47 protein-coding genes and 1 tRNA gene (2 of these 48 running past the window's edge) are annotated in these 57,671 nt (G+C 66.1%); 27 read left to right on the top strand and 21 right to left on the bottom strand.

Translation table 11 applies throughout. The features are described 5' to 3' along the window. Both ACIQXM_RS11275 and ACIQXM_RS11280 read left to right on the top strand, forming a co-directional pair. A protein-coding gene (locus ACIQXM_RS11275) for an ATP-dependent helicase (protein ID WP_400931435.1) crosses the window boundary here: on the top strand, positions 1–2,324 show its 3' portion. The gene continues 1,003 nt to the left of window position 1, outside the view; 2,324 of the gene's 3,327 nt are visible here — the last part of the coding sequence; the start codon falls outside the window, past its left edge; its stop codon occupies positions 2,322–2,324. Continuing rightward, complete coding sequence (locus tag ACIQXM_RS11280) at positions 2,321–5,842, top strand: ATP-dependent helicase (protein ID WP_400931437.1); 3,522 nt, start codon at positions 2,321–2,323, stop codon at positions 5,840–5,842. Before ACIQXM_RS11275 ends, ACIQXM_RS11280 begins: the two co-directional genes overlap by 4 nt. A gap of 46 nt (positions 5,843–5,888) precedes the next feature. Here the strand turns inward: ACIQXM_RS11280 and ACIQXM_RS11285 are convergent, their stop codons facing one another. Beyond that, the gene (locus ACIQXM_RS11285; protein WP_400931439.1) at positions 5,889–7,286 is read right to left on the bottom strand and encodes a macrolide 2'-phosphotransferase; all 1,398 of its coding nucleotides are present in this window, start codon (positions 7,284–7,286) and stop codon (positions 5,889–5,891) included. A gap of 141 nt (positions 7,287–7,427) precedes the next feature. Here ACIQXM_RS11285 and nudC point away from each other — a divergent pair, with 141 nt between their 5' ends. After that, positions 7,428–8,390 carry an NAD(+) diphosphatase gene (gene nudC / locus ACIQXM_RS11290; RefSeq protein WP_400931441.1) on the top strand — a complete coding sequence of 321 codons (963 nt, stop codon included), beginning with the start codon at positions 7,428–7,430 and terminating at the stop codon, positions 8,388–8,390. Further along, on the top strand, positions 8,387–10,504 hold the full coding sequence (locus ACIQXM_RS11295; protein WP_400931443.1) for an ATP-dependent DNA helicase UvrD2: 2,118 nt from the start codon (positions 8,387–8,389) through the stop codon (positions 10,502–10,504). The genes nudC and ACIQXM_RS11295 overlap by 4 nt, the downstream gene beginning before the upstream one ends. A 41-nt stretch (positions 10,505–10,545) precedes the next feature. Here the strand turns inward: ACIQXM_RS11295 and ACIQXM_RS11300 are convergent, their stop codons facing one another. Further along, positions 10,546–11,616: a ThiF family adenylyltransferase gene (locus ACIQXM_RS11300; RefSeq protein WP_400931445.1), complete on the bottom strand. Its 1,071-nt coding sequence runs from the start codon at positions 11,614–11,616 to the stop codon at positions 10,546–10,548. 136 nt (positions 11,617–11,752) lie between these two features. On the opposite strand from ACIQXM_RS11300, the gene ACIQXM_RS11305 reads away from it, so the two are divergent. After that, positions 11,753–12,394, top strand: a complete 642-nt coding sequence (locus tag ACIQXM_RS11305) for a M48 family metallopeptidase (RefSeq protein WP_400931447.1) — start codon at positions 11,753–11,755, stop codon at positions 12,392–12,394. Positions 12,395–12,442: 48 nt separating this feature from the next. Here ACIQXM_RS11305 and ACIQXM_RS11310 read toward each other — a convergent pair whose 3' ends face one another. Continuing rightward, positions 12,443–13,891 (bottom strand): zinc-dependent metalloprotease, encoded by a 1,449-nt coding sequence (locus ACIQXM_RS11310; RefSeq protein WP_400931449.1) that lies wholly within the window; start codon positions 13,889–13,891, stop codon positions 12,443–12,445. A 304-nt stretch (positions 13,892–14,195) separates the two neighbouring features. Here ACIQXM_RS11310 and ACIQXM_RS11315 point away from each other — a divergent pair, with 304 nt between their 5' ends. The 4 genes from ACIQXM_RS11315 (at position 14,196) to ACIQXM_RS11330 (ending at position 19,470) form a co-directional block, all read left to right on the top strand. Then, on the top strand, positions 14,196–15,338 hold the full coding sequence (locus tag ACIQXM_RS11315) for a PDZ domain-containing protein (protein ID WP_400931451.1): 1,143 nt from the start codon (positions 14,196–14,198) through the stop codon (positions 15,336–15,338). 231 nt (positions 15,339–15,569) lie between these two features. Then, on the top strand, positions 15,570–18,572 hold the full coding sequence (locus tag ACIQXM_RS11320; RefSeq protein WP_400931453.1) for a UPF0182 family protein: 3,003 nt from the start codon (positions 15,570–15,572) through the stop codon (positions 18,570–18,572). Between the two features lie 64 nt (positions 18,573–18,636). After that, positions 18,637–18,713, top strand: a tRNA-Met gene (locus ACIQXM_RS11325). Positions 18,714–18,885: 172 nt separating this feature from the next. After that, the gene (locus ACIQXM_RS11330; RefSeq protein WP_400931455.1) at positions 18,886–19,470 is read left to right on the top strand and encodes a DUF6328 family protein; all 585 of its coding nucleotides are present in this window, start codon (positions 18,886–18,888) and stop codon (positions 19,468–19,470) included. Between the two features lie 121 nt (positions 19,471–19,591). Here ACIQXM_RS11330 and ACIQXM_RS11335 read toward each other — a convergent pair whose 3' ends face one another. Both ACIQXM_RS11335 and ACIQXM_RS11340 read right to left on the bottom strand, forming a co-directional pair. Further along, a complete protein-coding gene (locus tag ACIQXM_RS11335; RefSeq protein WP_400931904.1) occupies positions 19,592–20,332 on the bottom strand; it encodes a PspA/IM30 family protein in 741 nt (246 codons plus the stop codon). 102 nt (positions 20,333–20,434) lie between these two features. Further along, entirely contained in the window at positions 20,435–22,474 is a 2,040-nt protein-coding gene (locus ACIQXM_RS11340) for a TPM domain-containing protein (protein WP_400931456.1), read from the bottom strand. A gap of 260 nt (positions 22,475–22,734) precedes the next feature. Between ACIQXM_RS11340 and ACIQXM_RS11345 the strand changes: the two genes are divergently transcribed. From ACIQXM_RS11345 to ACIQXM_RS11360, 4 genes are all read left to right on the top strand, one after another. Further along, positions 22,735–24,264: a S1C family serine protease gene (locus tag ACIQXM_RS11345; protein WP_400931458.1), complete on the top strand. Its 1,530-nt coding sequence runs from the start codon at positions 22,735–22,737 to the stop codon at positions 24,262–24,264. 247 nt (positions 24,265–24,511) lie between these two features. After that, complete coding sequence (locus ACIQXM_RS11350; protein ID WP_400931460.1) at positions 24,512–25,360, top strand: electron transfer flavoprotein subunit beta/FixA family protein; 849 nt, start codon at positions 24,512–24,514, stop codon at positions 25,358–25,360. A 55-nt stretch (positions 25,361–25,415) separates the two neighbouring features. Continuing rightward, the gene (locus tag ACIQXM_RS11355; protein ID WP_400931462.1) at positions 25,416–26,360 is read left to right on the top strand and encodes an electron transfer flavoprotein subunit alpha/FixB family protein; all 945 of its coding nucleotides are present in this window, start codon (positions 25,416–25,418) and stop codon (positions 26,358–26,360) included. A 3-nt stretch (positions 26,361–26,363) separates the two neighbouring features. After that, a complete protein-coding gene (locus ACIQXM_RS11360) occupies positions 26,364–27,110 on the top strand; it encodes a PIG-L deacetylase family protein (protein WP_400931464.1) in 747 nt (248 codons plus the stop codon). 38 nt (positions 27,111–27,148) lie between these two features. Here ACIQXM_RS11360 and ACIQXM_RS11365 read toward each other — a convergent pair whose 3' ends face one another. The 7 genes from ACIQXM_RS11365 to ACIQXM_RS11395 form a co-directional block, all read right to left on the bottom strand. After that, a complete protein-coding gene (locus ACIQXM_RS11365) occupies positions 27,149–27,907 on the bottom strand; it encodes a TipAS antibiotic-recognition domain-containing protein (RefSeq protein WP_400931466.1) in 759 nt (252 codons plus the stop codon). 105 nt (positions 27,908–28,012) lie between these two features. Next, positions 28,013–28,873, bottom strand: coding sequence for an anti-sigma factor domain-containing protein (locus ACIQXM_RS11370; RefSeq protein WP_400931468.1), 861 nt, complete (start codon positions 28,871–28,873; stop codon positions 28,013–28,015). Beyond that, positions 28,854–29,516, bottom strand: a complete 663-nt coding sequence (gene sigK / locus ACIQXM_RS11375; RefSeq protein WP_400931470.1) for an ECF RNA polymerase sigma factor SigK — start codon at positions 29,514–29,516, stop codon at positions 28,854–28,856. The genes ACIQXM_RS11370 and sigK overlap by 20 nt, the downstream gene beginning before the upstream one ends. A 232-nt stretch (positions 29,517–29,748) precedes the next feature. Continuing rightward, on the bottom strand, positions 29,749–30,549 hold the full coding sequence (locus ACIQXM_RS11380) for a class I SAM-dependent methyltransferase (protein ID WP_400931472.1): 801 nt from the start codon (positions 30,547–30,549) through the stop codon (positions 29,749–29,751). 8 nt (positions 30,550–30,557) lie between these two features. Then, the gene (locus tag ACIQXM_RS11385) at positions 30,558–31,025 is read right to left on the bottom strand and encodes a tRNA (cytidine(34)-2'-O)-methyltransferase (RefSeq protein WP_400931474.1); all 468 of its coding nucleotides are present in this window, start codon (positions 31,023–31,025) and stop codon (positions 30,558–30,560) included. Between the two features lie 22 nt (positions 31,026–31,047). Then, positions 31,048–32,007 carry a J domain-containing protein gene (locus ACIQXM_RS11390; protein WP_400931476.1) on the bottom strand — a complete coding sequence of 320 codons (960 nt, stop codon included), beginning with the start codon at positions 32,005–32,007 and terminating at the stop codon, positions 31,048–31,050. 136 nt (positions 32,008–32,143) lie between these two features. Further along, complete coding sequence (locus ACIQXM_RS11395) at positions 32,144–32,893, bottom strand: uridine kinase (RefSeq protein WP_400931478.1); 750 nt, start codon at positions 32,891–32,893, stop codon at positions 32,144–32,146. A 149-nt stretch (positions 32,894–33,042) separates the two neighbouring features. Between ACIQXM_RS11395 and ACIQXM_RS11400 the strand changes: the two genes are divergently transcribed. From ACIQXM_RS11400 to ACIQXM_RS11415, 4 genes are read left to right on the top strand one after another with little or no spacing between them, the layout of a single operon-like run. Further along, positions 33,043–34,320 (top strand): cysteine desulfurase family protein, encoded by a 1,278-nt coding sequence (locus ACIQXM_RS11400; RefSeq protein ID WP_400931480.1) that lies wholly within the window; start codon positions 33,043–33,045, stop codon positions 34,318–34,320. Continuing rightward, positions 34,317–35,471 (top strand): tRNA 2-thiouridine(34) synthase MnmA, encoded by a 1,155-nt coding sequence (gene mnmA, locus ACIQXM_RS11405; RefSeq protein WP_400931481.1) that lies wholly within the window; start codon positions 34,317–34,319, stop codon positions 35,469–35,471. Before ACIQXM_RS11400 ends, mnmA begins: the two co-directional genes overlap by 4 nt. Before the next feature lie 60 nt (positions 35,472–35,531). Beyond that, the gene (locus tag ACIQXM_RS11410) at positions 35,532–35,918 is read left to right on the top strand and encodes a chorismate mutase (RefSeq protein WP_400931483.1); all 387 of its coding nucleotides are present in this window, start codon (positions 35,532–35,534) and stop codon (positions 35,916–35,918) included. Beyond that, positions 35,902–37,029, top strand: coding sequence for a hypothetical protein (locus ACIQXM_RS11415; protein WP_400931485.1), 1,128 nt, complete (start codon positions 35,902–35,904; stop codon positions 37,027–37,029). The genes ACIQXM_RS11410 and ACIQXM_RS11415 overlap by 17 nt, the downstream gene beginning before the upstream one ends. Positions 37,030–37,084: 55 nt before the next feature. On the opposite strand, the gene ACIQXM_RS11420 is transcribed toward ACIQXM_RS11415, so the two are convergent. The 6 genes from ACIQXM_RS11420 to ACIQXM_RS11445 are packed head-to-tail and all read right to left on the bottom strand — an operon-like array spanning position 37,085 to position 43,476. Continuing rightward, positions 37,085–37,801: a DUF4166 domain-containing protein gene (locus ACIQXM_RS11420; protein ID WP_400931487.1), complete on the bottom strand. Its 717-nt coding sequence runs from the start codon at positions 37,799–37,801 to the stop codon at positions 37,085–37,087. A 3-nt stretch (positions 37,802–37,804) separates the two neighbouring features. Then, positions 37,805–39,097: a DUF58 domain-containing protein gene (locus ACIQXM_RS11425; RefSeq protein ID WP_400931489.1), complete on the bottom strand. Its 1,293-nt coding sequence runs from the start codon at positions 39,095–39,097 to the stop codon at positions 37,805–37,807. Between the two features lie 14 nt (positions 39,098–39,111). Next, positions 39,112–40,134 (bottom strand): AAA family ATPase, encoded by a 1,023-nt coding sequence (locus tag ACIQXM_RS11430; RefSeq protein ID WP_400931491.1) that lies wholly within the window; start codon positions 40,132–40,134, stop codon positions 39,112–39,114. After that, positions 40,131–41,333, bottom strand: a complete 1,203-nt coding sequence (locus ACIQXM_RS11435) for a DUF4350 domain-containing protein (RefSeq protein ID WP_400931493.1) — start codon at positions 41,331–41,333, stop codon at positions 40,131–40,133. Before ACIQXM_RS11435 ends, ACIQXM_RS11430 begins: the two co-directional genes overlap by 4 nt. 38 nt (positions 41,334–41,371) lie before the next feature. After that, positions 41,372–42,043 (bottom strand): DUF4129 domain-containing protein, encoded by a 672-nt coding sequence (locus ACIQXM_RS11440; protein ID WP_400931495.1) that lies wholly within the window; start codon positions 42,041–42,043, stop codon positions 41,372–41,374. After that, the gene (locus ACIQXM_RS11445) at positions 42,040–43,476 is read right to left on the bottom strand and encodes a glycerophosphoryl diester phosphodiesterase membrane domain-containing protein (protein ID WP_400931497.1); all 1,437 of its coding nucleotides are present in this window, start codon (positions 43,474–43,476) and stop codon (positions 42,040–42,042) included. Before ACIQXM_RS11445 ends, ACIQXM_RS11440 begins: the two co-directional genes overlap by 4 nt. A gap of 266 nt (positions 43,477–43,742) precedes the next feature. On the opposite strand from ACIQXM_RS11445, the gene mtrA reads away from it, so the two are divergent. The 7 genes from mtrA to secA all read left to right on the top strand — a co-directional run bounded on the left by mtrA (position 43,743) and on the right by secA (position 54,116). Continuing rightward, positions 43,743–44,420 carry an MtrAB system response regulator MtrA gene (gene mtrA, locus ACIQXM_RS11450; protein ID WP_400931499.1) on the top strand — a complete coding sequence of 226 codons (678 nt, stop codon included), beginning with the start codon at positions 43,743–43,745 and terminating at the stop codon, positions 44,418–44,420. Between the two features lie 43 nt (positions 44,421–44,463). Beyond that, a complete protein-coding gene (gene mtrB, locus ACIQXM_RS11455; protein WP_400931502.1) occupies positions 44,464–46,167 on the top strand; it encodes an MtrAB system histidine kinase MtrB in 1,704 nt (567 codons plus the stop codon). Beyond that, positions 46,157–47,917 (top strand): LpqB family beta-propeller domain-containing protein, encoded by a 1,761-nt coding sequence (locus ACIQXM_RS11460; protein WP_400931504.1) that lies wholly within the window; start codon positions 46,157–46,159, stop codon positions 47,915–47,917. The genes mtrB and ACIQXM_RS11460 overlap by 11 nt, the downstream gene beginning before the upstream one ends. Positions 47,918–48,048: 131 nt before the next feature. Further along, the gene (locus tag ACIQXM_RS11465) at positions 48,049–49,050 is read left to right on the top strand and encodes a ComF family protein (protein WP_400931506.1); all 1,002 of its coding nucleotides are present in this window, start codon (positions 48,049–48,051) and stop codon (positions 49,048–49,050) included. Positions 49,051–49,219: 169 nt separating this feature from the next. After that, the gene (hpf, locus tag ACIQXM_RS11470) at positions 49,220–49,939 is read left to right on the top strand and encodes a ribosome hibernation-promoting factor, HPF/YfiA family (RefSeq protein WP_400931508.1); all 720 of its coding nucleotides are present in this window, start codon (positions 49,220–49,222) and stop codon (positions 49,937–49,939) included. 120 nt (positions 49,940–50,059) lie between these two features. After that, entirely contained in the window at positions 50,060–51,268 is a 1,209-nt protein-coding gene (locus tag ACIQXM_RS11475) for a winged helix-turn-helix domain-containing protein (protein WP_400931510.1), read from the top strand. Between the two features lie 91 nt (positions 51,269–51,359). Then, a complete protein-coding gene (gene secA, locus ACIQXM_RS11480; RefSeq protein WP_400931512.1) occupies positions 51,360–54,116 on the top strand; it encodes a preprotein translocase subunit SecA in 2,757 nt (918 codons plus the stop codon). Between the two features lie 24 nt (positions 54,117–54,140). On the opposite strand, the gene ACIQXM_RS11485 is transcribed toward secA, so the two are convergent. Next, the gene (locus ACIQXM_RS11485; RefSeq protein ID WP_400931514.1) at positions 54,141–54,731 is read right to left on the bottom strand and encodes an Rv3235 family protein; all 591 of its coding nucleotides are present in this window, start codon (positions 54,729–54,731) and stop codon (positions 54,141–54,143) included. 75 nt (positions 54,732–54,806) lie between these two features. Continuing rightward, entirely contained in the window at positions 54,807–55,553 is a 747-nt protein-coding gene (locus ACIQXM_RS11490; protein ID WP_400931516.1) for a LysM peptidoglycan-binding domain-containing protein, read from the bottom strand. Between the two features lie 205 nt (positions 55,554–55,758). Between ACIQXM_RS11490 and ACIQXM_RS11495 the strand changes: the two genes are divergently transcribed. Continuing rightward, a complete protein-coding gene (locus ACIQXM_RS11495) occupies positions 55,759–56,310 on the top strand; it encodes a hypothetical protein (RefSeq protein WP_400931518.1) in 552 nt (183 codons plus the stop codon). Between the two features lie 18 nt (positions 56,311–56,328). Here ACIQXM_RS11495 and ACIQXM_RS11500 read toward each other — a convergent pair whose 3' ends face one another. Continuing rightward, positions 56,329–56,562, bottom strand: coding sequence for a helix-turn-helix domain-containing protein (locus tag ACIQXM_RS11500; protein WP_400931520.1), 234 nt, complete (start codon positions 56,560–56,562; stop codon positions 56,329–56,331). A 241-nt stretch (positions 56,563–56,803) separates the two neighbouring features. On the opposite strand from ACIQXM_RS11500, the gene ACIQXM_RS11505 reads away from it, so the two are divergent. Both ACIQXM_RS11505 and ACIQXM_RS11510 read left to right on the top strand, forming a co-directional pair. Further along, positions 56,804–57,451 (top strand): hypothetical protein, encoded by a 648-nt coding sequence (locus ACIQXM_RS11505; RefSeq protein ID WP_400931522.1) that lies wholly within the window; start codon positions 56,804–56,806, stop codon positions 57,449–57,451. Further along, on the top strand, positions 57,448–57,671 hold the 5' portion of the coding sequence (locus tag ACIQXM_RS11510) for a CpaE family protein (protein WP_400931524.1). The gene runs 1,114 nt beyond the window's last position; only the first 224 of its 1,338 coding nucleotides appear in the window; the start codon lies at positions 57,448–57,450; the stop codon falls past the right edge of the window. Before ACIQXM_RS11505 ends, ACIQXM_RS11510 begins: the two co-directional genes overlap by 4 nt.

The raw sequence follows: 57,671 nt of genomic DNA on the forward strand, positions 1-57,671 counted from the left end.
TTTCAGTGGTCGCACAGCTTCCCCGGTACCGGGCCGCTGTGCTTCCCGCCGCTGATCTTCCCGTTACCGGGGCGGAGGAACCGGCCGAGGACGCAGTCCAGGGCGAAGTACCTGCTGACGCGGTGGTTGCCGGACGGGCCGAGGCCCACGTCGTCGATTCGCCCATGCATGAACTGCGGTACATCGCGCAGCGGATTCTCCAGGCCCAGCTGCTGGACGGGCGGCGGCTGGAGGACATGGCCGTCATCGTGCGCACGGGAGGCCAGCTGGCACGCATCCAGCGCTACCTCAGCGGCCAGGGCATTGACGTGAAGGTTCCTGTGGCGGAGAAGGCAGTGCGCGACGAAGCCGCCGTCCGCCCGCTGCTGGAGGCCTTCGCCGTCGTCCTGGACCCGGACCTGCTGACCCCGGAAACTGCGGTCTCGCTGCTCACCTCACGGATCGGCGGCGCCAGCTCCATCGAACTGCGCCGCCTGCGCCAGTCCCTGCGCCGGGAAGAAATGCGCGGCGGAGGCGGACGCACCAGCGACGCCCTGCTGGTGGAAGCCCTGACGGACCCGCTCTCTCCCAGTGGACTCGCGCTCGCCGGCCTCTCCTGGGAAGCGCGTGCCGCCCAGCGGCTGGCCGCGATGCTCCGCGCCGGGCGCGCTGCGGCGGACCAGCCCGGCGCCACGGCCGAAACCGTGCTCTGGGCACTGTGGTCAGTCTCCGGCTGGTCCAAGAAATGGGCCGACGCCGCACTGTCCGGCGGGCCTGCCGGCGCCAGGGCGGACCGGGACCTGGACGCGATCATGGCGCTGTTCCAGACTGCTGAACGCTATGTGGACCAGCTGCCCGGTTCCACCCCGGCCCAGTTCCTTGACTACCTGACCAGCTCCGAACTGCCAATGGATACGCTGGCCGCCCGCGCCCAGCGCCGCGACGCAGTGGAACTGCTGACACCTGCCAGCGCCGCAGGACGGGAATGGCCCATGGTCATCGTTGCCGGCGTCCAGGACGGCGTGTGGCCCAACCTCCGGCTGCGCGGAGAGCTGTTGGGCAGCGGGGACCTGGTGGCCGCCATCGAGCACGGTGACGGGTTCGCCCGGCACCGCAGCCCGCAAACCCTGATGCACGCCACCCGGCACGACGAACTGCGCAGCTTCTCCACTGCCGTCTCGCGTGCCCGGGAGCTGCTGATCTGCACGGCCGTGTCCTCCGACGATGAGCAGCCGTCCCCGTTCCTGGATCTGGTGGAGCCCCTCCCCGCGGAAGCCGTGAAGCGGGAACGCACGGAGGTGCTGCGTCCGCTCACGCTGCGCTCGCTGGTGGCCGAACTGCGCGCTTACGCACAGCAGCCGCAGGAGAAACCGGATCTCGCCCGTGAGGCCGTGCATCATCTCGGGACCATGCTCAACCACCCGGTGCGCGTGCCCGGCGCGGCACCGTCCGAATGGTGGGGGCTGGCACCGCTGTCCACTGACGCCCCGGTGGTTCCCGGGGAGACTCCCATTCCGGTGTCACCGTCCAAGGTCGACGCCGTGCTGAAGTCCCCGCTGAGCTGGTTCGTTTCCGCTGCCGGAGGGGAGCAGGCCACCGACTTCGCCCGTTCCCTGGGCACCCTGGTGCACCAGATTGCCCAGGACCTGCCGGACGCGTCCGGCGGCGAGTACGTCGCGGAGCTGCAGCGCCGCTGGCCGACCCTGGGGATGAAGGACAACTGGGAAGGCAAAGTGGACTTCAAGCGTGCCGAAACCATGGTGCGCAAACTGGCGGAGTACGTCATCAAAATGCGCCGGGAAGGCCGCTCCCTGGTGGATGTGGAGCGGGACTTCGCCGCCGAGCTGCCGGTGGAAATCCGCGGACAGGAACGGACCGCCCTGCTGCGCGGCCAGATTGACCGCCTGGAGATCGACGCGGAGGGCCGGTTGTTCATTGTCGACCTCAAGACCGGTAAATCGTCCCCCAAGAAGGATGATCTCAAAGAGCACCCGCAGCTGGCGGCTTACCAGGAGGCCGTCCGGGAGGGCGCCGTAAACCGGGACAAGCCTGCAGCGGAGGGGGAGAACCCCGCCTCGGAACCGCCCGCGCCGTCGTCCCTGCCCGGCGGGGCCGCACTGGTCCAGCTGGGCACAACCAGCAAGGGCGTATCCGTGCAGGAACAGGAACCGCTGGACCCTGAAGACACGCGGGCGCAGGACATGATCCGGACGGCGGCTGCGCTTATGTCCGATTCCACCTTTGACACTGTGCACGACCCAACCCGCAGCGGATTTGGCGGCCACGGCTGCCGTCTGCCTGAAATCTGCCCGCTCTGCCCCGAAGGAAAGCAGGTCACCGAATGAGTGCCTCCCTGAGTGAAACCCTGCACCCAGAGGTTCCAGGTGCCCCCCGGTATTCGGCCCGGGAGTTGGCTGAAATGCTGCACACCGATCCGAAAAGCTCCGTGCAGTACCCCACGGAGGATCAGGTCGGCATCATCGAAGCGCCGCTGGAACCGCTGCTCGTCATTGCCGGTGCGGGCTCCGGGAAAACCAAAACCATGGCTGACCGGGTGGTGTGGCTGGTGGCTAACCAGCTTGTGCGTCCGGAGCAGATCCTGGGTGTGACCTTCACCCGCAAGGCAGCGGGAGAACTGGAGACCCGCATCCGGCAGCGCCTTGACCTGCTGCACCGCGTCCTCGAGGTTGGCACAGCGGATCCGGGCCTGATTCCGCCGGGAACCGATCCGGATGAAAGTGCGGACGCCCGGCTGGATCCCACCGTGTCCACCTATCACTCCTACGCGAACGGAATCGTCAACGACTACGGCCTGCGGCTGGGCGTGGAGCGGGATTCCGTCATGCTCGGGGGCGCCCAATCCTGGCAGCTCGCCACCGAGGTGGTCGAGGGATATGCCGGCGATTTTGAACACTTCACCGCAGCCAAATCCACCCTGGTCAACGGTGTACTCCAAATGGCCGGCGAATGCGCCGAACATCTTCAGAGCCCCGCAGACGTCCGGGAGCACCTGGTGTCGCACCTGGCCGCAGTTTCCGCCCTGCCGTACCAGGCCGGCAAAACCAAAGCCGCAACCGCTGCAGTGCAGAAGCTGATGGACCGGCTGCGCACCCGGATTTCCGTTACCGAGCTGGTGGAGAACTACCGCAGGGCCAAGTCGGAGCGCCGGCAGCTGGACTTCGGCGACCTCGTGGAACTTGCTGCCCGGATCGCCGCCACGATCCCCGAGGCCGTGGAGATGGAACGGGCAAAGTACAAGGTAGTGCTGCTGGATGAATTCCAGGACACCTCCCACGCCCAGATGGTGCTGTTCTCCCAGCTGTTCGGTGACGGCCGTGCCGTGACCGCCGTGGGCGATCCGCATCAGTCGATCTATGGTTTCCGCGGCGCGTCAGCGGGCCAGCTGGGCACCTTCCGGGACCAGTTCCCGCTGTTCCTGCCAGACGGCTCACGGGCGCTCGCTCCGGTGGCCAACCTGTCCGTGGCCTGGCGCAACGCCACCTCCATCCTTGCCACAGCCAACGCGGTCTCGACGCCGCTGAATAGCACTGCGCCCTGGCTGAAGGAGCAACGGCTCCCGCAGGTTCCGGAACTGCAGGCCCGCCCCAAAGCCCCGGTGGGCGAGGTGTACCTCGGCCGCTACCTGGCCGATGTTTCCGTTCCTGCGCACGGAGAAGCCGAGGGGGTCCAGGGCGAAGCGGATGCGGTGGCGGAGCAGGTGCTGCAGCACCGGAAACGGTGGTTCGAAACCGATGACGCGGGCAAGGAACTCCAGCCCACCGTGGCTATCCTTTGCCGCGGCCGCAAACAGTTTGGTCCTATCCGGGAAGCCCTCGAGGCGCGCGGTATTCCCGTCCAGATTGTTGGGCTGGGCGGGCTGCTGTCCACCCCCGAAGTGGTGGATGTCCTCGCAGTCCTGCGGGTCCTCGGCGATCCGGGGCGGTCCGATTCCATGCTGCGGGTCCTGGCCGGAGCCCGCTGGCGGATTGGCCCCGCCGACCTGATGGCTTTGGCTGACTGGTCCCGGCACCTGGTCCGGGTCCGGGAACGGGCCATGTCCGTGGCGGATGCTGCGGATGTCCACCGTCCCGACGAGGCGCCGGACGGCACTGAAACAGTGGTGGAGGCAGACATGGCCGAAGCCGGCTCACTGGTGGAGGCCGTGGACTCCCTGCCGCGGCCGGATTGGGTTTCCAACGCGGGCAGGTCCATCTCCGCAGAAGGTCTGCGCCGGCTGACGCTGCTGCGCGATGAGCTGCGGGACCTGCGCAGCTATGTCGGAGAAGATCTCACCACCCTGATCGGCGAAGTTGAACGCCGGATCCTGCTGGACATCGAAGTGGCGGCCAAGCCCGGGGTCACCATTCATGAGTCTCGGCGGAACCTGGATGCCTTCATAGACGCCGCCGCCACTTTCAGCTCCTCGAGCGAGCGGGTGGACCTGATGGCCTTCCTGGCATGGCTGGAGGCAGCCAACGAGGAAGAAAACGGTCTTCCGGTGACGCAGCTTGAGGCCAGCCGTGAAGCCGTGCAGCTGCTGACGGTTCATGCTTCCAAGGGACTGGAATGGGACGTAGTGGTCATTCCTGGCCTGAATGAGGGCCAGTTCCCCAATGACCGTGATTCGCGCTGGAGCAGCGGAGAGGGGGCCATCCCCTGGCCGCTGCGCGGGGACGCCCCCGATCTTCCCCAGTGGGACTGGGAGCAGGAGGACCAGAAGAGCTGGGTGGACAGTGAGAAGGCCTTCAGCGAAGACGCACGCGGTCATGCCGAGCGCGAGGAACGCCGTTTGGCCTATGTGGCCTTCACCCGGGCCAAGTACGTGCTGATCTGCACCTCGAGTGTGTGGGGAGGGGGGCGGTCCAAACCAACTGCGGTCTCGCGCTATCTGCAGGACCTCTACGACCTGGGGGAAGCAGGAGCGCACGGTTTCCGCCTGATGTCCTGGGTGAAGGAGGGCGACGAAGGGGACACCAACCCGGCCAACGCCGATGTCCAGCGCAAAAGCTGGCCCATTGACCCCCTGGGGGAGCGGCGTCCCGGCATGGAGGCAGCCGGAGCTGCCGTACTTGAAGCTGCAGCCCGGCAGACGGCTCGCGTGGGCCAGTCGGAAATCGACATCCTGACAGACGTGGACGGCCGCGCCGGTGAGGATGCGCATGAGTCCTCCGGGAGTGTGTTTGAGCCTACGCGGTGGGCCAAGGAAGTGGAGCTGGTCCTGGCCCGGCACCGCCCCTCGGATGAAGTGGTTGAGGTCGAATTGCCCGCCCACATTTCCGCTTCCCTGCTGGTGGACCTGAAAGATGATCCGGACGAGGTCACACGGCAGCTGCGGCGGCCCGTGCCGCGGGAGCCGGGCATGGCGGCACGCAAAGGAACGGCATTCCATGCCTGGGTGGAGGAGTTCTTCGGCACCAGCGGAATGCTGGACATCGACGAGCACCCCGGCGCTGCCGACGCCTACGTGGACGAGGCCTATGAGCTCGACGACATGATTGCCACCTTCGAGTCCTCACCGTGGGCCAGGCGGACTCCGGCCTACATCGAAGTTCCGGTGGAGACACGGGTGGATACCGTGGTGGTGCGCGGACGCATCGACGCAGTCTTCCAGGACGAGGACGGCACCTGGGACCTGATTGACTGGAAAACCGGAGCACCTCCCACGCAGGACAAGCTTGAGGTCCGCTCCGTGCAGCTGGCCGTCTACCGGCTGGCGTGGGCCAGGCTGAAGCAGGTGCCGCTGGAGAAGGTCAATGCGGCGTTCTACTACGTGGCCGCAGACAAGCTCATCCGTCCCTTCAACCTGCTGGGCGAAAAGGAGCTGGAGGACATCATCCGCGGGGCCAACTCGGCGGAGTCCTAGGGAGTGCTGCAGCCGGCTGGCCTGTTGGAGGGGCGGCCGGCGGCCGCTACTTCCTCTTCTTCAGCCGCCCTGACTTCTTCGAGAAACCGGATTTCTGCGCCTTGGCCGTGCCGGTCTTCCCGTCCGGGTCCAGCTCCCGGGTGCCTGCTGCGGCCGTTGAACCCTCGGATGAAACGGCGACGACGGCGATCGCGCCCGTCTCTGCGGCATCCGAGGATTGCGGCTCAGTTGCTGCTTCCGCGCCGGCCGGACCCTGGCCGCCGGACTCGGCGGAGCCTGCCGGGGCGTCGTCAATGGGCATGACGCTCACCCGGGTGGACACCGCGTGAACCCCTGCGCTTACGGACGGCCTCTTCGTCGGAGCGGGGCGGGTCACCGGCAGGACAACCGAAGGGGCGGCGGCCGAGGCGGAAAGAGCTGCAGCGGCCCGGATGGCCTCCTCAGCGGCCGCCCTTTCTGCCTCGGCGGCTTCGGCTGCGGCTTCAGCGGCGGCTGCCGCTGCTTCCTCCGCCTCGATCTTCTCTGCAGCTTCCTGCTCCAGGATGTCCGCCTCGAGGGTGGCGAGCATTTCCTCGGCCTCGGCAATCATGGTGGAGTTTTCAGCAGCCACACCTCGCACCAGCCACTGAGCGAGGGCAAACTCAGCGGACAGGGCGGCACGGCGCATCAGGTGCGGGTCCGGTGCTTCCGGGCGGGCCTCCTTGTAGGCTGCATGCACCGCCTCGGTAAAGGCCGGGTCATTGGCCGCAATCAGCCAGGCGAAGTCATCTGCGGGGTCTCCGATGCGCAGATCCGTCCAGCCGGTGACGGCGCTGATCCGGCCGTGGGAGACGAGCAGGTTGTCCTCATGAAGGTCGCCGTGAACCACGGAGCAGTTGAAGCGCCACAGGGTGACATCTTCCAGGGCGTGTTCCCAGCGCCGCAGCAGCACAGCGGGAATCTTGCCCGTGGTGGCGGCCTGGTCCAGCTCATTGAGCTTGCGCTGCCGGAATTCGTTCGCCGAGTAGCTGGGCAGGTCGGCGTCGTGCACCAGATCATGCGGCAGGCTGTGGATGGCAGCCATCGCACGGCCCACTTCCCGGGGCAGTGTTCCGCTCTCCGCCACCAGCGAATCAATGTCGCGTGTGGAGCCGGGCAGATGGGAGTACACAAACGTGCACAGATCTCCCTGCCGGACGGTCCCGGCCACATGCGGGAGGGCAAACGGCAGCTCTGCGCGCACCGCGGGCACAAAGGCCCGGAGCACCAGCAGCTCGGTTTCCAGCCTCATGCTGGCATCAATGTGCTTGGGAGAACGTACCCGCCATTGCTTTCCGGCGTCGTCAACCAGGACAGCGGAGTCAAAGTCCGCGGCATCGTCGGGGGAGCCGGCGACGCCGGTGGGGGTCAGCCCGGAGACGGCGGCGCTGGCCAATGCGGCCAATTCCATGGGGGTGCGTTTCACATCTTTAACCGTAGAGGTACATGTGGCGCGAATAACCATAGGCTGGCGGCGAGTCGCCGGATGCGTGAGCAATAACTCACACGGGGCAGGTAGCGGAAGTCCGACTACAGGTTGTTGGTCGCAAGTCAGTACGGTAGAGACATGAGCAGCCCAGCACCGGTAGCAGTTGTACCCCCTCTTGGAATTTTGCCGCTGGCCCGCACGGCGGTGGACCGCGGTTCGGACCGCCGCGTGGCAGCGGACCTGTTCGAACAGATCCGTGCCAACCCCTCCACCCGCGTCATGTACATGGCCGGAGGGAAGGCGCTGATCAGCAGCACCGAGGTCGTGCTCGGCCCCGTTGCGCACAGCGGCTTCGGGGAGGTGCCCGTCTATCTGGGCCGCACCCTGGCTGACGCACAGGAACCGGCGGGCACCGACGTCGTCCTGGTGACCTTGGACGAAGAAGATCCGCTGCTGGAAACCGACGGCGCCCGGTGGGCGTCGCTGCGCGAAGTCGCCGTCCTGCTGGGCGAACTGGATGCGGCCCTGTTCGTCGAAGCCGCCGCCATCTCCAACTGGCACGCAGCGCACACCCACTGCCCGCGCTGCGGTGCCGCCACCGTTCCGGAGCAGGGCGGCTGGGTCCGCCGCTGCCCCGAGGACAACAGCCAGCACTTTCCCCGCACCGACCCGGCCATCATTGTTGCCATCACCGACCCGCAGGACCGCATCCTGCTGGGCTCCGCGGCGGCCTGGAAGGGCAACCGCTACTCAACCCTGGCGGGCTTCGTCGAGCCCGGGGAATCCCTGGAAGCGGCCGTCATCCGCGAGGTCGCCGAAGAATCCGGGCTGACCGTCCACTCGCCGCAGTATCTGGGATCCCAGCCCTGGCCCTTCCCCTGTTCCCTGATGCTGGGCTTCACCGCCCGCACCGAGGACGCAGAAGCCACCCCGGACGGCGTCGAAATCTCCGATGTGCGCTGGTTCACCCGTGAGGAACTGGGAACTGCCGTGGCCAGCGGCGAGATCACCATCGCAGGCGGGATTTCCATCGCCCGGAACCTGATCGAACGCTGGTACGGAGGACCCATCAAGGAGCCGGAGCTCGAGGCGCAGGCATGAGCCCAGACTCCGTTGAAGCCCGCATCCTCGCGGGACTGGATGATGAACAGCGCGAAGTAGCCACCTCCCTGACCGGACCGCTGTGTGTCCTTGCCGGTGCCGGAACCGGCAAGACCCGGGCCATCACGCACCGCATGGCGTACGGCGTGCACACCGGGGTCTACAAGCCCCAGCGCGTGCTGGCAGTAACATTCACTGCGCGCGCCGCCGCGGAAATGCGGACCCGGCTGCGCGATCTGGGTGCCGGCGGTGTCCAGGCCAAGACGTTCCACGCTGCCGCGCTGAAGCAGCTGCAGTATTTCTGGCCGCAGACCGTGGGCGGCCAGCTTCCGGACCTGCTGAGCCACAAGGCCCAGTTCATTGCCGAAGCAGCCCGGCGCCTGCGGCTCTCCACGGACCGCGCTGCCATCCGCGACGTCGCGGCCGAGATCGAGTGGGCCAAGGTGTCCATGCTGACCCCCGAAAGCTACGTCTCCGCCGCCAAGGGCCGGGACGCCCCGGCCGGTTTTGACCTCATCACCATCTCCCGCATCTTCCAGGCCTATGAAGACGTGAAGGTGGACCGCAACGTCATCGACTTCGAGGACGTCCTGCTGATCACCGTGGGCATCCTCCAGGAAGATGAGCGGGTTGCCGCCACGGTGCGGGACCAGTACCGCCACTTCGTAGTGGACGAGTACCAGGACGTCTCCCCGCTCCAGCAGCGGCTCCTGGACCTGTGGCTGGGCGGACGTGACGAGTTGTGCGTGGTGGGCGACTCCAGCCAGACCATTTACTCCTTCACCGGCGCAACGTCCAAGCACCTTTTGGGTTTCCCGTCGCGGTTCCCCAACGCCCCCGTCGTCAAGCTGGTGCGGGACTACCGCTCCACGCCCCAGGTGGTGGGCCTGGCTAACCGAATCCTGGCGGCCCGCACCGCTGAGGGTGAGCGCTCGCGCTTTGCCCCTCCGTGGCCCAAACCGCTGGAACTCATTGCCCAGCGCCCCGCAGGGCCCGAGCCCACGTTTACGGAATGCGCGGACGATGACGCCGAGGCCGCCTCCGTGGCCGAACGCATCAAGACGCTGATCAAGGACGGCGTGCAGCCCGCGGAGATCGCCATCCTGTTCCGCACCAACGGACAGTCCCAGGCCTATGAACAGGCGTTGGCCTCTGCCGGGATTGGCTACCAGCTTCGCGGGGGAGAGCGGTTCTTTGCGCGGCGCGAAGTGCGCGACGCCATGCTGCAGCTGCGCGCTGCATCACGCTCCGTGGGCAACGACCCGGTGCCCCAGCTGGTGCGCGACATCCTGGCTTCCCTGGGCTACACCCCCGAGGCTCCGGCCGGCGGCGGAGCGGTGCGCGAAAAGTGGGAATCGCTGGCGGCACTGGTGTCCCTGGCCGACGAACTCACTGCCAACCGCACACAGGACCCCGACGCGATCTTCACCCTGATGGACTTCGTCGCCGAGCTCGACGAGCGTGCTGCCGCCCAGCATGCTCCCACGGTCCAGGGCGTCACCCTCGCGTCCCTGCACTCCGCCAAGGGCCTGGAATGGGATGCAGTGTTCCTGGTGGGGCTGAGCGAGGGGCTCATGCCCATTTCCTTTGCCGACACCCCCGAGGCCGTGGATGAAGAGCGGCGCCTGTTGTATGTAGGCATTACCCGTGCCCGCGAACACTTGTCCCTTTCCTGGTCCACGGCACGCACCCCGGGCGGGCGGGCCAACCGCAAACCGTCCCGGTTCCTGGACGGCCTGCGCCCGCAGACCACCCGCGACCTGCAGCGCAGCGCTGCACCCAAGGCACCGGCACGGCGCAAATCCAGCGGTCCGGCCAAATGCCGCGTTTGCGGAACCCTGCTCACCACCGGTGCCGAGCGCAAGGTCGGCCGGTGCGGGGAATGCCCCGTGACCTACGAAGAGAGCACATTTGATGCCCTGCGGGAGTGGCGCAGGGAAGCGGCCTCGGAAGCGGGGATTCCCGCGTTCGTGGTGTTCACGGACGCCACCCTGGTAGCGATTGCCGAGGACCGCCCGCCGTCCCTTAACCGGCTGGCCACCCTTCCCGGTGTTGGGCCCTCAAAACTCGAGCGCTACGGGGAAGCTGTTCTTCGGGTGCTGGCGGATAATTAACCGCTGACCGCCGGCGGGCGGGAAGCTAGCAGCGCCGCGAGCTAGGAAGCCCGGGCCGGGGCGCCCTTCTGCTGCAGCCGGCAGCCGCAGCCAGGGTGGAATGAGAGCTTCTTGAACCCGATGTACCCGTCTGCGGCACGCAGCACTAGTACGGCCGACCACACGGCAGGCTGGACCACGCCGTCCAAAAAGGCCAGGGCCTGGGCGGCCGCGGTCCCGGCGGCCACAAGCGAGCCGGAGGTTTCCTCTCCCTCGGGTGCGGCCTCGGCTGTTTGCCGGCTGAGGGCGTCGGCGGCGGAGTACCAGGTGGTGTCGCCGTCGGCCAGCTGCCGTTCCAGGCACTCCAGGCAGGGGGTCAGCCCCGGCACAACAAGCGGACCCACGTCCACCCCGGTTTCCTGGACAGTGACGGTCAGTTGCGGATGCTCCCGTGCCGGCACCCCATCCCTCCGTCCGGCCAGGGGCGGGTTTCCGATGCAAACGGCCAGATCCAGGTGCATAGCCCGCGCGCCGGGGCGCCGGGCCGGATTGGTCAGGACCTGGACCGTGGGATCCACCCGGTAAATGTGGCGTTTGACGGCCTCGGCCCGGCCCATGCCCAGATCGGTGAGGGTATAAGCGGGCCCGAGGTCTGAGGGAAGGACAATTCCGGTGTCCGAGAGCATCAGGGTCCCCACTCCTCCTGAGGCCAGCGTCCGGGCGAGCAGCGCCCCGGTGCGGCCCAGCCCGCTGATTTCGACGGCGGCGCGGGCCCGGCGCCGGATCAGCGCGGAACCGTTCACTGAGTACGCTGCAGAAAGCCTGTCACTGTCCGCGGCGAGGCGTTCGGCCCGCAGCGCCGGCACTGCTGCTTCGCCCGTTTCCGGTACGTCGGGAAAAGGCAGCAGGACCGGGGAGAGAGCCTGTGTCAGGGCGTGCGCCCGCTGCGGGGGAACGGCACACCGGCGGGCCTCGGCGGCTTCCGTTCCGTCGCTAAGTCCGGTCCGCAGGGCGGCAAGGAACGCAAGATCGGTGTTCTGCAGCCCGCGCAGAATCAGGGCGTTGGGCCCCAGTCCGTACTGCCGGATTGAGTCTGAAACCTCCAGCACATGAAGTCCGGGATTGATCCGCATGGAAACCTCCAAAGTGGATATCCGCCCTGCAGCAGGCGGGAGGGGCCTGTTGAGCCATCTTGGCATGCCTTTCGGAAGGGGCGTGCGGTTATCCACAGGTGTCCGGGTGTGCCGTTGCCTCGCCTAGGGTTAAGTCATGTCTTCAGGAGATGCACCCCGCTCGGCGCAACGCAGGTTCCAACCCGGCGGGAGTGCAGTGCCATCCGTAACCAGCACGGGCATCCCCATTGAAGTACGCCGATCGGCCAAGCGCCGGCGTACGGTGAACGCCGCCTTCCGGGACGGAAAGGCAATCATCTCGATTCCGGGCCACTTCACGACGGCCCAGGAAGCGGAATGGGTCTCTCGCATGGTGATGCGCCTGGAACAGCGCACGGCTCCGTCGCGGCTGCCCGAACCGCGGGACCGTGCCGGTGAACTTGCCGAGCGGGCGGCTGAGCTGTCCCGGCGGTATCTGGGCGGGGCTGCCCGGCCGGTATCGGTGCGCTGGGTGAGCAACCAGAATTCGCGGTGGGGGTCCGCCACGCCGGCCCGCGGCACCATCCGGTTGTCGGACAAGCTGCAGGGAATGCCCGGCTGGGTGGTGGACTATGTGCTGCTGCACGAACTGGCACACCTGATCGAAGCGTCCCATTCAGCGGCGTTTTGGCGGCTGCTGGAGGCCTATCCGCAGACCGAAACCGCGAAGGCCTATCTCCAGGGGGCGGCCTTCGCCTCTGCCCGCGGGCTGGAAGGCGCCATGCAGGAAGACCAGGGCGCAGAAGAGCCGGGCGACTAGCTTTCGCCCGCCGCCCGGCTCCTCACAGTCTGCCCAGTCCTGGACCGGTTAAGGCTTGGGAGTCCCGCCCTCGCCGGACGGGTTTCCATCTTCGCGGTTGTCCGGGTCCTCATTCGAGCCGTCTTCCGGTGTTTGGCCGGAGGCCTCCGGATCTTCCGCGGGAGTATCGAAACCGCCGTCAAGCAGGCGCTGCAATGCCGCATCGACGTCGGAATCGGACGCCTCCAACAGCTCACGCCGCTTGCTGAAGCCCTGGGGATCATCCAGGTCCTTGGAGGTGGGCATCAGGTCCGGGTGCTCCCAGACGGCGTCGCGGCCTTCAATGCCCCGTTCCTCACGCAGCTGTGACCACAAAGCGGCAGCATCCCGAAGCCGGCGCGGGCGAAGCTCAAGGCCCACCAGGGAGGAGAAGGTGTGCTCGGCGGGTCCGCCGCTGGCACGGCGGCGGCGGATCATCTCCCGCAGGGCGCCGGCGGAGGGCAGATTGACGGTGGCGGCGGCGGTGACTTCGTCCACCCAGCCCTCCACCAGGGCCAGTGCTGTTTCAAGGCGCTCCAGCGCCGCAGCCTGGGTGGGGGTGCGCTCCGGCTGGAACACTCCGCCGGACAGGGCTTCCTGAATGGATTCCGGATTGGACGGGTCCAGATCCCGGGCCACTTCTTCAATCTTGGAAATGTCGATGTGGATCCCGCGGGCGTAGCTTTCAATGGCACCGAAAAGATGTGCGCCCAGCCAGGGGGCGTGGGTGAAGAGCCTGGCGTGGGCAGCTTCCCGAACGGCAAGGTACAGCCGGATCTCAGTCTCGGGGATGTCCAGGCCTTCACCGAACTTGGAAACGTTTGCGGGCAGCAGCGCCATGGTTCCGCCTGCCAGCGGAAGGCCGATGTCGGTTGAGCTGACAACCTCCTTGGAGAGGGCGCCCACGGCCTGGCCCAGCTGGATACCGAACATGGCGCCGCCCATATTGGCGAGCATGGAGGACGCTCCGCCCATCATGGTCTTCATTTCTTCCGGCATCTGGGTGCTGATCGCATTGGAGAGGGCCTGCGAAATGCTCACCGCAACCGGTTCCGTCAGCCTCTTCCAGGAATCCATGGTGGCTTCCACCCACTCGGCCCGGCTCCAAGCCTGGCCCAGTGCGGAGATGGACGCGAAGTCGGTGACCGGATCCAGCCACAGCTGCGCGATGTGCAGGGCTTCATCCACTTCCCGGCGCTGCGCCGGCAGCACCGAGGGGTCGCTGTCGCTTGCCGCGACGCGGCGGGCGTTGTCCTTGGCGAGCTGCCAGTTGACGGGGCCTTCCGACGGAGCGCTGAACATCGCCTGGACCTGCTGGAAGATCATGGCCATTGCGTTGGGGTCGGAGGGCAGGCCAGCAGCCTTGGCCAGCTCCTGCGGATCCATCCCCCCGGCGCCCGCTCCGCCAAAGAGCCGGGCAAGCATCTCAGAAAGCGGATCCTGGGGCGTGTCCCCGGAGTCGGAAGGGTTGGAGCTCATGGATACCACCGGTCCTGTGGAAGATTGACGTGCATTGCGCGGTGCAGGAGCCCGCCGTCGGGCGGGGCGGCTGCTCCGGATCATGGACCGCCTGAAACGACCATGGTTTCCTTACGTTACCGGCCCGCCGGGATGCCTGTCCTGTATTCCCGGTTACGTTCGCTGTTGGCAAAGCGCCCCGGCAGCCCCACGCAGGCTCCCGGCCCGCCCGCCCGGACACCCCGGGCGGTAGGCTGGTGCCAGTGTTCGCCGTGTCGGCCCTACAGGCTGCCGCGGATTCCCGCCTCAGAAAAGGGTAGGCCGCTTGCGCCCCTCAAATAATCCGCATGATCCCTCTGCCGCGGGTGCCGCTGCTCCGCTGCAGCCCCGCCCCGACCGCCGCCGGTCCAGCCCGCGGTCGCGCGCGCTGGTGGTTTCGGGGGCACTGACCCTGGCGCTGGGCGCCGTCGCCGTGTTCCTGCCCGCACCGTACGTGGTGGAGGCTCCCGGCCCCACCTTCAACACGGTGGGAACGGTGGAAACAGGAGACGGTGAAGAGTCTCCCCTTATCAATATTGAAGGGGCCACCACCTATCCCACCGACGGTGAGCTTGACCTGACCACGGTCTATGTTTCAGGAGGCCCGGGCAGCGCCATGAGTTTCCTTCAGGCCGTCGGTGCCTGGCTGGATCCGGAAGACGCCGTTGTCCCCGAGGAATTCCTGTACCCGCGCGGAACAACGGGCGAAGACGTGGATGAGCAAAATGCATCAGCCATGACCTCATCGCAGGAAGCAGCTGTGGCTGCAGCTCTGCGTGAACTGGATATTCCCTTCACGGAGGAGCTCGCCGTGGCGGACCTGGTGGAAGGCTCGCCGGCTGCCGGAGTGCTGCAGGCCGGAGACACCCTGGTGCGGATCGGAACCACGGACATCGACGGGATTGACACCCTCCGCTCGGAACTCCAGGAAAACGGTGGCGAACCGGTTCGGGTCACATACCGCCGGGACGGCGCGGAAGCCACGGGGGAGGTCACCCCGGTGCTGGGGGACACGGGTTCCTACCAGCTCGGAATCTTCCTCGCGACGAGTTTCGATTTTCCCTTCGATGTCACTATTGCCCTGGACAACGTGGGCGGTCCGTCCGCAGGCATGATGTTCGCCCTGGGGATTATCGATCGGATGACGCCCGGAGACCTGACCGGCGGAAAGCACTTTGCGGGTACCGGCACCATCGATTCCGCCGGAAACGTCGGCGCCATCGGCGGCATAGCCCAGAAGATGGTGGGCGCGTCCGACGCCGGTGCCGACTTCTTCCTCGCACCGGCGGACAACTGCGGCGAAGTCACAGGGCATATCCCGGACGGGCTGGACGTCATCAGGGTGGCTACCCTTGACGAAGCACGCGCAGCCGTTGAAGCGTTGGCTTCGGGATCCGACCCGGCGGGGCTGGCCCAGTGCACAAGCTAGCCTCCGCAGACCGCCTGCTGCGTGTGCGGCGGGGACGCCGAAAGGCTGCCGCCGCGCCGCGCCGCCCATCACGATCGTGAAAAGGTTCTTGCCCAAGGGCCCGGCGAGGTGCCCGGCGCAGGGAAGACAAGGCAGAATGATAGAGCACGGCAACTTGCGAAGAGGACGAAAAAATGTCCTTGGCATTCCTTGCAGGGGCCGTGGACCGACGCACCGAACGATGAGGTAACAGTGACTTCCGGACCAAACGGCCCATTCTCCCGACCCAGCCCCGGCGCGGGCGCCCGTCCAAGCAGGCGGCGCGGACCCAGTCCGCTGATCGCCACGCTGATTGTGGTGGCAGTCCTCGTAATTGGATTTGTCTACTTTTCGCAGGTATATGCAAATGTCCTCTGGTACAACCAGCTGGGCTACCTCAGTGTCTTCGTCAAGGAGAACCTGACCCGCATTGTCATGTTCCTCAGTGCTTTCGTGGTCATGGCCGGCTGTGTGTTCCTGAGTATCAGGGCCGCCTACGTCTCGCGCCCGGTGTACGCGCCGGACAGCGCGCTCCAGGACAACCTGAACCGTTACCAGGCCCAGCTTGAACCGGTCCGCAAGCTTCTGATGATCGGTATCCCCATCGTCGTCGGCGGGTTCGCCGGCACGGCTGCCATGTCCATGTGGCAGCAGGCGCTGCTGTTCTTCAACAGCCGCAACTTTGGCCAGCAGGATCCCGAATTTGGCCTGGACTTCAGCTTCTATCTCACGCAGCTGCCGTTCCTCGGCTTCATCGTGGGCTTCCTCATCAGCGTTGTGGTCATTTCCGGCATCGCCGGCCTGCTGACCCATTACCTCTACGGCGGCATCCGCCTGGAGGAAAAGGGCATCTTCACCTCCCGCCAGGCGCGGATCCATATTGCCGTCATCGCGGCCAGCTTCCTGCTGCTGCAGGCGGCGAACTTCTGGCTGGACCGCTATGACACCCTGCTGAGCACCTCCGGGACCTGGACCGGAGCCCTGTACACGGATGTCGAAGCAGTCATTCCCACCAAGACCATCCTCACCGTGGCCTCCGCAATCGTGGCGCTGCTGTTCATCGTTTCTGCCTTCATCGGCCGCTGGCGCCTCCCGATCATCGGTACCGCCATGCTCATCATTACGGCAATCGTGGCGGGCGGCATTTACCCGTGGATCGTGCAGCAGTACCAGGTGAAGCCGTCCGAGCTGAGCAAGGAATCCCCGTACATCCAGCGCAACATCGAGCTCACGCGCGAGGCTTACGACCTGGACCAGACCGAGGTCATTGACTACAAGGCCACGGTGGATGCCAACGCCGGCGCGCTCGCCGCTGATTCCGGCACCACCTCCAACATCCGCCTGCTGGATCCGAACGTCGTTTCTCCTGCGTTCTCCCAGCTGCAGCAGTTCCGCCAGTACTACCAGTTCCCCGAAACGCTGAACGTGGACCGCTATGACGTTGACGGCGAAGTCCAGGACACCGTGATCGCAGTCCGCGAACTGAACACGGACGGCGTCCCCTCCGGCTGGGTCAACGAGCACATCCTCTACACGCACGGCTACGGCGTGGTCGCGGCCCGCGGATCAACGGTCCAGGCGGACGGCAAGCCCAGCTTCACCGAATCGGGCATCCCTTCCACCGGCGTATTGGGCGATTACGAACCGCGGATCTACTTTGGTGAGACGTCCCCCGACTACTCGGTGGTCGGAGCACCCGAAGGCGCCGATCCGCAGGAAATCGACCGCCCGCAGACCGGCGACTCGGACACCGAGTCCCAGACCACCTTCAGTGGTGAGGGCGGACCCAGCATCGGCAATCTGTTCAACCAGCTGGTCTACGCGCTCAAGTTCCAGTCCACCGAGCTTCTCCTCTCGGACGCCATCAACCCCGAGTCACAGATCCTCTATGACCGGGATCCGCGCGAACGCGTGGAAAAGGTTGCCCCGTACCTGACCGTGGACGGCAATGCCTACCCGGCGATCGTTGACGGCCGCGTGAAGTGGATCGTGGACGGCTACACCACCAGCAAGTACTTCCCGTACTCCACCCAGCAGGAACTGCAGGCTGCCACCACGGACTCCCTGACCACCGGAGCAGCAGCGCTGCCGGCAGACAAGGTGAACTACATCCGCAACGCGGTGAAGGCCACGGTGGATGCCTATGACGGCTCCGTCACCCTGTACGCCTGGGATGACCAGGATCCGCTGCTGCAGTCCTGGCAGGCCATCTTCCCGTCCACGCTGAAGCCGTACAGCGAAATGTCCGCGGACCTGATGGCGCACGTGCGCTACCCGGAGGACCAGTTCAAGGTACAGCGCGAACTCCTGGGCAAGTACCACGTCACCAACGCTGACTCATTCTTCAAGAACGACGACGCCTGGAGCGTTCCGAACGACCCCACGGTCGCGAACTCCTCGGTGAAGCAGCCGCCGTATTACCTGTCCCTGCAGATGCCGGGCCAGGACAAGGCAACCTTCTCCCTGACCACGCCGTTCATTCCCTTCGTCTCTCCCAACGGTGAAGCACGCAACGTGCTGTACGGCTTCCTGTCCGCCGAGGCTGACGCGGGAACGGGTGAGGCAGGAGTCAAGAGCGAGGACTACGGCAAGCTGCGGCTGCTCTCCCTGCCGACTGACACTGTGGTTCCCGGCCCCGGCCAGGCCCAGAACCGGTTCAACTCGGACCCGACGGTTTCCAACGCGTTGAACCTGCTCCGCCAGGGTGCCTCCGAAGTTATCAACGGCAACCTGCTCTCCCTGCCTGTGGGCGGCGGCATGCTCTACGTGCAGCCTGTCTACGTGCAGTCCTCCGGTGATGCCTCCTACCCGACGCTGCAGCGTGTACTGGTCAACTTCGGCGAGAAGGTCGGTTTTGCCCCCACACTGGATGAAGCCCTGAACCAGGTCTTCGGCGGAGATTCCGGTGCCATCACCGGTGACTCCCAGAACGTGGGACAGACGCCGGACACCGAAACCCCGGTTCCGGGTGACACCACGGCCGAAGCTGACCTGGCAGCAGCACTGGCAGACGCCGGCGCAGCCATCCAGGAAGGCCAGACGGCGCTGGCCGCAGGGGACTTCGCAGCGTACGGTGCCGCGCAGGACAAGCTGAACGCCGCGATCCAGCGTGCGATCTCGGCTCAGGAAGCCATGGACGGAGCCGCCGGAGATACCGGCGGCGACACCACCGGTGCCACCGAAGGTGCAACACCGGCTCCCACCGAGGGAAGCTAGACAGCTGCTCTCCGGCTGTGAAGTTGCAGCCGGAGCCCGCGGCGGGTAGAGTTAACTATCACGCCGCGGGGTGGAGCAGTTCGGTAGCTCGCTGGGCTCATAACCCAGAGGTCGCAAGTTCAAATCTTGCCCCCGCAACCAAAGGTTGAATCAACCGCATAGCAGTAAAAACGAAGGTCCCGGTTGGCAGAAATGCCGACCGGGACCTTTTGTATGGAGTATCGGGCACTTTGTATGGGCGGAATGCGGGGCTTCCTCCACCGGGCAGCCGGAACGGCGTGCCCGCCGCCGCCCCCGTGGCTAAACTCGCGGCATGGGAACACGCGTACCGCCGACAGGCTCCGAGGACGATCAGGAGCCCTCTGAGCAGCCTGAGGAGGACCGGCAGCGTGTAGAGGAACAGGAAGCTGCGGCGGCGGTGGAGCGCCGGGAGACGGCGCTGGAGCGGATCGACCGGAACTGGACTGACCTGCTGCAGGAGCTGCGGGTTCTCCAAACCGGAATCCAGATACTCACCGGGTTCCTCCTCACGCTTCCGTTCCAGCAGCGTTTCGCCGAGCTTTCCAACGGCCAGGTCTTTGTCTATCTGTCCCTAGTGGTCCTGTCGGTCCTGATTACGGCGCTGCTCATGTCCACCGTCGTCATGCACCGGACCTTTTTCCAGCTCAGGATTAAACCGGAGCTGGTGCGCAACAGCGACATTCTGCTGCGCGTCACCATCATCCTGGTGGGTTTCGTCCTCGTCGGCACTCTCGGCCTGGTTTTCGACCTGGTACTGGGGTCCGGCACCGGCGCCGTCGCCGCAGTTGTGCTTGCCCTCATCCTGGTCTTCCTGTGGAGCGTGCTGCCGCTCGCGATCAGGCATCGGGCCCTGAACCGACGGGACTCCCCGCAATAAGACTTCCCGGAATTAACGCCCCGGGGCAAAAGTCTCCGGGAAGAAGCAGGGACAAGAACGGGCGGCACTCCAGGGGAGCACCGCCCGTTTTACCCGGCGCCGGCCAGCGGCGCTGGGAGTCTTAGTTCTGTCCGATGGCCGACTGGCCCGAGCCGGAGCCCTTCAGTGCGGCCAGGCGTGCTTCAACCTCGGTCTGCTCGCCCAGGTCCTCCAGGCTTTCGAACTGTGCATCCAAGCTGGAGGCAGCCAGCTCGTTGGCGCCGCGGACCCGTGCTTCTTCGCGGCGGATCTTCTCTTCGAAGCGTCCCACCTCCGACGTGGAGTCCATGACGTCGATGCTCTTCATGGCCTCGTGCATCTGTGTCTGGGCGTGTGCGTTGCGGGCGCGGGCAATCAGCTCGTCACGCTTGCTCTGCAGCTGGTTCAGCTTGCCCTTCATCTGGTCCAGACCGGTCTTCAGGCGCTCCACGATCTCTTCCTGGGAAGCGATGGTGGGCTCGGCGCCCTTGGCCTCGTTCTCGGAAGCCATCTGCCGCTGGATTGCCACCTTGGCCAGGTTGTCGAACTTCTCTGCGTCAGCGGCATTGCCGGCGGCACGGAACTCGTCGGCCTTCCGGGAGGCAGCCAGTGCCTTGTTGCCCCAGTTGCGGGCATTCTGGATGTCTTCGTTGTAGTCATCCTGAAGCATGCGCAGGTTGCCGATGGTCTGGGCCACGGCGCTCTCAGCTTCGGCAATGTTGTTGCTGTAGTCCCGGACCATCTGGTCCAGCATCTTCTGCGGATCCTCGGCCTGATCCAGGATGGCGTTGATGTTGGCCTTGGCCAGCTGGGTGATGCGTCCAAAGATTGACTGCTTTACCACGGTGTCTGCCTTTCGGTTTTTGGTGATGAGCCTGCTGAGAAAAACTTTTGTCATTCCTTCACTGAGATTGTTCTGTGATTCTGAAGCTTCCCGGGGCAGGGATTAGAAGCTGCTTCCGCCTCCGTCGAAGCCGCCTCCTCCGCCTCCGCCGCCAAAGCCGCCGAAGCCGCCTCCGCCCCAGCCGCCTCCGCCGCCAAAGCCTCCTCCGCCGCCGCGAAGGATGGAGTCGATGAGGATACCGCCCAGAATGGCGCCGCCAAGGCCGGACCCGCCGCCCCTGCCGCCGTACATGCCGCCGCCGCCGCCCCCGAAGCCGCCGCCGAACCCGTCGACATCCTGCTGGGCCATGTCCGCAGCCTGCGCTGCCAGTGCGTTGGCCTGCTGGGCATAGGCCAGGGCGCTGACCGGATCCGACGACTGCAGGGCAACAGCCTGCTGGAGGTTGCGCTCTGCCTCGGCCAGCCGGGTGCGTGCCTCTGCGCCGACACCGCCGCGCCTGGCGCGGATGTAGTCGGAAGTTCCGGAGATCTGAGCCTGTGCGGACATCATTGCGTGCTGCAGGGAATCCCGCGCGCGGCGTTCCTGTTCCTGACGGTCACGGATTCCCTCCAGAGCGGTATCGAGCTGTGCGTTGGCCGTCTCCAGGCGGCGCAGCAGGTCCACCGGGTTGTTCTTGACCGATGCTTCGCGTTCAACGGCCGTCAGCGCGGCTTCCACACCGGCCATGGGGCCAGCCAGTCCGGAATTGGCGCCGCTGGAGGCAAAGGCACGGGCCTGCGCGAGGTCCTGCCTGGCGTCTGCCACGGCACGCTGCAGTTCACCGCGGGCAGAGTCGAGCTCATGGCCCGTCTTTTCGATGGCGTCCAGCAGAACGTTGGTCTGGTGGACGCTTTCCTCGGCGGCGCGCACGGCGACGACGGCGGAGGAGGTGTCGCCCTCGTCGAGTTTCGCCTGGGCTGTTTCTTCGGCGTTGTCGACAAATTCGAGCCGCTGGCGTGCCTGCTCGATGTTGTCGGCAACCTGGGTCAGTGCGGAATCGGCGTACCGCTGCCGCAGCCCGGCCAGCGAAGCCTCGGCCGCATCCAGCCGGCCGGCTGCCTCCTGGGCGTTGCTCCGTGCCGCGGCCAGGGCAGCGGGTGCGTTCTTCTCGAGTTCCCGCAGGGAATCGAAGTCTTCCTTGTGTGCCTGGAGCGAGGAATTGACCGCTTCGCAGCGGCGAATGATGTCCTTGAGCCAGGTGCGCTGCTGTTCCTCGGTGTCCGGAATGTGGTCATCCAGCTGCTGCTGCATCTTGAAGGACTCACTCATGTGGTTTTTCGCAGCAGCAAGGTCATCGGTAAAGGTCTTGACGGCGTCGTCGCCGTAGGAGGCCATGGCGAACGCGAGTTCCTGCTCGCTGGACTTGATGGCGTCGTCGGCGGCCACCAGGAGGCTGCCGGCCCGCTTGCGCAGGTCCTCAACGCTCAGTGAATCCAGCGGGTCCACGGGCTCGCTCACTTCGTTGCGTGCGGGACCTGCGCTCACGGTTCCCTTGCGGCGGCTGCGGACAAACAGGAACATTGCGCCGCCGCCGAGCAGGATGATCCCGCCGATGAGCACGATCGGAGCGAGGCTTGCACCGGAGGAAGAGGAACCGCTTGAGCTTCCGCTGCGCCCGGACACGAGGGCGTCAGCCGCGCTGACGGCTGCATCAGCCCAGTCAGCCGAGGTAATGGTCTGCTTGCCGAACAGGGAATCAGTGGCTGCCGCGATGACGGCGTCGCCCTGTGCCGGGGTCAGGGGGCTGTTGTCGGGGACTGATACGTTGAGCCTGCGGCCGTCCGTGGCGAAACTCAGCAGCACTTCCTGGGAGTCCATTCCCTTCTGTGCCACAACCTGGTCACCCCAGGCCGTGGGGTCCGAGGGATTCGTGAACTCATCCACGTAGACGACGTAAAGGGTGTAGCGGCTCTCACTGCGCACCTCGGAGATGGCCTGGGTTACCTCAGCGGAATCCGACCCGAGTACACCGGCCTGGTCCACCAGGAACTGCCCGGGGGGAATGGTCACCGGCGGAACTGCTGAGGCCGCCGTGGCCGGAACCAGCAGTGCCGTGACACTCAAACCGAGCACGGCAGCTAGCCGCTTGGTCTTCAACCGCATAAATTGTCCTCAGGTTCGTTGTGGCCTATGGCTGTTCTCGGCTGCGTTCCGCCGGGTCCGTTGTTTCCCTTGCGGGACGTACCGACACTTGGATCGATTCTATGGTTCGCCGTATAGCCAGTCCACCACGTCCGGGGCAGATCAGCTTTCGGCTAACTCTCAGGAACCGTTCAGGAATCTCCAGCACCGGTCACAGAAAGAGCTGTCATAGTTGATGAAGCACCAGATACGCGGGCATACAGATTTGGAAAGGACAGCACATGTCTGAGCAATACGGGGGCACCGAGGAACCACGGCGTCCACTGCCTCCCACTCCACCTGCCCCGCCTGCATCGTCCGACGGCGGAGCTGGGGACCAGACGCAGCGCACGCCTGAGAGTTCGGGCCGGCAGGAGCCGACCCAGCCGCTGCCGCCGTATCCTGCGGCGCAGGCCCCGGGTTCCGCACCGAAGGCGGAATCAACCTCCCACACGTCCGGCGGCGCCCACCCTGCGGGAGCTTCTGCTCCGCCGGCCTATGCACCCTCTGCTTCCGGCAGCGGCTACTCCGGCTATGGCCAGGACCCCTACGGATCCGGATATCGTCCGGCCCCGGCCGCTCCTGCGCGCAGGTTCGGGACCGGCACCCTGATTACCGGGATGCTGCTGGCAGGATTGCTGGGCGGCGGCGTGGCAGTGGCTGCCGATTCCTGGACGGACAGCGGATCAGCGCCGCAGGGCACCGGCCAGGCGAACACCGTGGTGGTGAACAAGGAAGACAGCGTCAACGCCGTAACAGCCGCCGCGGTCAAGGCTTCGCCGAGCGTAGTCACCATCGACGTTTCGGGCGGCAGCAGCTCCGGCACCGGCTCCGGAATTGTCCTGGATGACAGTGGACATATCCTGACCAATACGCACGTGGTCACGCTGGGCGGCACGGTCTCCGACCCGTCCATCGAGGTGCAGGCCAACGACGGCCGTGTCTTCTCCGCAACCGTGGTGGGAACCGATCCGGTCTCCGACCTGGCTGTCATCAAGGTGGATGCCTCCAATCTGACGCCTGCCACGCTGGGGAATTCGGATGACCTCAACGTCGGGGACACCGTCATTGCCATCGGAGCTCCGCTGGGCTTGGCGGGAACAGTCACCGACGGCATTGTCTCCACCCTGAACCGCACGATCAGCGTGCAGTCTTCCGCAGCACCCGAGTCAGACTCGGACGGCGGAACGGGACAGGATGACAACGGCAACGGTTTCCGTTTTGCGCCGCCGGACGGTTCCAGCCAGAGCCAGAGCGCGGCTGAAAGCTCCATCTACCTGGACGTCATCCAGACCGATGCCGCCATCAACCACGGAAACTCCGGCGGTGCCCTGGTGAACACCGACGGCGACATCGTGGGAGTCAACGTGGCCATCGCCTCGGCGAGCGAGGACAGCGGAAGCATCGGGGTCGGCTTTGCCGTACCGATGAGCTACGCCGAGCGGGTGGCGAACGAGATCATCAGCTCCGGTTCGGCAACGCACGGATTCCTTGGCGTTTCAGTTACACCGGCCGCAGCCTCCGGCAGCTCAACCTTCACCGTCGGAGCGGAAGTTGCTGAAAACCCGGCCAGCGGGACCCCGGCCGCCAAGGCAGGCCTGAAGAAGGGCGATGTTATTACCGCGGTCAACGACATCCCGGTCACCGACGCGCAGTCGCTGACGGCCGCCATCCGGATGCAGGCAGCCAACAGCAAGGTGACCATCGATTACACCAGCGGTGGAAGCGCCAAGAGCGCCGATGTGACGCTGGGCAACTCAGCGGACCAGTAAGCAGGTCGTTCGCCGTGGCGCCGCGGGCGCAGCGGCGGGAACCGGCAAAGCAGGGACTGTCCCTCCATGGAGGGACAGTCCCTGCTGTGCATGGGGGACGGCGCGCTGCTGACGGACGGAACTGCCCCCGCCGGGACACACAGGCGGCTTCACAGTGTGATTAGCTTAAGTTTGTCGCCCCCGGGCGGCTCATCCCGCCGTCGGTGAATCGGTGCCCGGGAGGATTTCCAACGCAGAAAGGCCCCGCATGCAGGACTCAGCCGACAGGCCGTTGAACATTGTTGTTTTGGTGAAGCACGTCCCCGATGCCCAGTTTGACCGGCATCTCTCCGGACCCCGCCATACCTTGGACCGCTCCGACAGCATTCTTTCGGAACTGGACGAGTACGCGTTGGAGGCTGCCCTGCAGCTGGCTGAGGAACGCGGCGGCCAGGCAGCGGGGAATATGGTGACGGCCCTGTCCATGGGTCCGGACGCTGCCGTTAATGCTGTCAAGAAGGCACTGCAGATGGGTGCCTATCAGGGCTTCCACGTGAACGACGCGGCGTTGGCCGGCTCCGATGCCGCGGCAACGTCCCTGGTGCTGGCCGAGGCTGTGAAGCATGCCGCCGGGGAGCCGGGCGCTTCCGCGCTGCCTGACCTGGTGCTGACGGGAATGGCTTCCACGGACGGCGAAACATCGCTGGTCCCCGCCCAGCTGGCCGAGCGCCTGGGACTGGCTCAGATCACCTTCGCCTCCGAGGTTGACGTGACCGGCAGCGGGGACGCCGCCGTCGTCCGGGCCCGCCGGGACGGAGACTCCTTCTCGGAAACCCTTGAAGCGGAGCTTCCCGCGCTGGTGTCCGTCACCGACCAGGCCAACGACCCCCGGTACCCCAATTTCAAGGGCATCATGGCGGCCAAGAAGAAGACCGTCACGGTCCTTTCCCTGCAGGACCTGGGCCTGGAGCCCGCGCAGGTTGGCCTGGAGGGCTCCTGGACCACGGTGGCTGCTTCCGCGCCGCGTCCGCCGCGGACAGCGGGAACCGTCATCACGGATGACGGCAATGCCGGCATTGCCCTGGTGGACTTCCTGGCCGCCTCCAAACTGATCTGAGAAACTTTTCACCGGCGCTGCTCAAACAGTGCCCGAAGTATTAAGGAGAGCCGCCATGGCCTCTGTCCTGGTCTTTATCGATGTGCCGGGCCTGCCGCTGCCGCGCGCGAGCCGAGAACTGCTGACCATTGCCCGCGGGCTTGGGGAGCCGGCCGTGGCCAGCCCCCGCCCCGTCGGCGATGATGTCCTGCAGGCGCTGGGCGAATACGGTGTCAATGCCGTGTACGAACCCGACAGCGCCCTGCCCGATGTCCTGATCGCGGCCAAAGCCGCTTTCCTGGCGGATGCGGTGCGGGCGGCTGAGCCGGCCGCCGTCCTGCTGGGCAATTCCTTCGAGGACCGCGAAGTGGCGGCACGCGTGGGCGTGAAGCTGGGCTCCGGCGTGATCACCGATGCCGTGGCTGTTGCTCCGGACCTGTCAGTCACCAAGTCCGTCCTTGCCGGTTCCTACACCTCAACCTGCCGGGTGCAGACCGGAGTTCCGGTGATTACCGTCAAGGCGAACAGCGTTGAGCCCGCAGCTGCCTCAACACCCGCAGCGCCCGAGCGCCGCCGGCTCGCCGTGACCGGCGCCGGTCCTGCCGCCCGGGTCACCGGCCGCACCGAAAAGCGCGTCAGCGGCCGTCCCGAGCTGTCCGACGCACGGGTCATTGTGGCCGGCGGACGTGGCATGGATGGTGACTTCACTCCGGTGGAGAACCTGGCCGATGCCCTGGGAGGTGCCGTCGGCGCTTCGCGTGCAGCTACGGACGCGGGCTGGATTGAGCACTCTGCGCAGGTGGGGCAGACCGGCAAAACGGTGTCCCCGCAGCTGTACATTTCAGCGGGCATTTCCGGCGCCATTCAGCAGAAAGCCGGCATGCAGACCGCCAAGGTCATTGTTGCGGTCAACAAGGACCCCGATGCGCCGGTGTTTGAGATAGCAGACTTCGGAATCGTGGGGGACGTGTTCTCGGTGCTGCCGCAGGCCACCGAGGAAATCAAGAAGCGCAGGTCCTGACGGATGGAACCCACCGCCCCACGCATCAAGCGGGTGCTCGCCTTCGCCGCGCACCCCGACGACATTGATTTTGGTGCCGCCGGAACCGTGGCCGCCTGGACCGCCGCCGGCGTCGACGTCACGTACTGCATCATGACCGCCGGTGATGCCGGCGGATTTGAGCCGGGGGACCGGAGCAACGTGTCTGAACTGCGCAGCAGCGAACAGCAGGCCGCCGCGGAACTGGCCGGTGTGCGGGACATCCACTTCCTGGGCGAGCGGGACGGCTTCCTGGCCGTGACCCCAGAGGTGACGGAAAAGGTGGTGGCACTGATCCGCCGGGTGCGCCCCGACGTCGTGCTCTCCATGCATCCCGAGCGCAACTGGGATCGGATCCAGGCCAGCCACCCGGACCATCTGGCCTGCGGAGAGATCGTCACTCGTGCGGTCTACCCGGCAGCCGAAAACCCGTTCGCCTTTCCCGAGCTGGCCGAGCAGGGCCTGGAAGCGTACAAGGTTCCGTGGCTGTGGTTCTACGGAGCGCCGCGGGAACGCGAAAACCATGCCGTGGATGTCAGCGCCTTCGTGGACACCAAGCTGGCTGCCATCCGGGTCCATGCGAGCCAGCATCCCGATGTTGCCGGGATGGAGGCTGCAGTGCAGGCCATGCTGCAGGACAACGCCCGCCGGTTCGGGTTGCCGGACGGCGCCAGCGCCGAAGTTTTCCACGCGGTGGGAGTCAATACCGAGCAGACCATCGCCGGGTTCTGAACCCGGACGATGATCAGCCCCGGGGCGGACGCTCCCTGCTACAGGTTGGCGTCCGCCCATGCATCAATCGCCGTCGACAGGTAGGCCGCCAGCCCCGGGGCCTCACGGTCGTAGAAGGCGGTGAACCGCCCGTCCTGCACATACATGCTCCCCAAAGCCTTGTAGGCGTCCCGGTCCGGAGTCCAGCCCGCGCAGACCCATCGGTAATGGCGCGCGACGGCGGCGGAAACCCGGGTGTCCGACGGCGCCAGATGCGCCCGCAGGCAGGCAGCGAGCTCGGTGTTGATGACTTGTGCCTCCTGCAGCAGTTCTCGTTGCCGGTCCGTGCCGAGGCTGGTGAGGCGGGCCTGGCTCGCCTCCACCCGGGCATCACCCCAGCGCTGCCGGGCTTCCTCTTCATAGGGGTTCTCAGAAAATCCCCGAAACAGTTCCTGTGCGTCCATGGTTCCTCCCTGCATTAACATTTCCAAGGTAGCCTGGACGGCCTCTGCCATGTGGGTGAGCCGCAGGCTTTCTTCCTGCAGCCACCGCTGGTGGACAGCCAGGGCTTCCATTTCATCCGTCTGGCCCGCCAGAATGCGGGCGATCTCCTCCAGCCCCAGACCGAGACGGCGCAGCAGCAGGATGCGCTGCAGCCGCAGGAGTTCGTCCATCCCGTAAAACCGGTAGCCGTTGGTGCCGGTGAACGCAGGCGAGACCAGGCCGCGTTCCTCGTAATGGCGCAGCGTGCGTGAGGACACTCCGGCCATCCGGGCCACCTCGGAAATGGGCCAGGCATCCTGCCGGGGCGTGATCATGCGGGGCTCCCTCCGGGACAGGCAGCCGGTTTTCGGCTGCTTCTCCTTACGGTAGGGGTTTCCGCAGCGTCAAGGTCAAGCGGCTAACCGCAGCGAACGAGGGGCTCAGGCGGCTTCGGCAGAGAACGGGATGACCGCAACGATGGGCAGCGTGGGTGTTGGCGAACCGCCGTCGGGCTCCACCGTGACTGCCACGGCCTTGTACGGATCAATATCGGTCAGTTCCGTGGCCTTGGTTCCGGAAACCTCTTCGCCCGTCATGGTGCCCACGGATACCGGATCGGAACCGTCGGCGGGCACCCGCCACATTTGGTACACGGAGCCCTCCGGCGGCGCCGGTACTCCCTTGAGCGTCACGACGGCGGCATTCTCGGCTGAGGACGTGGCCACCTCCGCGGTGCCCCCCGTGGGCAGTTCGATGGTCCGCTGCTGCACGTCCGAAGCGGAGAACACTTCTTCCCGGACGCTGTCGGGTCCGAGGTTGCTCACCGTTACCCCGCCCACAATGATTGCGGCGGCTGCTGCGCCGGCAAGGATCCAGCGGCCGGCGGAGGTCCGGGGCGAGCGGCGGTTGCGGCGGGCAGCAAGTTCGTCGCCGGGCTGGACGCCGGCCGGAACGCCGGACACATCGGAGCCGGGTACGGCAGGGCCGGACACATCGGAGCCAGGGTCTCCGGGCGTCTTTTCCTCCTGTGGCAGCCGGGCCAGGATCCGGTCCAGCAAATCCGCCGGGGGAGCGGCTTCGGCCCGGTATCCGCCGGCCAGCGCTTCCCGGGTGGCCCAGACCCGCTGGAGGAAGCTCCGGCGGAGATCCGGGTCAGCCTGCTCCACCGCGGCATCAACTGCCTGCCGGTCAGAATCTGAAAGCGCATTCAAGGCATACACTTCCGCCCACTCCAGCAGGCGGCCTTCGGCCAGGTCCACGGTCAGCGCGTCCGACGAGGCATCAAAGCTGTTCTCCGGCATCTGCGTTCACCCCCAGGCATTTCTTCAGTCGAATCAAACCGTCGCGGATCCGCGACTTGATGGTAGGTACTGCGGCGTTGAGTTTTTCAGCAACCTCACGGTAGGTCAGTCCGCCGTAGTAGGCGAGCCGGACCGATTCCCGCTGGGTGTCGGTCAGGGAGTCCAGGCACTGCACCACGGCCTCGGCATCCAGCCGCTGCGTGACGGTGTCCACCACATTGTCATAATCCGGTTCCTGCATGGCGGCACCAAAACGGGCTTCCCGGTTCGCTGAACTTTGTTCTGAGCGGACCCGGTCCACGGCCCGGCGGTGGGCCAGCGTCAGCAGCCAGGCCAGCGGCGAGCCGACGGCGGGATCAAAACGGGAGGCACTGGTCCACACTTGCAGGTAGACCTCCTGGGTGGTGTCTTCGCTCAATTCAGCGTCAATGAGCACCCGGCGGGCCAGACCGTAAACCCGGCGGGAGGTCGCTGCGTAAAACGCTGCGAAATCATCTCGGCTGCCGGCGGCAATTCCCGCCAGAAGCGTTTCCAGCGGAGCCTGGGAGCCGGGCTGCTGCCCGTGGTTCTTTGCGGCGTCGGCGGCGCCCTCCGGGATGGAGGCCTGCGCGGCGGAGGGCCGTCCCTTGTTGGACGTGTCCATAGGAGTCCAGCATACGTGGAAAGCTCGTCCCGGCGCTGCAGCACAGCGGCGCAAGTCGGCGGCAGCCGGTGCTTCCGTCCTCCGCGCGCGGTCAGCGACCGCCGTCACTCCCTGTTGCTCCCGAACCGATCCCATACCCTCTGTTCGTTGCGGGGCCAGGGCCGGATGGGTGCGGCTTCCGCTGAGGAGGAGCCCGCAGCTGTTGCGCAGCAGATGCGCCGGAAGCGGGCCCTCAGGAGCGCAGGGCCGAAGCGATCAGGGTGTCGGCATTGAGGCTGTGCTCTTCGCCCAGCCGAGCCAGGAAGGATGTCTTGACCCGCTCAGCGGCTTCCGGCTCCTCGGGAAGGAGGAAGCGCAGGCCGCTGCCCATCACCAGTGCCCAGGCGAGGGGCGGAGTGAGCTGGACCTGTCCCGGGGTGGAGAGGACCTTGATGTCCCGGAATCCGAGGGATTCCAGCCAGGCGGTCAGTTTCTCCGGGGTGCTGAGGCGTTCGGCGTTATTCCACGACCCGGCAATGCCCTTGGCAACATCAGGACGTTCCCGGCGGCATTCCTCGATGAACAGGTCGGTGAACGGGTTCAGGGCGCCTTCGGCCCAGGTGCTCAGGGCCAGGCGGCCGCCCGGCCGCAGATTGGACACCAGGTGCGCGGCTCCGGCATCCATGTCCGGAAGGAAGAAGATTGAGTAGGCGGAGAGAACGACGTCGTACGGTCCCTCGCCCGACCACTCGGAAATGTCTCCCACGTGCAGGGCAACGTTCTCCAGGGACAAGGTGCTGGCCTTGGACTGGGCCAGCGCCAGCATTTGTGCAGACAGGTCGATGCCGTCCACGCGGCCCTCCGGTCCGGCATACTGTGCGGCGGGGATGGTGGTGGCGCCGGTGCCGCATCCCGCGTCAAGGATGCGTTCTCCCATGGTGATTTCAGCAGCTGCCACCAGGGCATTGCCCATCGGATTCCACAGCGAAGGCGCCAGGCGCTCAAAGTCGGCGGCGCCGTCGTTAAACGCGGTTCCGATGTTGATGTCGGGCATGGAAGTCCTTAGAGCTGGGCACCTGCGAAGCCGTGCTGGCGCCAGGCTTCGTAGACGGCAATTGAGGCGGAGTTGGCTAGGTTGAGGGACCGCAGTGAGGGCAGCATGGGCAGCCGGACGCGCGCGGTAACGTGCGGATCGTGCATGACGTCCTCGGGCAGGCCCACTGATTCGCGGCCGAACATCAGCACGTCGCCGGGCTGATAAGCGATATCCGTATAGGACGTGTCACCACCGGAGGTGAAGGCGTAGACCCGTTCCGGAGCCAGTGCCTTCCAGGCAGCTTCAAGGGTGGGGTGCACGTGCAGGACCGCGAGGTCATGGTAGTCCAGGCCTGCTCGGCGTAGTTTGGAATCCTCCAGGTCAAAGCCCAGCGGCTCGACCAGATGGAGCTCGGCTCCGGTAATGGCGGCAAGGCGGATGGCGTTGCCGGTATTGCCGGGAATTTCAGGGGTGTGGAAGAGGATGCGGAACACAACCCCATCCTAAGCCCGGCGGCTACTGTGCCACCGCATCGAGCAGGCCGCCAAGAACCTGCAGCTGAACCATCTGGGGCTGGGGGCCGTCGTTGAAGAAGCGGCGGAGTTCGCGCTGCAGTGTTCCGGCGTTCACCACGTGCACCGTGGCAGGGGCGCTGCGGCTCAGCGAGGGCGGATAATCGATCACCGGTTCAAACGGATTGCCGTTGGGCGAGTGCAGGACCACCCAGCCGCTGACGTTGCATTCCGGGAAGCGGTCCTGGAGGGTGCGCACCGCATCCGGCAGTCGGCCGATGTTCACTTCGCGGCCCCGGTAGCGCAAATGCCGGCCGTCCCAGTTGTAGTTGCCCGGTGAAGCCACCTGCGACTCCAGCACCGCCATCCGGTATCCGCCCAGCAGGACATGGCCCACCTCCAGGTTTCCGCCGCGGGGGGAGCGGTCCGGCACATGCAGCCCGTTGACCAGCCGGCCCGCGGGATAGTCCGGCAGGAGGGTTCGCTGCAGCAGGTTTATGGTGAGGTTCTCGCCGTCGTACCGGGCGGCGGCCGTGGAGCCCAGCCGGGCAAAAAAGCCGGGACGGCGGGGAGTTCCGTGGATCTGCTGCCCGGCCAGGGCCAGCGGCAGCACGGGCGGGGAGCCGGGGGAGAAATCGGGAACAAAGCGCGGGGTGCTGCCGAGGTTCTCCTCGGCGGATGCCGAACCTGCCCGGGCGTATCCGGTGCGGGAAGCCGACGGCGGTGCGGCAGGGCTGCCGGACCGGGCACCTCCCCTGCCCAGGGACAGGTCATAGGCGGCCTTCTGCTGCGGATTGGACAGCACCTCGTACGCCTCGGCAATGACATGGAAGGTTTCGGCGCTGCCGCCGCGGTCCGGGTGGCTGGTGCGCGCAGCCCTGCGGTAGGCCGCCTTGATCTGGTCAGCTGTGGCCGAGGGGGCAAGACCCAAAACCTCATAAAGCGTCTTGGGCGACGGACTCACAGCAATTCCTCTCGTTGGGCCGGAAGGCCCGGCAGGCGCGGCACCGGACGGGCGCAGCAGGTATTCGGCAGGGGTTTGCATTCTCGCAGGTTTGCCGCAGGCATCATCACAGCAGCTACAACGTTGCGGCAGCGAACTATGTTTCCGGCGGCATTTTCGGGCGCACCGTGCTGCAAAAGGCTTCGGCCGCTGAAATGACCCGCGGACGGTCCGGATCGGAGTTTTCCACCACCACTGTGGCCAGGGCCGCGGGATCGCGGTCGGTAAAATAGAGCCGTTGACCGCCCGCGTACCGGTGCATGGCCGGGTGCTCCGGATCCGTCGGTGTTCCGTCCCGGACCGCCATGCGGGCGGCGCTCACGGTGAACGGAACGTCGAGGAAGATGGAATAATCCCAGCCCGCCGCCAGCTCCTCCCGGTGCAGGAAGAGCCCGTCCACCAAGATGACGGCGTTGGAAGCGGCAGGCAGTTCCGGCGGGGACAGTATGGTGTCGGTCTCGAGACTGTGCCCGGCCGGCCGGTACCGCCCGCTTCCGCCCGGCCCCAGCGGATCCAGGACGTATCTGCGGAACTGCTCCACGTCATAGGAATCCCGGTAGAACCCCGTGGCCGACGTCCGGCCCCTGCGGTAGCGCGCCTGTTGCCGGTGATGGAAGTCATCAAGGGACAGCCGGATGACCGGACGGACCGCGGCCCTGTTCAGCTCAAGCGCCAGGGCATCGGCAAATGTCGTCTTGCCGGAGCCGTCAACGCCGTCCACTGCCGCCAGCACGCGGCGTCGCGGGAACAGACCGCACAGCTGTCCGGCCAACGCCTGCAGCAGAGCAGCACGGCTGACGGGCACTTCTTCGCCGCGTTTCGCGGATTCCGGGGGCAGCACAGTCACAGGGGCAGTGTGCCACCTTCCGCCCGGGACCGGGAAAGTCCGGGGGAAAACCCCGGGAAAATCCCGGCAGAGAGGGAACCGGCTTCAAGTGCAGGCCCGATCTCCGGATCAGGACCCGTCCCGGTTGCGGTGCCCGTTAGAATAGGAACGTGCCCGTGTACCTAGATCACGCGGCGACCACGCCTCTTTCGGCCTCGGCCCTCGCCGCACTCACGTCAGAACTCAGCCGCAGCGGCAACCCCTCGTCGCTGCACGGCTCCGGCCGCCGCGCCCGAATGGTGGTGGAGGAATCCCGTGAAGCGCTCGCCGCTGCCGCAGGCTGTCATCCCTCGGAAATTATCTTCACGTCCGGCGGAACGGAAGCGGACAACCTCGCAGTCAAAGGGCTGTACTGGTCTCGCCGGGATGCCGATCCCCGCCGAACCCGCATCCTGTGTTCTCCGATCGAGCACCATGCCGTCCTGGACACCGTGCAGTGGCTGGAAAAGCACGAGGGCGCCACTGCGGTATGGCTGCCGGTGGATCACAACGGGGTGGTTTCCGAGGAAGCCGTCCGTGCCGAACTTGCTGCCCACGCAGACAGCACCGCCCTGCTGACCGTCATGTGGGCCAACAATGAGGTGGGCACGGTCCAGGACATTCCGGCCCTCACCGCTCTGGCCCATGAGTATTCAGTGCCGGTGCACACCGACGCCGTCCAGGCTTTCGGCGCGCTGCCGGTGGACTTCCGCGCCTCCGGTGCGGACACCATGGCCATCAGCGGGCACAAGATTGGCGGTCCCGTGGGCATCGGAGCGCTCGTCGTCGGCCGGGCCGTGAAACTGACGCCGGTGATGCACGGCGGCGGACAGGAGCGCGACATCCGCTCGGGCACCCTGGACACCCCAGGCATTGCTGCCTTTGCCGCCGCAGCACGCGAAGCCGCGGAGAACCTTCCGGCGGAGTCCGCCCGCCTTAGGGAGCTGCGGGACGTCCTTATCGCCGGTGTGGAACGGGTTGTGCCGGATGCAGTGCTCCGGGGACCGCGCGACGGCGCCGGCACGGCCGACGGCGCTGGCACGGCCGACGGCGCTGGCACGGCCGACGGCGCTGTGCCGGCCCGGCTGCCGGGAAACGCGCACTTCACGTTCCCCGGGTGCGAAGGCGACTCGCTGCTTTTCCTGCTGGATTTGGCAGGGGTTGAGTCCTCCACGGGCTCGGCCTGCACGGCAGGAGTTCCCCGCCCCTCGCACGTCCTGCTGGCCATGGGACTCAGCGAGACCGAAGCCCGCGGCGCGCAGCGTTTCAGCCTCGGGCATACAACCACGGCTGCGGACGTTGACACCTTGTTGGCAGCACTTCCCGAAGCATATGAACGGGCCAAAAAGGCCGGAATGGCCTCCCATGTCAGCAGCATCCAAACAGCAGGAACAGGTTTTACTTCATGAAGGTTTTGGCAGCAATGAGCGGCGGAGTGGACTCCGCAGTAGCCGCAGCACGGGCAGTGGAAGCGGGGCATGACGTCGTTGGCGTCCACCTGGCGCTGTCCCGGATGCCCGGAACGCTGCGCACCGGCAGCAGGGGCTGCTGCACCATTGAGGACTCGCGCGACGCCTGGCGCGCATGCGACATCCTCGGTATTCCCTATTACGTCTGGGACTTCTCCGAGCGGTTCAAGGAAGACGTGGTGGATGACTTCATCGCCGAATACGCCGCCGGCCGCACCCCGAACCCCTGCATGCGCTGCAACGAGCGGATCAAGTTCGCCGCCTTGCTGGAGAAGGCGCTGGCCCTGGGCTTCGACGCCGTGTGCACCGGCCACTACGCCAAGGTGATCACCGACGCCGACGGCAACCCCGAGCTGCACCGCGCCGCCGACTGGGCGAAGGACCAGTCCTACGTGCTGGGCGTGCTCACCCACGAACAGCTCAAGCACTCCATGTTCCCGCTGGCCGAGACCCCATCCAAGGCCGAGGTCCGGGCCGAAGCGGAACGCCGCGGCCTGTCGGTGGCCAACAAGCCTGACAGCCACGACATCTGCTTCATCCCCGACGGCGACACCCGCGGCTGGCTCGAAGAGCGCATCGACATGACCGAGGGTGACATTGTGGATTCCTCCGGCGAGAAGATCGGCACGCACCCCGGAGCCAACGCCTTCACCGTGGGCCAGCGCAAGGGCCTGAAGCTGGGCCGCCCCGCCGACGACGGCAAGCCCCGTTTTGTGCTGGAGATCCGGCCCAAGGAAAACAAGGTGGTGGTGGGCCCGGAAAAGCTGCTCAACATCGACCAGATGCGCGGCATCAAGATTTCCTGGGCGGGACTGCCGATCCCCGAGATCGCCGCCCGTACCGAGTTCGACTGCATGGTGCAGGTCCGCGCCCACGGCGACCCCGTTCCGGCCCGCGGCTGGATGGAAGACGCCGCCTCCGGCGAGGACGACGGCGGTGTCCGCGAGGAGCTGGTGGTCCGCCTGAACGAGCCGATGCGCGGCGTGGCGCCGGGCCAGTCCATGGTGGTCTACCAGGGCACCCGCGTCCTGGGCCAGGCCACGATCGATTCGGCGCGTTCGCTGGAATGGGATCCCGCCGCAGTGTCCTAAGCGGCATCTCCGGGACGTAACGTGCCCCCTCCGCCGCAGGGCGGACCCTAGACTGGAGCAATGACTGATACGCCCGCAGATGAGTTCGAGTTCGATCCCTCGGCCAGTTCCCTTGCCGGAACCGTGTCCGAGGATGTTATGGAGGAGCTGCTGGCAGTACGCAGCAGCATCGACAACATCGATGCGACCCTGGTCTATCTGCTTGCCGAACGGTTTAAGGCCACCCAGCGGGTGGGGCTGCTCAAAGCGGTGCACAACCTGCCGCCCGGAGATCCGGGCCGCGAAGCCGCGCAGATCGCCCGGCTCCGCCGCCTCGCCGAGGACGCCCACCTGGACCCGGCCTTCGCCGAAAAGTTCCTGAATTTCATCATCAGCGAGGTCATCCGGCATCACCAGGCGATCTCCGACAACCACAACGGCGGCAACAGCAATGCAGCGGGACGCTAACCAGCACGAAGACAGCCGGCAGGAAGGCAGCCGGCAGGGCACAGCGCAGCCGGAGACCGGCAGCACGGTAACGGCCACCGCCCTGGGGCAGTGGCCGGGAACGGACCCGGTGGAAGCCACGCGGATCATCCGCGGGGAACTGGGGGAACCGCATCTGCCGTTCCTCATGGAACTGCCGAACCGCGGACCCGGTGCCGACGCGCTGGGCCGCACCGCAGCCCTGCTGGTGGATCTGGCCGTGGACCTGCAGCCGCACGGCTGGCGGCTGGTTCCCCGCCCGGGGAAGGACCACCGGCGGGCCCTCTCGCTGCTGGGCCAGGACCTCAACGCGCTCGCGGACGTAGTGGGCGGGGAGGAAAGCCCCGGCAACCAGCTGAAGATTTCCCTGCGCGGCCCCCTGTCGCTGGCGGCGGGACTCTACCTGCACAACGGGGAGCGGGCCCTTTCCGACGCCGGCGCCCGCCGCGAGCTGCTGCAGTCCCTTGCCGCGGGGGCGGCTGACTTCGTGGCCCGCGCCCGTACGGCTGCCCCGGACGCCTCAATCATTGTCCAGCTGGACGAGCCGGACATTGCCGATGTGCTGGGCGGAACCATCCCCACGGCCAGCGGGTACCGCACACTGCGTTCGGTTCCCTCCACTGAGGTGTCCTCCGCCTGGAACTCCATCATCGAGGCCCTCGCCGACGCCGGCGCGGCGCAAACGGTACTGCGGCTCCCGGAATCCGGGCGCTCGGCAGCACTCCGCCCCGGCGCGCAAACGCCGTTCTCGCTGGCACTGGGCGCCGGAGCGGCCGGAGCGGCGCTGCCCGCCGCAGGTCTCACCGGAGCGGATTGGGAAGCCATCGCGGAAGCGGTGGAAGCTGGAAAGAGCCTGTGGCTGGGGATCCTCTCCGATCCCGCCGGCAATGCCGAACCGCGCCAGGTGAAAGCCCTGGTGGAGGATGTGCTGCGGCCGTGGAACAAAATCGGTCTGCCTCCCCGGGCACTGCCCGCACTGCGCCTGACACCGGCGGGTGAACTCGCGGACGCGTCGCCGTCGTCCGCCCGCAAAGTCCTGAACCGTCTGACGCAAACGGCAGGGGCCCTGTCCCAGGTAGCCGCTGAAAGCTAGCCGACCGTCGCCGGCAGGACATTGCGGAAGAGAGGCTTAGGCGCGGAAGAACTGCCTAAACCCGCCGCTCCCAGCGGGCCGGCACTGCGTCTTCCGGCAGCCGGCCGTCCCACCGGAATTGTTCGTAGCTGAAGCTTCCGTCATACACAAAGATGGTTCCCACCTGCCGCTGCACCACTCGGGTGCGGATCCGGAAGAGGCCGTCACCGGCGTCGTACCACTGCTCTACATGGGCATCCGCTGCGGCGAAGGCCGGCAGCGGCAGCCGCAGCCGGCCCAGGAAGAGCCGGCTGCCCGGTGAATCCATGCGCAGGTGCCCGTCCCCGGTCACGGTCAGCACCAGATCGGTGGCGAGGTTCCGTTTCCTGCCCAGGTAATCCGTGAGCTGCCCGGGGCCGGTCAGTGTGGTGGTGTCCTCGAAAACCCGGTTCCCGGCCGGAAACCGGAAGGTCCGCACCGCGGTCAGCGAGGGCCGGTTCTCCGAATCCCAATGGGGGTAGTTGCGGATCGTGAAGGGAACATTGGTGCCGTAATCGGGGAAGAACGCGTTGGTGACCGGCATCAGCTTGAGCAGCGGCCGCAGCCACGGCCGCGGGCAGCCGGCCCTCTCAAAGACTCCGATGCCCTCACCGTAGGTTCCGGCTCCCGGCCCCGCGGCAAAATATTCCTGCAGCTCTGGCTGCAGCCGCTCATACTCCGGTCCAAGGACGCTGCGGTAGACCGAGTCCGCTCCGCCCCGGCCGGGCACCTGTGCTGATGGTGAATCTTCCATGATTTACAGCCTTCCCGAGGCTTTGAGCCGGATATACAGGTCTGCGAGTTTGGGCGGCAGTTCGCGCGGAACCTCATCGACCACCTCGGCCCCCATGGACCGCAGGTAGGCCGTCACGGCGGCCCGGTCCAGCAGGGCACGCTCCGCGGCAGCGGCACGGAAGACTTCGCTGGCCGTTGACCGCTGCCGGCGCAGGTCCTCCAGCTCCGGATCCCGGACCGAGGCGATCACCACCAGGTGTTTCTCCAGCAGCTGCGGCAGCACGGGCAGCAGGCCCTCTTCCAGCGCACCGGAGTCCAGTGCCGTGATCAGCACCACCAGGGACCGCCGGGTGGATACTGACTGGACCGCGCCGGGCACCAGGGAAAAGTCCGCTTCAATCAGCTCCGCCTCAAGCGGTGCCATCGCGGTGACCAGCCGGTTCAGGAGGTTGCCCTTTGCACCGGAGCTCACCCGCGCCCGGATCCGCCGGTCAAAGGCCAGGAAATCCACGCGGTCTGCTCCGCCGGAGGCCAGCATCGCCAGCAGCAGGGCAGCCTCGATTCCGGTGTCCAGCCGCGGCTCCTCTCCGATCCTCGCCGCGGAGGTGCGGGAAGTGTCCAGGAGCAGCACCACCCGCCGGTCCCGCTCCGGGCGCCACGTCCGCACCACGGTGTCCCTGCGCCGGGCAGTGGCACGCCAGTCAATGGACCGGACATCATCGCCGCGCACATAGTCACGCAGCGAATCGAACTCCGTGCCTGCTCCGCGCAGCTGGACCGAGGCGTTGCCGTCCAGTTCCCGCAGGCGCCGCAGCTTGGACGGCAGGTGGCGCTTGGAACGGAACGGCGGCAGGACCCGCAGCACCGCCGGGCTGCGCAGGGTGCGCTGGCGCGCGGCCAGTCCGAGCGGTCCGAAGCTGCGGACCGTGACCGTTCCGCTGTGCAGTTCGCCCCTGCGTTCGGGAAGCAGCTGCACCTCGAATCTTCTTGCCTCACCTGCCGGAACGTGCATCCGCTGGACCGGGTTGACGGCGCCCGCCGAGGGTTGCCAGCCGTCCCGGAACCAGCCGTTGAGGGTGCGCCGGCTCCCGTTGCGCACGGTCAGCAGCACGGTGGCCGGCTCGGTGAGGCGCACGCTGACGGGTTCGGTGCGCTGCAGCGTCAGGGCGCGGGGGGAAGCGGCCGCAAGCACATCAACTCCGGCCGCCGCACACAGGAATGCCGCCCACAGCCACAGGGCGGTGCTGCCGGGAAATAGCAGGACGGCAACAACGCCTGCCGCGGCGAGGAGGACGAACCGGCCGGAGATTGCCATCGCGAACCGGCGTCCTAGCGGGGAACCGGAACGGTGGCCAGGATGCTGCCCAGGACACCGTCCACGCTGACGCCGTCCATCTGCGCTTCGGGGCGGAGGGATACCCTGTGGCGCAGCGCCGGCAGGGTCAGGGCCTTGACGTCGTCGGGCGTGACAAAGGTCCGCCCTGAAAGCCACGCCCAGGCGCGGGAGGTATTCAGCAGTGCCGTTGCGCCGCGCGGAGAGACACCAAGCTGGAACGACGGCGCTGCCCGGGTGGCCCGGACAAGGTCCACAATGTAGCCGAGGACCTCGGGGGACACCTCGACGGCGGCCGCCGACTGCCGTGCTCTCTCCAGATCAGCGGCGCCGGCGACGGGCCGGACTCCGGCAGCAACAAGGTCCCGGGGATCGAAACCGCCGCTGTGCCGGCGGATAATCTCAATCTCATCGTCACGTCCGGGCAAATCCAGGGTGAGTTTGAGCAGGAAACGGTCCAGCTGCGCTTCAGGCAGCGCATACGTTCCCTCATACTCCACGGGGTTCTGCGTGGCGGCCACCATAAAGGGGTCGGGCAGCCGGCGGCTGACACCGTCCACGGAAACCTGGCGCTCCTCCATTGCTTCCAGCAGCGAGGCCTGGGTTTTGGGCGGAGTGCGGTTGATTTCATCGGCCAACAGGATATTGGTGAAGACGGGACCTTCCCGGAACGTGAATTCCGAGCTGCGGCCGTCATAGATCAGCGATCCGGTGACATCGCCGGGCATGAGGTCCGGAGTGAACTGCACCCGCTTCGTATCCAAATCCAGGGCGGCGGACAGCGAGCGCACCAGCAGCGTCTTGGCAACGCCGGGCACGCCTTCCAGCAGCACATGGCCCCGCGCCAGCAGCGCAATGATCAGTCCGGTTACTGCCGCGTCCTGCCCCACCACCGCCTTGGCCACCTCCCGCCGCACATCCAACAGTGCCTGTCGGACGGGATCCGGACCGGTCGACGCCGGGACCGGCGCCTGCCCGTCCGGCTGGTACTGAAGGTCCTGCTGGTCCTGCTGGCTCATGATGCGGTGACCTCTTCCTCTAGGGCTTGCAATTCCTGGGACCACTGGACAAGGGCGGCATCACCGGCGAAGGCGGCGCGGTTCAGCAGGCGGTCCACCTCGTGCACCGACCGCCCGGTGGCTGCCGCGACTGCCCGCACCACGGTGTCGGTGCTGCCGGCAGGGCCCAGCCGGAGCCGGGCGGACAATCGTGTCAGCGCGGCGGCGCGCAGTGTTGCCGCCGCGCGGTCCAGCGCCCGGCCGTCCTGATAGAGCCGGGCGCGTCCTTCTGCCGTCTCTGCGGACCGTACCACTACAGGCAGCGGTTCCGCCGCGAGCGGCCCCAGACGCCGTCCGCGCCACAGCATGGCCAGAGCTGCTACGACAAACAGCCACAGCAGCAGCGGATCCACCCAGCCGGGCAGCAGCGCCCGCGGGTCTTCGGGCACAGCCGCAGCGGGTGTATCGGAGACAGTGGGCAGATACCAGACCAGCGTGCCGGTGGAACCCAGCGTGCGCAGTGCCAGGGCTGCGTTGCCGTGATCCGCGAGCGCCTCATTGGCCAGGACTGCCGCGTTTCCCAGGACGACGACGCCGGCGTCGTCGTCCGCTGCGTAGGAGCCGGTGCCGGCGCTGCTGCCGGCACTGTTGTCCGGCGGCGGGAAACAGACCGCGGGAGCACGATAGGCGTATCCGCCTGCGGTGATGCGCTCGGCCGCTTGGGCATCCGCTGCGTCACAGGCGGCGTTCAGCGGCGCATCCGTTGCGGGCAGGACGCCCGCTGAACGGATGCCCGTCGCCAGTTCGGAGAGCTGGAAAAAGGTGGGCTCCACCAGGACCTGCCGGCGGGCCAGACCGTTCAGCTCTGCCAGCTGCTCCTGGCTGAGGAAGCCGTCGGGATCGAACAGCAGAAGCGTTGACTGGTCCCCGTTCTCTTCCAGCAGGTCCAGCGTCTCCTCGAAGGAACCCGGCGAACGGACATCCACTCCCTGTTCGCCCAGGATTTCGGCTGCAGCCATGGCACCGGCGGGGGCAGGATTGTCAGGGGAGAGCGGGGCACCGTCACTGCCTGCGCCGGTCAGGATGCGCAGCAGGACTACGGCACAAAGCACCAGTGCCAGGATGATCCACACCCGCCAGGCCCGCAGGCGTGCCCGGAGGGCCCTGAGTCCGGCTGCTGCCGCAGAAGGAGCCGCTGCCTCAGCAGCCGCCGGGCTCACGGTCGTTTCCCCCGGTGCGCCGGCCTCATGCACCGTGCTCACCGCGGCACCGCCAGGGTGGAAACCGAAGCCGGTCCGGCGGACGGGGAGGACCGTTCCAACAGCCCGTCAAGATCCCGGGCACGGACGGCGTCAGCAGGAACGGCGGACAGGTGCCCGTACCGGACTTCGTCAAAGCGCCGCGCCAGCCAATGGATTTCGTCCTGGGCAGAGGGAAAGGCTCCGCTGAGTTCCTGCCCGGCTTCGGCCGCCGTGCGGCCGGCACGCGGTTCAAGGATCACGCGTTCCTCTGCTGAGCGGATCACGGCCCGAAGCCGCTCTGTCAGGGCAGTGTCCCATTCTCCGCGGGAGGCGGCTTCCTCGGCCAGCCTGCGGTGGTCTACTGCAACCCGGATCCCGGGTGAGTCGAAAACCGCCTTGCGGCGCCGTGCGTTCAGCCGGGGCCGGACCAGGAACACCGCGGCAGCCAGGAGAGCAGCTGCTCCCGCCGCAAGAAAGAGGACACCGAGAGTGGGATCCACACCGGTGATGCCCTCCAGCAGCCGGGAGAAAAAATCGCCCACCCACTGCCAAAACCGGTCCAGCAGGCTTGGCTCCGCCTCCTTGTACACGGACCGGGAAAGTTCCTTTTCAGCCCATCCCCGCCCCTGGTCGCCGTCGGGGAGCACCGGCACGTCGAAGCGGGCCCTGCCAAGCGGCAGCGCCGTCATCCGCTGGACCCGCTGCGGCGCCCGGGCACCAGATCGGGGGTGGATCCCGCGAGTTCCTGCTCCTTCATGAGGGTGAGGTCAAAACCTTCCCGGCGGATGCGGAGATCGACGTACAGCAGCGAGGTGACGGCTGACTGGAACGCGTACCCGATGGCACCGAAAAAAGTACTGATGGCAACGTTCAGCGCCACGAGGGCAAATGCCGCGCCGGCATCGGGCTCTGAACCGCTGCCAAAAGCAGTGACGAAACTCAGGAGCAGGACCACAGGCGTGCTGATGACGGACGAAACGATGGAGACCAGGATTGCCGTCAGTGCCAGGATTCCGAACGATCGCCAGTAATTTCTCTTGGTCAGTTGCCAGGACCGGCGCAGCGAGGCAAAAACCCCGGCAGGTTCCAGGACCAGTGCGGCCGGTGCCAGCGCAAACTTAACGGCCAGCCAGGCGAAGACGGCAATCAGCGCCAGGATGCCCAGTATCAGGACGGCAATGCCTGCGGCGCCCAGGAACTCCAGGATCAGCGCCAGGAGGAGGGAGAACACCACAATCCCGACCACGATCACCGCGAGCAGGAGCAGCCCCAGCCCTGCCAGGGGAAGGAGCCGGGAGCGGGAGAGCCGCCAGGTTTGGGCAAAGCCGGTTTTCAGGTTCAGGATCGAGCGCGCGACGGGCACCACCAGGATGCCCTGAAGGAGCAGGACGCCCACCACGGACACCACGCCCAGAAGGGAGACAGCTGTCAGGGACCAGCCGAAGGAGCCCTGACCGGACTCAAAATCCTCGACAGTGAATTCCGAACCGTCCGCATCGGTGCTGAACAGGTCCGAGGAGAAGAAGTTGCCCGCCACCAGATAGGTCAGCACTGCAATAACGCCCTGAATCAGCAGGGCCGTTCCAAAAGTTGCCGCAGCGTTCTTCCGGCAGGCCTGGAAGGCGCCGTCCAGCAGCTCGCCCAGGCCCAGCGGCCGCAGCGGTATGACGCCGGGCTTGGGCGGAGGTGTCCATCCGCCCTGGGGAAGGTAACCGGGAGCGCCCCAGGGCTGTCCGGGAGCCGCCGGCGGGAACATGCCGGGGGCTCCGGTACCGCCCTGGGCGCCGGGAGCTCCCGGTCCCGACCACTGCTGGTTCTGGTCCCACGGGTTCTGCTGGCCGGGTTGTCCCCACTGCTGTCCCCAGCCCTGCGGCGGTTCCGGCGGCGGTGGCAGAGGAGCAGTGGTGGGTGGCTGGCTTGCGGGATCGCCCCACGCCCCGGGGAGCTCGGGGGAGTCCTGCGCTCCCGGTGCTGCCCACCGCGAGGGCGGCTGCGGAGCGCTGCCGGTCCCGCTGGTGCCTCCCGTGCTTCCGCTTCCGCCGTCGTCGTCGTACTCCGGGCCGGCCGCAGGCGGCCGAACGGGTTCCTTCGGCTCCTCACCGCTGTGATTGTCCTGACCCAAAGCTTGTCCCCCAAACCGTTGTATTCCGTGTTCCGACTATAGTTCCAGAGCGGTCCCGGCGTCGCGGACAGAATCCGCCGGATTCTACGTCCTCTAGGATGAGAGGGATACTGCCAGCTGTCGTGCTGTCCTCGGACATGCCGGATGCCCCGCATTCCGGACAGCAGGCAGAAGCCCGCGCAGGCAGCCGGGCAGCCGGAGAAAATGGTCCGGGCAAGCACCGCAACGAGGAACCGGCTTGAGCAGTCAACTGGGGACAGGGAGTTATGAAGGCACGCATATTGGTCGTGGACGACGACGAAGCATTGGCCGAGATGATCGGTATTGTGCTCCGCAACGACGGGTTCGACCCTGTCTTCTGCGCGGACGGTTCCAAGGCGCTGGAAATTTTCCGCCATACCAAGCCCGACCTTGTCCTGCTGGACCTCATGCTCCCCGGAATCGACGGGATCGAGGTGTGCCGGCAGATCCGCGGTGAATCCGACGTGCCGATCGTCATGCTGACCGCAAAGTCGGACACCTCCGACGTCGTCCGGGGCCTGGAATCAGGGGCGGACGACTACGTTCCGAAACCGTTCAAGCCTGCCGAGCTCGTGGCCCGGGTGCGCGCACGGCTGCGTCCGGGCGACACGAAATCCCCGGAAACCCTCAGCATCAAAGAGGTGTCCATCGACGTGGCCGGCCACGTGGTCACCCGCGGTACTGACACCATTTCCCTCACTCCGCTGGAATTTGACCTGCTGGTGGCCCTGGCACGGAAGCCCTGGCAGGTATTCACCCGGGAGATGCTGCTGGAGCAGGTGTGGGGCTACCGCCATGCGGCGGATACCAGGTTGGTCAATGTCCACGTGCAGCGGCTTCGTTCCAAGATCGAGCGCGACCCCGAAGCACCCGAAATAGTCCTGACGGTGCGCGGTGTCGGTTACAAAGCAGGCCAGAGTTAGGCGGCGGGGGACTTCGGTCTTCAAGACCGAAGTCCTCCCGGCAGTGCTGCGGACGCTCAGGCAGTTCCGCGACGTGCTGCGCAAGGAAACATTTCACCGGATAGCCCGCGCCTGGCGGCGTTCCCTGCTGTTCAAGACCGTGGTCTCCACGCTGCTCCTGGTCACCCTTGCCTGCGGCGGCGTGGGTGCCTTCCTCTCGCATCAAATTGCCGGTGCGCTCTATGAAGAGCGCCTCAAGCAGTTCCAGTCGGAGGCCACGGCAGGGCTCGTCTCGGCCAAGGAAAACTTCCGGACCACTGCAGCCACGGACCGTGAGGGCACCGAACGGCTGGTTTCCAACACACTCTCACTTCTGGAGGGGCAGGGAGCCGACGCGCCCCGCCTTTACCTGCTGAGTCCTCTGCCGGGACAGGAGCAGGACCTTTTTGTCTCCCAGACGCTGGGGGAGGGCATTACCGCCGGCAGCATTCCGCTGCCCCTGAGCGAGTCCGTTCGAAGCATCGATGTTGATGACGACCGCGACACCATCCACTGGTCCGCCATGGCCCTGTCCCACGGCGAGCCCGGCCTGGCCTTCGGCACCAAGGTCACCCTCCCGCCGGACCGGGCCGAGTACGCCCTCTACCTCATCTACGACCTGTCCTCCATGCAGCAGACCCTCGATGACATCCACCGCATCCTGTGGATCGCCGGCGGCCTGCTCCTGGTCATCATCGGGACCATCGCCTGGATCGTCGCCAAGGCCGGAGTCGGAGCCATCAGCGATGCGGCGGCCGTCTCCGAAAAACTGGCCGCCGGCGAGCTTCAGGAACGCATGGTCGTCAAGGGCGAGGACGACGTCGCCCGCCTGGCCGCGTCCTTCAACCACATGGCGGCCACCCTGCAGGATCAGATCACCCAGCTGGCCCAGCTTTCGCGCATGCAGCAGGTCTTCGTCTCGGATGTGTCCCACGAACTGCGTACCCCGCTGACTACTGTGCGGATGGCGGCCGAGGTTCTTTACGACGCGCGGGACGGGTTCGACCCCATCAGCCGCCGTTCCACGGAGCTGCTCTACCACCAGGTGGAACGTTTCCAGGCCCTGCTCGCTGACCTGCTGGAAATTTCCCGGTTCGACGCCGGCGCGGCATCGCCTGATCTGGAGCCCACCGACATTTTCACCGTGGTCCGCGACGTCATCGACGCTACGGAACCGCTGGCCCTGAACATCGGATCGGAAATCACTGTGGTCTCCAAGGAAACCAGCTGCATGGTGGACGCAGACCCCCGGCGGATCGAACGCATTATCCGCAACCTGGTGGTCAACGCCCTGGAACACGGCGAAGGAAAGCCCATCGAGATTGCCATTGCCTCCAACCTGGACGCCGTTGCGGTGGCAGTGCGGGATCACGGCATCGGCATGACCGACGACGAAGCTTCACGGGTGTTCGACCGCTTCTGGCGCGCCGATCCGGCCCGGGCACGGACCACTGGCGGCAGCGGACTGGGACTGTCCATCGCCGTCGAAGACGCTTTGCTGCACGGGGGACTGCTCCAGGCCTGGGGGCGCCCGGGAGACGGAGCCTGCTTCCGGCTCACGCTGCCCCGCCGGCACGGGGTGCCCTTCGCCGAGTCACCGGTGCCGTTGTCACCGTACGATGGCGCCCCCGGAACCCGTGCGCTGGCCGCCCATGCGGCGGCGCCCGTCATCACCCCGGTCACCACACCCGCAGACGCACCAGCCCAGGAGCCGACCGATGGACGCTAGAAACTCCGTTTCCTCCCGGCCGTTTGCGAAGCTGGTGCTGATGGCGGCCCTGCTGATGGCGGTCCTGTCCGGATGTTCCTCCATTCCCACCACCGGACCTGTGGGCACCGCTTCCGCGGACAGCGACGGCAGCTCACTGGTGAACACCTTTGACGTGGCCCCGCGGGGGCCCAGCCAAAACGGCGGAGAGTCTCCGGCGGAAATCCTGAAGGGCTTCATTACCGCGGGAACAGGTGCAGCAGATGATTACAGCGTGGCCCGTGAATTCCTGACCGACTCCCTGGCCAAAACCTGGACCCCCAATGACCGGGTGCTGATTTACGGTGCGGATCCGGACATTGTTCCCTCAGCTGACGGGAAGAGCTACGCCATCCAGCTGGAAGTGGTCGGAGCCCTGGATACGCGCGGGATCCGCACCGACAAAGCCCTGGGTACCACGGAAACCATTTCCGCCACCATGGAGCAGGAAGACGGCCAATGGCGGATCAACGCCATTCCCAACGGGATCATGATCTCCGAGGTCAATTTTTCCCTCCTGTTCCTCTCCCACAACCTGTACTTCTACTCGAGCAACTATGAGTTCTGGGTTCCGGACACCCGTTGGTTCGTCCAAAAGTCCGGCATTGCCGCCAACGTGGTCAAGGCCATGCTGGAAGGTCCGGCGCCCTATCTGCAGGGAGCCGTAAGCAGCGCCTTCCCGGCGGGCACCGCTCTTGCCCGGGACGCCGTGCCGGTGGTCTCAGGCGTTGCAACGGTGGACCTGTCCGCCGAGGTCCTGCAGGATTCCAATGACCTCAACCGGCAGCAGATGGCCCTGCAGCTGCAGCAAAACCTGACCAACCTCAACAACGTGAACTCGGTCAGCATGACGGTCAACCAGCGCGCCGTGGACCTGGGCAAGGAAAGCAGCGCGCTGGTAACCGCCGTCGCCGATCCCGAGGTGGGCAGCACCCAGATTGCTGTGCATCAAAATGAGCTGGCTTACTTCAAGGGAGTGGCGCCGCAGGCCATCGAGGGCATTCCCAGTGTTGCGGCGTACGGCCCGCGGGATCCGGCGCTCTCCCTGGACCTGGCCACGGTTGCCTTCCTCAACAGGGATCGAACATCCCTGTTCCTGACCGGACCTAACCAAGATGTTCGCAAAGTCGCTGACGGCACGGCGCTGACCGCTCCGAGTATTGATGTGGAAAAGTGGACGTGGACGGCCTCAAACACCGGGGACGGAGCCAAAATCCTCGCACTGCCTCCGGGCGGCGGCCCCGAACAGGTCCTGTCGCTGCCGGTGGCCTGGCTGAACGAAGTCGCGATTTCCGAGCTTCGGATTTCCCGTGACGGGGCGCGCGCACTGCTGGTCACGAACCAGGGCGGGAAAAGCCATGTGTTGGTTGCCGGCGTCGTGCGGGACACGGACGGAACCCCGAAGACCCTGACAACTCCGCTGGAGCTGGCAGTCACCGCCAACACGGGATCCGGGGTTCCCCAGACGCTTCCAGTGAACCGCGCCAAGTGGGTCTCGCAGGATTCCATCGTCGCGGTGCAGACGTCCCCGGACAACCAGGTCATGCCCGTGATTCTGCGTTTGGGTTCCAGCCCGGAACCGCTGGCAGGCCTGACCGGTATTACCAGCCTCAGCGCCGGCAAGGGAGAACAGGACATCTACGTCCAGACCGACGACGCCATGTTCAAGCGGATGGGGAACAGCTGGTACGAGGTGGGCAGGGAACTGCTGGATCCGGCGTTCCCCGGGTAGCCGTTTTCCGGGTAGCCCTTCCCCACGCAACCGTCCTGCACAGGCGAAGCTAAACCGCTGCCAAGTCCTGGTTTCCCACCTCAGGATGAGTGCGTACCGACTCACCTCGTTCCCTGCCTCAGGGTGAAGGTATGGAGATTCCGGATCCTTCACCACGCTTCAAGGCGGGCTCGCCGTCGCGGGACCGCCTTCCGTCGCTGGCCAGGGTCCAGGCCCTTTTGGGCAGCGCTGCGGACCGGTGGCGGCTGCAGCCGCGGGTTGCCGCGGTCGGGGCTGCAGGGGCTGACCTGCTTGCCGTACTGCTCCCGGCATCCTGCGTCGTCTGCGGAGCACCGGATTCATCCCTGTGTCCCGGTTGCCGGGACAGGGTCCGGCGCAGCACCACCCGCCCCTACTACGCCCAGTCCGCGGCAGAACTGCTTCCGAGCGCAGAGGCAGGGAAGCAGGGGGAGCCGGACGGCGGTGCCTGCGGGCTCAAAACCCTGCCCGGGCCGGATCAGGCGGATGTGGAACTGCCGGCGCTGCCGGTGCTTGCCGCCGGCCGCTATGCGGGCGGTCTGGCACGGGTGCTGCTCGCCTATAAGAACCACGGCCACACCGACCTCGCCGGTGTGCTCCTGCCGATCCTCGCAGGGGCACTTCATCATGCCGTACAGGACATCGACAGCAGCGCCGGGCTTTTCCTGGTGCCCGTTCCGGGTTCGGGACGGGCACTGCGCCGCCGTGGTTACAACCCACTGACGATGCTTCTGGGCGCGCTGCGGACCGGCGGGCTGCTGCCGGCCGGGACAGGGGTTGCACCGGTGCTCCGCTTGGCGGGACGCAGGCCACGGGACATGCTGCGGCCGGGCGCCCTGGTGGCCGCTGCATCCGGGATCGCCGGCGCAAGCCAAAAGAGCCTGGGACGGAAGGGGCGGCGCCGGAATGTTTCCGGAACTATGACCGCCGGCCCTGCCGGCACGCTGGCAGGCAGGCGGTGTCTCGTCGTCGACGATGTCCTCACCACCGGGGCCACACTGGCGGAGGCTACGCGTGCGCTGCGGGCTGCGGGGGCACGGGTCGAAGGCGCCGTAGTCATCGCAGCCACTGCAGCTCCGGCAAGTGACGCAAATAACATCGAGGGCGGATCGTAGTCCATAGGACACGGCTCAGGTAATCGGAATGTCCGGAGGTGAATAACGCTGGGCAGTGATCTAACGTGTTGGTATGGACAGCTTCAAGAAACGGAGTTGTCCTGCGGCAGCGGTCGCAGGATTTTGACAGCGGCCGGTGCTGTGTCACCGAAATCTATTGGAGGGCACCATGGAATTCATGATTAGCGGACGCAACGTTGCAGTATCCGACCGGTTCCGGGAGTATGCCGAAGAACGAATCGCCAAGGTGGAGAACCTGGCGAACAAGGTCCAGCGGGTAGACGCACGAGTCACCAAGCAACCCAACGTCCGTGAAGCCGACAGCTCTCTGACCGTTGAATTGACGGTTGTCGGCCGGGGCCCCGTGGTACGCGCAGAAGCCACCTCAGGCGACAAGTTCGCCGCCTTTGACCTTGCGTATGCCAAACTCATTGAACGCCTGCGCAGGGCCAGCGACCGCAGGAAGGTCCACCACGGCCGCCACACCCCGGTAGCAGTCCGGCTTGCAACCGCAGATCTTGAGACGGCGAGCACCAGTGAACCGCTGTACAGCCAGCTGGAAAAGGAAGCAGCCGACGCTGATGCCGTCACCGCTCAGAGCGACGAAGAGTCCGCGGAACCGGATGAGAACTGCCCTGTCCTGATTCGGCGCAAGGTCTTCCCGGGTGCCCCCATGAGCCTTGACGACGCCGTGGACGCTATGGAGCTGGTTGGCCACGATTTCTACCTGTTCGTGGATTCCGCCACCGGAGCGCCCTCCGTGGTGTACCGGCGCCGGGGCTGGACCTACGGCGTGATTACCCTTGATGCCCGGTGCGCCGAAGGTACCGAAGACATCAAGGAAGAGGTCCGCGGATACCGTGCCGGGGAAGAAGCCAAGACTGCTTGATGCAGAGTCCTTAGTGCAGGGCCCCTGAGGCAGCGGCCCGCTGAAGGCCTCCGGCCGGGATGGAACGTGGTGAACGGTTCATCCCGCCGGGGGCCTTCTTGCTGCGCCTAGGATGGCGGTATGACCTTGACCCTCACGCCCCGGCAGGCACGGCTGACCGCACTGGGTGCCCAGGGACTCGTGAAGGGACGCCCCGGAAGCCCGAACACCAAGTCTGTGGGACGGATCCTGCAGCGGCTGCAGCTGCTGCAGATCGACTCCGTCAACGTGCTGTCCCGGAGCCACTATCTGCCCCTGTTTTCGCGGCTGGGCCCCTATGACACAGCTGTCGCGGACCGGTTGGCCTCAAAAGCCCCGCGCAGGATGGTGGAGTACTGGGCGCACGAAGCCAGCTATATCCGTCCCGAGCTCTTCGCCGACCTGCGCACGGTCCAAAGCCGTGTCTGGATGACCGCCCACTCCCTGCAGCCGGAGCTGAAGGAACGGCTCAGCGCGGAGATCCTCGGGCTCCTGGCTGACGGCCCGCCGCTGACGGCCCGGGAGATAGCCGCCAAGCTGGGAGGGGTCCAGGCCAGGGACTCCGGCAACTGGGGCTGGAATTGGAGCGCGTCCAAACGGGTGCTGGAGGATCTGTTTGCTTCCGGCCTGCTCAGCTCGGCCGGGCGCACTCCGCAGTTCGAGCGGATTTACGCCCCCACGGCCGCCGTGCATCCCGCAGGGGCGGCGGCCCTGGAACCCGCCGATCCCCGGCAGGCGGTCCTGCGCCTAACCGAACTGGCCGCCCGGGCGCACGGGGTGGGGACCATCCGCAGTCTTGCGGACTACTTCCGGCTGCCGCAGCGGGAAACGGCGGAGGCGGTCGAACAGCTGGAACGGGAAGGCCGCCTTCGGCGCGTTGACGTAGCAGGCCTCAGATCCCCGGCATATCTGCACGCGGATGCGATCATCCCGCGCAAGTCCTCGGCCCGGGCCCTCCTGAGCCCCTTTGACTCCATGGTTTTTGAGCGGAAGCGGCTTGAGTCGCTCTTTGGCTTCCGGTACCGCCTTGAGATTTATACGCCGCCGCTGAAACGCTGCTACGGCTATTACGTGCTGCCCTTCCTGCTGGGGGATCAGTTCGCGGCGCGGGTGGACCTGAAAGCGGACCGCTACAACCGCGCACTGCTGGTGCAGGCCGCCCACCGGGAAGACAACGCTCCGACGCATACAGCCGTTGAGCTTGCCGCAGAACTACGTATGATGGCAGATTGGCTGGGGCTGCATGACGTTATCGTAAAACCGTCGGGGAATCTTGCCTCCGAGCTAAAGCTGGCAGTATGCCGTGAATAGCCCCGCTGCGGGAACACCGGCACTCTGCCAAACGTCTCTCACGTAGACTGGGGACGCCAGAATTAGGCAACACTAGATTGGGAGCAAATCAGTGGCATCACTACTCGAACGGGTTCTTCGTACAGGCGATAAGAAGACGCTGAAGACACTGCGCAATTACGCCGATGCGATCAACGTGCTCGAGGACGAGTACAGGGGTATGTCGGACGCCGAACTCCGGGGGGAAACGGAACGCTTCAAGGAGCGGTACGCCGGCGGCGAGAGCCTGGACGATTTGCTGCCGGAGGCCTTCGCCGCCGTCCGTGAAGCCGCGGGCCGCACACTCGGCATGCGCCACTTCGACGTGCAGCTGATGGGTGGAGCAGCGCTTCACCTGGGCAACATCGCCGAAATGAAGACCGGTGAAGGTAAAACCCTTGTCGCCACCGCCCCGGCCTACCTGAACGCCCTTACCGGGCGCGGCGTCCACATCGTGACCGTCAACGACTACCTCGCCGAATACCAGTCGGAGCTGATGGGCCGAGTCTTCCGCTTCCTGGGAATGACCAGCGGCGTCATCTTGTCCAATCAGGACCCGGCCACCCGCCGCGAGCAGTACAACGCGGACATCACTTACGGAACCAACAACGAATTCGGTTTCGACTACCTGCGCGACAACATGGCCTGGAGCGCCGCCGAGCTGGTTCAGCGCGGCCACCACTACGCCATCGTCGATGAAGTTGACTCCATCCTCATTGATGAGGCCCGCACGCCGCTGATCATCTCCGGGGCGGCCAGCGGCGACGTCAACCGCTGGTACACCGAATTCTCCAAGGTGGTGCAGCGCCTGACGCTGGACACCGACTACGAGGTGGACGAGAAGAAGCGCACCGTAGGCGTGCTGGAATCGGGAATCGAAAAGGTCGAGGACTACCTCGGTATTTCCAACCTCTACGAATCCGCCAACACGCCGCTGATCGGTTTCCTCAACAACGCCATCAAGGCCAAGGAACTGTTCAAACGGGACAAGGATTACGTGGTCCTCAACGGTGAGGTCATGATCGTTGATGAGCACACGGGCCGCATCCTCGCCGGCCGCCGCTACAACGAGGGCATGCACCAGGCCATTGAGGCCAAGGAAGGCGTGGCCATCAAGGCGGAGAACCAGACGCTGGCGACGGTCACCCTGCAGAACTACTTCCGCCTCTACGAGAAGCTTTCGGGCATGACCGGAACGGCCGAGACCGAAGCCGCCGAATTCATGAGCACCTACAAGCTGGGCGTGGTGCCGATTCCCACGAACAAGCCCATGGCGCGCATCGATCAGTCCGACCTGATCTACAAGAACGAAATTGCCAAGTTCGACGCCGTTGTCCAGGACATCGCCGAGCGCCATGCCGCCGGGCAGCCGGTCCTGGTGGGTACCACCAGCGTGGAGAAGAGCGAATACCTCTCCAAGCAGCTGGCCAAGGCCGGGATCCGGCACGAGGTCCTGAACGCTAAGAACCATGCACGCGAAGCCGCCATCGTGGCGCAGGCCGGACGCAAGGGTGCCGTAACCGTGGCCACCAACATGGCCGGCCGAGGCACCGACATCATGCTGGGCGGAAACGCCGAGTTCAATGCGATCGCCGAGCTGGAGCGCCGCGGCCTGGACCCGAGCGAGAATCCGGACGAGTACGAGGCAGCCTGGCCGGATGCCCTCGAAAAGGCACGTGAAGCCGTTGCCGCCGAACAGCAGGAAGTCATTGAGCTCGGCGGCCTGTATGTTCTCGGAACCGAGCGACATGAATCACGGCGCATCGACAACCAGCTGCGCGGTCGTTCCGGCCGCCAGGGTGACCCCGGGGAGTCACGCTTCTACCTCTCGCTCACCGATGACCTGATGCGTCTGTTCAACTCCGGTGCCGCCGAGCGGATCATGAACAGCTCCTCGATGCCTGACGACGTCGCACTGGAATCGAAGCTCGTATCCAAGGCCATCCAGAACGCCCAGGGCCAGGTGGAGGGCCGCAACGCCGAGCAGCGCAAGAATGTCCTGAAGTACGACGACGTCCTGAACCGACAGCGTGAAGCCATCTACGGCGACCGGCGCCGGATCCTGGAGGGCGACGATCTGCAGGAAAAGATCGGCTTCTTCCTGGAGGACGTGGTGACCTCGATTGTCAATGAGGCGACAGCCGAGGGCCATGGCGATGACTGGGACTACGAACAGCTCTGGACCAACCTCAAGACGCTCTACCCGGTGAGCTTGACCATCGACGAAGTGGTTGAGGAAGCCGGAGGACGCTCCAAGGTCACGCGGGAATTCCTGCAGGAGGAAATCCTCTCCGATGCCAAGCTGGCCTACCAGGCCCGGGAAGAAGCGCTGGGCGCACCGGCCATGCGCGAACTGGAGCGCCGGGTGGTGCTTTCGGTGATCGGCCGCAAGTGGCAGGAACACCTTTACGAGATGGACTATCTCAAGGAGGGTATTGGACTTCGGGCCATGGCCCAGCGCGATCCCCTGGTGGAGTACCAGCGCGAAGGGTTCGTCATGTTCCAGACGATGACGGAGGCCATCCGTGAGGAGAGCATCGGCTACCTGTTCAACGCCGAGGTGAAGGTAAACCAGCCCGCCGCGGATGTTCCGCCGGCTCTGGCCGGACTCAAGGACGGACGCGGCGTCGTCGGCCAGCCGACGGTGACAGCTGCCGGCCTCGAGGCTCCCCAGCGTCCTGCCAGCCTCCAGTTCTCGGCGCCCAACACCGAGGGCGGAGTGGAAACCCGCGTTGAGCGTGCAGTCTCCGACAAGCCTGCGAAGTCCGGCCCTGCAGATCAGCAGCGGAAGGCACAGGGTGCTCCGAAAAAAACCAAGCGCCGCAAGTAGAGGTCAGGCCGGCAGCCGTCCGGCCTAACCGATTTCCAGGGCGGTAATTTTCCAGAGTCCGCGCCGCAGTTCTATTCTCAGAGCTGCGGCGCGGACTCTGTTTTGTTCGGCCGCAACCACAGAAGCCTCATATACGCCCTCCGAGACCGGGCAGATCCGGCAGCACCGGATCACTACCTGCCGGTGCAGCCGCACCGGAGCGGGGAGCTGGCCGCCTGTGCGGCCGGCGGGTGCAGCATTCCTGCTGCGCACCAGGTTTGCGCGCAGCTGCAGCCGTTCATAGCTGTCCGGATCCAGCCAGCGGGCCATCTGCTGCAGGGGCCGGGTTCCTCCAAGCACCTCCAACGCTGCTTGGGTAACCGACCTGGCAATGGCATCCACGCGTGAATCATCTGCGGGGTCGCTCTGCCAGTGAGCCGCCTCCACCGCCGCCGGCCCGGCCGGGGCCCGCGAGTCAACCGTGACGGGGCGCGGGAGGAGCTTGACGGGCGGCGCATCCTGCGGGGTGTAGCCCGTGACGGCAATGCGCTGGACAGTCAGCGGACGCGGGGCGCCCGAGGCGGCCGCCAAGTCATCTGCGTCCTCATGGACGGGAAATGTGATCACGGTGGTCATGGTGACTGTCCTTTCCTGCACAGCGGCTTCGGAGAGCGCGCGATAACTGGATGCGAGCCGAACATGTACTTCGGGTCAGTGCCGCGGCGGTAATTCCGGAGCGTCGGGAATCTCGAAGGCCTGGCCGGGCAGAATCAGGTCCGGGGAATCGCCGATCACTGCCCGGTTGCGCTCATACCAGCGGGGCCAGTGGGCAGCGATGTCCGCCTCGGTGGCCTGCGGACCCAGCTGCGCAGAGGCCAGGCTCCATAAGGAGTCGCCTTCACGCACTACTGCCTGTGATTCGGTTTCCGGCCGGACGGGACGGACAAAGACATTCTCGGCATCTGGCGCTGACCGGGGTTTCCAGTGGGGTGTCGGGTGCTCGTCGCTTCCGTCCGCTGCGGCAGGATTCTGCAGGGGGCCGACGGTCCTTGAAGGCTGCTCCAAAGCGGAGATTCCCTGCGGCTGGCTTCCCTGCGGGAAGAGCTCAGCGGCCTGGGCCCCGCCCGCTCCGGAAACGAGATTCAGCCCGATGACAGCAACAGCCAGCCGCTTCATGAAGGCGGGAGCCAATGCACCCGCGGCAGCGGCGGCGGCAGCATGGCCCGCCTTTCGCAGCGCTGCATACGCCACAGCCATGGCCAGTCCAACGCTCCATACCGCTGCGATGCCCACTCCCGCCGCAGCAGCGCTAAAGCCGGCAAGCTCCTGCAGTGAAGAAACGGAACCGCGAACAAGCGTTTCAGGGTTGGGCCGAGTTGAGAATCCAGCCCAGACCAGGATCACCGCGGCGATGATGCCGGCGGCCAGAGTGAGGAGATCCCGCATATGGTGTCTCATTCCTGGTCTCCTTAGGGTTCAGGACTGGGCAAGACGGGTGAAGCAGATTGATCCAGTTTGATGCAGTTTGATGTCGTTTGGAGCGACTAAGTTCGTTTGATGGGACTTGTCTACAGGCCAGCCCTGAGGGTGTCTAGGGTGTTTGCGGGATTGTGCGTAACGCTGCGCCGTAGTTGGGGGCCGGGGGAGCGGCTAGCCTGTGCAGATGCGATGGGAAGCACTTTTTGCCGATTTGGAAGCCCAGCTTGCTGCGGCGCGCGAACAGGTCCTCGAGTCCGAGGTGTCGGAGCGGCTTCGAACGGACTTTGCCGCATTGGAATTGGCCGGCCGGCTGCACAGCCAGACCGGGAGGCTGCTCAAAATCGATCTGGGGCTTCCGGGAGCCGTTGAGGGAGTGCTCAGCCATGTGGGCCGCGGGTGGGTTGTGCTGGAGGACAGGGGCCGTTCCTCCGTCATCGTCCTTGACCACGCGTTGTCCATCAGCGGGATGGATCGCTTCTCCGACATCGAGGCGCCGGTGGCACGGCTTGGGCTGGCATCAGCCCTCCGCGCGCTCTCACGGAACCGTGCACATGTCCGGGTGCACCCGGCCGGCGTGCCGCCGGCCTCAGCCCTGGCGGGCACCGTGGACCGGGTGGGGAAGGATTTCTTTGAACTGTCGCTGATACCGCACGGCGAACCGCGCCGGGCGGAAAATGTCCGCGGCGTCTGCGCCGTCCCGCTTTCCGCCGTTGCCGCGGTCAGCTCCGCCCGCTGATACCCTGCAGCCGTTCCCTTACTGCTCGGGGAGGGCGCCCTGGGGTGCTCCTTCACGCTGGCCGGAGGCAGACCGCCGGTAGGCATCGGCAATAAATTCCTCCAGCACGCGGGACTCCACCCGCCACTGCCCCCGGCCCCCGATTTGGATGGCAGGGAGCTCTCCGGACCGTACCAGGGCATATGTCTGGGACGAAGATATGTTCAGCACCTCGCCGACATCGGCCAGCGTCAGGAACCTCTTCTCACCCACGTATCCACCTCTGTATCCGTTTACCGCGTATCCGGGTGCCGCACTGCTGCCATCAGTGTCCCATTGCTGCAGCTGCGCTGGTCACGTTATCCACACTTTGAACTTTTCCCCAAATCACCGTTTCAATCCGCGTATTTGTGGTCAACAATGTCAGCGATTGCCAGTCCGGGCCCGGCAGCCCCGGACTCCGGCGTCGCCGGGGGAAGCCCAGGGGGAAACGCAGGGAAAACAGGGGGAAGAAATGAGTCTCGCAACAAGCACGCAGGCAGCCGCGCCCCGTTTGAAAAAGCCGTCGTGGAAAGATCCGCGGCTGCTGGTGGGGATACTCCTGGTACTCGCCTCCACGGCGGGCGTGGTGGCGCTCGTGGGATCAGCGGACCAAACCACTGAGGTGTTTGCCGTTGACGAGGCCATCCCGCTGGGAACCCCTGTCACTGCCGAGGACTTCGCCGTGGTGCCCGTGCGGCTCGGAGATGTAGAGGAATCCTATCTGCCGGCGGCGGACGGCATTCCGGACAAAGCCGTTGCCACCGGACTGCTGCGGAAGGGCGAACTGGTCTCCCGCAGTGATTTGGGCACAGCGGATGAGCTCGATCGGAAGCCGGTGGGGCTGCGCGTGGATGATCCGCTGCCCTCCGGAACGCAGGCAGGGTCACGGGTTGACGTCTGGTCCTCCATGCCGGATGAACAAAGCGGGTTCAAGGAGCCGCGGCAGATTTTGTCCGGAGCTGAAATTTCTGAACTGACCATCGATGAGTCCGTCCTGGGCGCCACCCGGGCCACGGAGATCCTGGTCCTGGTGGAGGATGACGATCTGTCGGCCCTGCTCAGCGCACGGTCCAACGGTGCCAAGATTGCCGTGGTACTCAACCCGGCGGCGGGCTCATGAATATCCCCGTCGTCACGGCGGGCAGCGGGGTGGGGAACCTCGTCCAGGACCTGGAACGCCTCCACGGGCCCGTGACCGTGGTGCGCCGCTGCGCCGAAATGCCCGAACTGATCGCCGCCTGCCAAAGCGGCATCGCACGCGCTGCCATCATCACTGACGACGCCGGGGAAATCACTGCAGCTCTGGCAGACCGGCTGGCGTCGTCGGGCGTGGCGCTGCT

It is taken from the genome of Arthrobacter sp. NPDC097144 (assembly GCF_044762205.1).
Lineage (GTDB): Bacteria > Actinomycetota > Actinomycetes > Actinomycetales > Micrococcaceae > Arthrobacter_B.

What these genes read in the sequence shown, in the direction of transcription:
- ACIQXM_RS11365 (WP_400931466.1), bottom strand. Translation starts at nt 27,907, where the DNA reads ATGATCACGCCCCGGCAGGATGCCTGGCCCATTTCCGAGGTGGCCCGG.
- ACIQXM_RS11350 (WP_400931460.1), top strand. Translation starts at nt 24,512, where the DNA reads ATGCAGGACTCAGCCGACAGGCCGTTGAACATTGTTGTTTTGGTGAAG.
- ACIQXM_RS11355 (WP_400931462.1), top strand. Translation starts at nt 25,416, where the DNA reads ATGGCCTCTGTCCTGGTCTTTATCGATGTGCCGGGCCTGCCGCTGCCG.
- ACIQXM_RS11495 (WP_400931518.1), top strand. Translation starts at nt 55,759, where the DNA reads ATGCGATGGGAAGCACTTTTTGCCGATTTGGAAGCCCAGCTTGCTGCG.
- ACIQXM_RS11340 (WP_400931456.1), bottom strand. Translation starts at nt 22,474, where the DNA reads ATGCGGTTGAAGACCAAGCGGCTAGCTGCCGTGCTCGGTTTGAGTGTC.
- sigK (WP_400931470.1), bottom strand. Translation starts at nt 29,516, where the DNA reads ATGGACACGTCCAACAAGGGACGGCCCTCCGCCGCGCAGGCCTCCATC.
- ACIQXM_RS11370 (WP_400931468.1), bottom strand. Translation starts at nt 28,873, where the DNA reads ATGCCGGAGAACAGCTTTGATGCCTCGTCGGACGCGCTGACCGTGGAC.
- mtrA (WP_400931499.1), top strand. Translation starts at nt 43,743, where the DNA reads ATGAAGGCACGCATATTGGTCGTGGACGACGACGAAGCATTGGCCGAG.
- ACIQXM_RS11295 (WP_400931443.1), top strand. Translation starts at nt 8,387, where the DNA reads ATGAGCCCAGACTCCGTTGAAGCCCGCATCCTCGCGGGACTGGATGAT.
- ACIQXM_RS11380 (WP_400931472.1), bottom strand. Translation starts at nt 30,549, where the DNA reads ATGCCCGACATCAACATCGGAACCGCGTTTAACGACGGCGCCGCCGAC.
- ACIQXM_RS11360 (WP_400931464.1), top strand. Translation starts at nt 26,364, where the DNA reads ATGGAACCCACCGCCCCACGCATCAAGCGGGTGCTCGCCTTCGCCGCG.
- ACIQXM_RS11345 (WP_400931458.1), top strand. Translation starts at nt 22,735, where the DNA reads ATGTCTGAGCAATACGGGGGCACCGAGGAACCACGGCGTCCACTGCCT.
- ACIQXM_RS11415 (WP_400931485.1), top strand. Translation starts at nt 35,902, where the DNA reads ATGCAGCGGGACGCTAACCAGCACGAAGACAGCCGGCAGGAAGGCAGC.
- ACIQXM_RS11280 (WP_400931437.1), top strand. Translation starts at nt 2,321, where the DNA reads ATGAGTGCCTCCCTGAGTGAAACCCTGCACCCAGAGGTTCCAGGTGCC.
- ACIQXM_RS11330 (WP_400931455.1), top strand. Translation starts at nt 18,886, where the DNA reads ATGGGAACACGCGTACCGCCGACAGGCTCCGAGGACGATCAGGAGCCC.
- ACIQXM_RS11300 (WP_400931445.1), bottom strand. Translation starts at nt 11,616, where the DNA reads ATGCGGATCAATCCCGGACTTCATGTGCTGGAGGTTTCAGACTCAATC.
- ACIQXM_RS11505 (WP_400931522.1), top strand. Translation starts at nt 56,804, where the DNA reads ATGAGTCTCGCAACAAGCACGCAGGCAGCCGCGCCCCGTTTGAAAAAG.
- ACIQXM_RS11465 (WP_400931506.1), top strand. Translation starts at nt 48,049, where the DNA reads ATGGAGATTCCGGATCCTTCACCACGCTTCAAGGCGGGCTCGCCGTCG.
- ACIQXM_RS11310 (WP_400931449.1), bottom strand. Translation starts at nt 13,891, where the DNA reads ATGAGCTCCAACCCTTCCGACTCCGGGGACACGCCCCAGGATCCGCTT.
- ACIQXM_RS11475 (WP_400931510.1), top strand. Translation starts at nt 50,060, where the DNA reads ATGACCTTGACCCTCACGCCCCGGCAGGCACGGCTGACCGCACTGGGT.
- nudC (WP_400931441.1), top strand. Translation starts at nt 7,428, where the DNA reads ATGAGCAGCCCAGCACCGGTAGCAGTTGTACCCCCTCTTGGAATTTTG.
- ACIQXM_RS11460 (WP_400931504.1), top strand. Translation starts at nt 46,157, where the DNA reads ATGGACGCTAGAAACTCCGTTTCCTCCCGGCCGTTTGCGAAGCTGGTG.
- ACIQXM_RS11410 (WP_400931483.1), top strand. Translation starts at nt 35,532, where the DNA reads ATGACTGATACGCCCGCAGATGAGTTCGAGTTCGATCCCTCGGCCAGT.
- ACIQXM_RS11430 (WP_400931491.1), bottom strand. Translation starts at nt 40,134, where the DNA reads ATGAGCCAGCAGGACCAGCAGGACCTTCAGTACCAGCCGGACGGGCAG.
- ACIQXM_RS11305 (WP_400931447.1), top strand. Translation starts at nt 11,753, where the DNA reads ATGTCTTCAGGAGATGCACCCCGCTCGGCGCAACGCAGGTTCCAACCC.
- ACIQXM_RS11485 (WP_400931514.1), bottom strand. Translation starts at nt 54,731, where the DNA reads ATGACCACCGTGATCACATTTCCCGTCCATGAGGACGCAGATGACTTG.
- ACIQXM_RS11440 (WP_400931495.1), bottom strand. Translation starts at nt 42,043, where the DNA reads ATGACGGCGCTGCCGCTTGGCAGGGCCCGCTTCGACGTGCCGGTGCTC.
- ACIQXM_RS11425 (WP_400931489.1), bottom strand. Translation starts at nt 39,097, where the DNA reads ATGGCAATCTCCGGCCGGTTCGTCCTCCTCGCCGCGGCAGGCGTTGTT.
- ACIQXM_RS11420 (WP_400931487.1), bottom strand. Translation starts at nt 37,801, where the DNA reads ATGGAAGATTCACCATCAGCACAGGTGCCCGGCCGGGGCGGAGCGGAC.
- ACIQXM_RS11490 (WP_400931516.1), bottom strand. Translation starts at nt 55,553, where the DNA reads ATGAGACACCATATGCGGGATCTCCTCACTCTGGCCGCCGGCATCATC.
- hpf (WP_400931508.1), top strand. Translation starts at nt 49,220, where the DNA reads ATGGAATTCATGATTAGCGGACGCAACGTTGCAGTATCCGACCGGTTC.
- mnmA (WP_400931481.1), top strand. Translation starts at nt 34,317, where the DNA reads ATGAAGGTTTTGGCAGCAATGAGCGGCGGAGTGGACTCCGCAGTAGCC.